This window comes from Jiella pacifica, from assembly GCF_010500815.1.
Taxonomy (GTDB): Bacteria; Pseudomonadota; Alphaproteobacteria; order Rhizobiales; family Rhizobiaceae; genus Jiella; species Jiella pacifica.
The window spans coordinates 57,117-114,787 of the sequence record NZ_JAAAMG010000018.1; the positions used below are offsets into that span (position 1 = coordinate 57,117).

General features: G+C 64.9%; 46 protein-coding genes and 2 pseudogenes (2 of these 48 cut by a window edge). 27 read left to right on the plus strand and 21 right to left on the minus strand.

Annotation, left to right across the window (positions count from 1 at the left end):
* From GTK09_RS19270 to GTK09_RS19320, 11 genes and pseudogenes are all read right to left on the minus strand, one after another.
* Nucleotides 1-716: the 5' portion of a tetratricopeptide repeat protein gene (locus tag GTK09_RS19270; protein ID WP_163465066.1), read on the minus strand. 124 nt of this gene lie to the left of the window's left edge; only the first 716 of its 840 coding nucleotides appear in the window; the start codon lies at nt 714-716; its stop codon lies off the left edge, out of view.
* Nucleotides 703-2,427, minus strand: a complete 1,725-nt coding sequence (gene ilvD, locus GTK09_RS19275) for a dihydroxy-acid dehydratase (protein ID WP_163465067.1) — start codon at nt 2,425-2,427, stop codon at nt 703-705. The genes GTK09_RS19270 and ilvD overlap by 14 nt, the downstream gene beginning before the upstream one ends.
* Before the next feature lie 284 nt (nt 2,428-2,711).
* A complete protein-coding gene (locus GTK09_RS19280; protein WP_246218005.1) occupies nt 2,712-4,025 on the minus strand; it encodes a long-chain fatty acid transporter in 1,314 nt (437 codons plus the stop codon).
* Between the two features lie 558 nt (nt 4,026-4,583).
* A complete protein-coding gene (murB, locus tag GTK09_RS19285) occupies nt 4,584-5,531 on the minus strand; it encodes a UDP-N-acetylmuramate dehydrogenase (protein WP_163465068.1) in 948 nt (315 codons plus the stop codon).
* A complete protein-coding gene (gene murC / locus GTK09_RS19290; RefSeq protein WP_163465069.1) occupies nt 5,528-6,955 on the minus strand; it encodes a UDP-N-acetylmuramate--L-alanine ligase in 1,428 nt (475 codons plus the stop codon). The genes murB and murC overlap by 4 nt, the downstream gene beginning before the upstream one ends.
* A 27-nt stretch (nt 6,956-6,982) precedes the next feature.
* Entirely contained in the window at nt 6,983-8,083 is a 1,101-nt protein-coding gene (gene murG, locus GTK09_RS19295) for an undecaprenyldiphospho-muramoylpentapeptide beta-N-acetylglucosaminyltransferase (protein ID WP_163465070.1), read from the minus strand.
* A gap of 329 nt (nt 8,084-8,412) precedes the next feature.
* Entirely contained in the window at nt 8,413-9,486 is a 1,074-nt protein-coding gene (locus GTK09_RS19300) for an NAD(P)-dependent alcohol dehydrogenase (RefSeq protein WP_163465071.1), read from the minus strand.
* 565 nt (nt 9,487-10,051) lie between these two features.
* Nucleotides 10,052-10,171: pseudogene (locus tag GTK09_RS19305) on the minus strand (VIT1/CCC1 transporter family protein); the annotation flags it as partial.
* Nucleotides 10,168-12,075 carry a heavy metal translocating P-type ATPase gene (locus tag GTK09_RS19310; protein ID WP_312869926.1) on the minus strand — a complete coding sequence of 636 codons (1,908 nt, stop codon included), beginning with the start codon at nt 12,073-12,075 and terminating at the stop codon, nt 10,168-10,170. The gene GTK09_RS19310 and the pseudogene GTK09_RS19305, both read right to left, overlap by 4 nt.
* Before the next feature lie 235 nt (nt 12,076-12,310).
* Entirely contained in the window at nt 12,311-13,714 is a 1,404-nt protein-coding gene (locus GTK09_RS19315; protein ID WP_163465073.1) for an ATP-binding protein, read from the minus strand.
* A 3-nt stretch (nt 13,715-13,717) separates the two neighbouring features.
* Nucleotides 13,718-14,377 (minus strand): winged helix-turn-helix domain-containing protein, encoded by a 660-nt coding sequence (locus tag GTK09_RS19320; protein ID WP_163465074.1) that lies wholly within the window; start codon nt 14,375-14,377, stop codon nt 13,718-13,720.
* Nucleotides 14,378-14,487: 110 nt separating this feature from the next.
* On the opposite strand from GTK09_RS19320, the gene dsbD reads away from it, so the two are divergent.
* The 5 genes from dsbD to GTK09_RS19345 are packed head-to-tail and all read left to right on the plus strand — an operon-like array spanning nt 14,488 to nt 19,343.
* A complete protein-coding gene (dsbD, locus tag GTK09_RS19325) occupies nt 14,488-16,482 on the plus strand; it encodes a protein-disulfide reductase DsbD (protein ID WP_163465075.1) in 1,995 nt (664 codons plus the stop codon).
* Nucleotides 16,479-17,276 (plus strand): TlpA disulfide reductase family protein, encoded by a 798-nt coding sequence (locus tag GTK09_RS19330; protein WP_163465076.1) that lies wholly within the window; start codon nt 16,479-16,481, stop codon nt 17,274-17,276. Before dsbD ends, GTK09_RS19330 begins: the two co-directional genes overlap by 4 nt.
* 11 nt (nt 17,277-17,287) lie before the next feature.
* Entirely contained in the window at nt 17,288-17,962 is a 675-nt protein-coding gene (locus GTK09_RS19335; RefSeq protein WP_163465077.1) for a L,D-transpeptidase, read from the plus strand.
* A gap of 32 nt (nt 17,963-17,994) precedes the next feature.
* Complete coding sequence (locus GTK09_RS19340) at nt 17,995-18,711, plus strand: L,D-transpeptidase (protein WP_163465078.1); 717 nt, start codon at nt 17,995-17,997, stop codon at nt 18,709-18,711.
* On the plus strand, nt 18,708-19,343 hold the full coding sequence (locus GTK09_RS19345; protein WP_163465079.1) for a DsbA family protein: 636 nt from the start codon (nt 18,708-18,710) through the stop codon (nt 19,341-19,343). The genes GTK09_RS19340 and GTK09_RS19345 overlap by 4 nt, the downstream gene beginning before the upstream one ends.
* A 244-nt stretch (nt 19,344-19,587) precedes the next feature.
* On the opposite strand, the gene GTK09_RS19350 is transcribed toward GTK09_RS19345, so the two are convergent.
* From GTK09_RS19350 to GTK09_RS19360, 3 genes are read right to left on the minus strand one after another with little or no spacing between them, the layout of a single operon-like run.
* Entirely contained in the window at nt 19,588-20,310 is a 723-nt protein-coding gene (locus GTK09_RS19350; RefSeq protein WP_163465080.1) for an amino acid ABC transporter ATP-binding protein, read from the minus strand.
* On the minus strand, nt 20,307-20,960 hold the full coding sequence (locus GTK09_RS19355; RefSeq protein ID WP_163465081.1) for an amino acid ABC transporter permease: 654 nt from the start codon (nt 20,958-20,960) through the stop codon (nt 20,307-20,309). Before GTK09_RS19355 ends, GTK09_RS19350 begins: the two co-directional genes overlap by 4 nt.
* 16 nt (nt 20,961-20,976) lie before the next feature.
* Nucleotides 20,977-21,891, minus strand: a complete 915-nt coding sequence (locus GTK09_RS19360; RefSeq protein WP_312869927.1) for an ABC transporter substrate-binding protein — start codon at nt 21,889-21,891, stop codon at nt 20,977-20,979.
* Nucleotides 21,892-22,313: 422 nt separating this feature from the next.
* Between GTK09_RS19360 and GTK09_RS19365 the strand changes: the two genes are divergently transcribed.
* Nucleotides 22,314-23,258 (plus strand): ornithine cyclodeaminase family protein, encoded by a 945-nt coding sequence (locus GTK09_RS19365; protein WP_163465117.1) that lies wholly within the window; start codon nt 22,314-22,316, stop codon nt 23,256-23,258.
* A 227-nt stretch (nt 23,259-23,485) separates the two neighbouring features.
* On the opposite strand, the gene GTK09_RS19370 is transcribed toward GTK09_RS19365, so the two are convergent.
* The 3 genes from GTK09_RS19370 to GTK09_RS19380 all read right to left on the minus strand — a co-directional run bounded on the left by GTK09_RS19370 (nt 23,486) and on the right by GTK09_RS19380 (nt 27,578).
* A complete protein-coding gene (locus tag GTK09_RS19370) occupies nt 23,486-24,808 on the minus strand; it encodes an NAD(P)/FAD-dependent oxidoreductase (protein ID WP_246218006.1) in 1,323 nt (440 codons plus the stop codon).
* A 119-nt stretch (nt 24,809-24,927) separates the two neighbouring features.
* A complete protein-coding gene (locus tag GTK09_RS19375; protein ID WP_163465082.1) occupies nt 24,928-26,385 on the minus strand; it encodes an aldehyde dehydrogenase family protein in 1,458 nt (485 codons plus the stop codon).
* Between the two features lie 47 nt (nt 26,386-26,432).
* The gene (locus GTK09_RS19380) at nt 26,433-27,578 is read right to left on the minus strand and encodes an alanine racemase (protein ID WP_163465083.1); all 1,146 of its coding nucleotides are present in this window, start codon (nt 27,576-27,578) and stop codon (nt 26,433-26,435) included.
* Between the two features lie 577 nt (nt 27,579-28,155).
* On the opposite strand from GTK09_RS19380, the gene GTK09_RS19385 reads away from it, so the two are divergent.
* From GTK09_RS19385 to GTK09_RS19405, 5 genes are all read left to right on the plus strand, one after another.
* Nucleotides 28,156-29,091: a 2-hydroxyacid dehydrogenase gene (locus tag GTK09_RS19385; protein WP_163465084.1), complete on the plus strand. Its 936-nt coding sequence runs from the start codon at nt 28,156-28,158 to the stop codon at nt 29,089-29,091.
* Between the two features lie 32 nt (nt 29,092-29,123).
* A complete protein-coding gene (locus GTK09_RS19390) occupies nt 29,124-29,477 on the plus strand; it encodes a cupin domain-containing protein (RefSeq protein ID WP_163465085.1) in 354 nt (117 codons plus the stop codon).
* A 323-nt stretch (nt 29,478-29,800) separates the two neighbouring features.
* Nucleotides 29,801-31,831, plus strand: coding sequence for an oxidoreductase (locus GTK09_RS19395; RefSeq protein ID WP_163465086.1), 2,031 nt, complete (start codon nt 29,801-29,803; stop codon nt 31,829-31,831).
* Between the two features lie 228 nt (nt 31,832-32,059).
* Nucleotides 32,060-33,109: a tartrate dehydrogenase gene (locus GTK09_RS19400; protein WP_163465087.1), complete on the plus strand. Its 1,050-nt coding sequence runs from the start codon at nt 32,060-32,062 to the stop codon at nt 33,107-33,109.
* A 4-nt stretch (nt 33,110-33,113) separates the two neighbouring features.
* Nucleotides 33,114-34,571 carry an NAD-dependent succinate-semialdehyde dehydrogenase gene (locus GTK09_RS19405; protein WP_163465088.1) on the plus strand — a complete coding sequence of 486 codons (1,458 nt, stop codon included), beginning with the start codon at nt 33,114-33,116 and terminating at the stop codon, nt 34,569-34,571.
* Between the two features lie 74 nt (nt 34,572-34,645).
* Here GTK09_RS19405 and GTK09_RS19410 read toward each other — a convergent pair whose 3' ends face one another.
* Together GTK09_RS19410 and GTK09_RS19415 are read right to left on the minus strand one after the other, a co-directional pair.
* The gene (locus GTK09_RS19410; RefSeq protein ID WP_163465089.1) at nt 34,646-35,923 is read right to left on the minus strand and encodes an NAD(P)/FAD-dependent oxidoreductase; all 1,278 of its coding nucleotides are present in this window, start codon (nt 35,921-35,923) and stop codon (nt 34,646-34,648) included.
* 4 nt (nt 35,924-35,927) lie between these two features.
* Entirely contained in the window at nt 35,928-36,590 is a 663-nt protein-coding gene (locus tag GTK09_RS19415; RefSeq protein ID WP_163465090.1) for a haloacid dehalogenase type II, read from the minus strand.
* Nucleotides 36,591-36,831: 241 nt separating this feature from the next.
* Here GTK09_RS19415 and argE point away from each other — a divergent pair, with 241 nt between their 5' ends.
* The 9 genes and pseudogenes from argE (at nt 36,832) to GTK09_RS19460 (ending at nt 47,512) form a co-directional block, all read left to right on the plus strand.
* Nucleotides 36,832-37,971 carry an acetylornithine deacetylase gene (gene argE, locus GTK09_RS19420; protein ID WP_163465091.1) on the plus strand — a complete coding sequence of 380 codons (1,140 nt, stop codon included), beginning with the start codon at nt 36,832-36,834 and terminating at the stop codon, nt 37,969-37,971.
* Between the two features lie 130 nt (nt 37,972-38,101).
* On the plus strand, nt 38,102-38,968 hold the full coding sequence (locus GTK09_RS19425; protein WP_376768017.1) for a GNAT family N-acetyltransferase: 867 nt from the start codon (nt 38,102-38,104) through the stop codon (nt 38,966-38,968).
* 21 nt (nt 38,969-38,989) lie between these two features.
* A complete protein-coding gene (locus tag GTK09_RS19430; protein ID WP_163465093.1) occupies nt 38,990-40,369 on the plus strand; it encodes an aspartate aminotransferase family protein in 1,380 nt (459 codons plus the stop codon).
* Between the two features lie 5 nt (nt 40,370-40,374).
* Entirely contained in the window at nt 40,375-41,304 is a 930-nt protein-coding gene (locus GTK09_RS19435; RefSeq protein ID WP_163465094.1) for a 2-hydroxyacid dehydrogenase, read from the plus strand.
* A 287-nt stretch (nt 41,305-41,591) separates the two neighbouring features.
* Nucleotides 41,592-42,296 (plus strand): HAD-IA family hydrolase, encoded by a 705-nt coding sequence (locus GTK09_RS19440; protein ID WP_246218011.1) that lies wholly within the window; start codon nt 41,592-41,594, stop codon nt 42,294-42,296.
* A gap of 63 nt (nt 42,297-42,359) precedes the next feature.
* On the plus strand, nt 42,360-43,973 hold the full coding sequence (locus tag GTK09_RS19445) for an ABC transporter substrate-binding protein (protein WP_163465096.1): 1,614 nt from the start codon (nt 42,360-42,362) through the stop codon (nt 43,971-43,973).
* A gap of 74 nt (nt 43,974-44,047) precedes the next feature.
* On the plus strand, nt 44,048-45,004 hold the full coding sequence (locus GTK09_RS19450; protein WP_163465097.1) for an ABC transporter permease: 957 nt from the start codon (nt 44,048-44,050) through the stop codon (nt 45,002-45,004).
* Nucleotides 45,005-45,012: 8 nt separating this feature from the next.
* Entirely contained in the window at nt 45,013-45,852 is an 840-nt protein-coding gene (locus GTK09_RS19455; RefSeq protein ID WP_376768020.1) for an ABC transporter permease, read from the plus strand.
* A pseudogene (locus GTK09_RS19460) lies at nt 45,852-47,512 on the plus strand (ABC transporter ATP-binding protein). Before GTK09_RS19455 ends, GTK09_RS19460 begins: the two are co-directional and overlap by 1 nt.
* A gap of 28 nt (nt 47,513-47,540) precedes the next feature.
* Here GTK09_RS19460 and GTK09_RS19465 read toward each other — a convergent pair.
* Complete coding sequence (locus GTK09_RS19465; RefSeq protein ID WP_163465099.1) at nt 47,541-48,047, minus strand: Lrp/AsnC family transcriptional regulator; 507 nt, start codon at nt 48,045-48,047, stop codon at nt 47,541-47,543.
* Between the two features lie 204 nt (nt 48,048-48,251).
* Here GTK09_RS19465 and GTK09_RS19470 point away from each other — a divergent pair, with 204 nt between their 5' ends.
* From GTK09_RS19470 to GTK09_RS19490, 5 genes are all read left to right on the plus strand, one after another.
* The gene (locus tag GTK09_RS19470) at nt 48,252-49,577 is read left to right on the plus strand and encodes an NAD(P)/FAD-dependent oxidoreductase (protein ID WP_163465100.1); all 1,326 of its coding nucleotides are present in this window, start codon (nt 48,252-48,254) and stop codon (nt 49,575-49,577) included.
* A 92-nt stretch (nt 49,578-49,669) separates the two neighbouring features.
* Nucleotides 49,670-50,566 carry a LysR family transcriptional regulator gene (locus GTK09_RS19475; protein ID WP_163465101.1) on the plus strand — a complete coding sequence of 299 codons (897 nt, stop codon included), beginning with the start codon at nt 49,670-49,672 and terminating at the stop codon, nt 50,564-50,566.
* Between the two features lie 526 nt (nt 50,567-51,092).
* A complete protein-coding gene (locus GTK09_RS19480) occupies nt 51,093-52,028 on the plus strand; it encodes a TRAP transporter substrate-binding protein (protein ID WP_163465102.1) in 936 nt (311 codons plus the stop codon).
* A gap of 81 nt (nt 52,029-52,109) precedes the next feature.
* Nucleotides 52,110-52,631, plus strand: coding sequence for a TRAP transporter small permease (locus GTK09_RS19485; protein ID WP_163465103.1), 522 nt, complete (start codon nt 52,110-52,112; stop codon nt 52,629-52,631).
* 98 nt (nt 52,632-52,729) lie between these two features.
* Entirely contained in the window at nt 52,730-54,022 is a 1,293-nt protein-coding gene (locus tag GTK09_RS19490) for a TRAP transporter large permease (protein WP_163465104.1), read from the plus strand.
* A gap of 253 nt (nt 54,023-54,275) precedes the next feature.
* Here GTK09_RS19490 and GTK09_RS19495 read toward each other — a convergent pair whose 3' ends face one another.
* The gene (locus tag GTK09_RS19495) at nt 54,276-55,412 is read right to left on the minus strand and encodes an NAD(P)/FAD-dependent oxidoreductase (RefSeq protein ID WP_163465105.1); all 1,137 of its coding nucleotides are present in this window, start codon (nt 55,410-55,412) and stop codon (nt 54,276-54,278) included.
* Nucleotides 55,413-55,576: 164 nt separating this feature from the next.
* On the opposite strand from GTK09_RS19495, the gene GTK09_RS19500 reads away from it, so the two are divergent.
* Together GTK09_RS19500 and GTK09_RS19505 are read left to right on the plus strand one after the other, a co-directional pair.
* The gene (locus GTK09_RS19500; RefSeq protein WP_163465106.1) at nt 55,577-57,637 is read left to right on the plus strand and encodes a hydantoinase/oxoprolinase family protein; all 2,061 of its coding nucleotides are present in this window, start codon (nt 55,577-55,579) and stop codon (nt 57,635-57,637) included.
* 4 nt (nt 57,638-57,641) lie between these two features.
* Nucleotides 57,642-57,671, plus strand: partial view of a hydantoinase B/oxoprolinase family protein gene (locus tag GTK09_RS19505; protein WP_163465107.1) — the 5' portion only. 1,956 nt of this gene lie beyond the right edge of the window; 30 of the gene's 1,986 nt are visible here — the first part of the coding sequence; the start codon lies at nt 57,642-57,644; its stop codon lies beyond the right edge, outside the window.

Here is a 57,671-nt window from a genome sequence, read left to right on the forward strand (position 1 = left end):
CATTGCTGATCGCTCGCGCCAGCATCCTTCAGCGCCATCGTCAGCATGGCGAGACCGCGCACCGGCTCGGGCCTCAGCGAAATCGTCTTGCCGTCGAAGAGCAGATAGCCGAGCAGCGCCTCGGCGCCGACATGGCCCTTTTCGGCAGCAAGGTTGAGCCACCTCGCCGCCTGGCGGGGATTGGCACGGCCACCCTCGCCGTTGAGCAGCATCCGCCCGAGTTCGAACTGCGCCTTGGCGTCGCCGAAGAACGATGCGGCGTGGAAATAGAACTGCCGCGCCCGCGGCAGGTCCACCGTCACCGGGCTGTTCGTGATCCCCAGCCGGAGATAGTCGGCCAAGGCGACGACGGCGCTCGCGACATAGGCGGCGTTCGAGTAGTTGCCGGTCTCGTCATCCTGGTCGCGAACGATCTGCTCGAAGATCTTGAACGCCTCGTAGTCGTTCTCGGGCACGCCGTCGCCCTCGGCATACATCTTGCCGAGCTTCCAGCGGGCCCCGGGATGACCCTTGTCGGCGGCGTAGCGCAATGCTTCGAAGGCCTCGAGCTTCTCGCCGCGCTTATAGGCCTTGAAGCCGAACGAAAACAGCTCGAGCGGCCCCGCATCCGGGTTGACCTGCGCGTCCGGATCGAGCGCCAGGGCGCCCTGGCCGAACGACAGCAACGCTGCCGAGGCCAGAGCGAGAGCCAGAAGACGTCCCTTAAATGTCTGCATAGCAGTGCTTTTCCGCAGTGCCGCCCGGATGGGTCACCGCGCCCTTGCGGGCCGTGCCGACCTGCTGCGCATATTTCCAGATGGCGCCGGTGGGATACTCGGTCTCACGCGGTGCCCAGTCGGCCCTGCGCCGGCCGAACTCCTCCTCGCTGACGTCCACCGAGATCTCGCCCGTGGTGGCGTCGAGGGTGATCATGTCACCGTCCTTGATCAGGGCGATCGGACCGCCGACGGCTGCCTCCGGGCCCACATGGCCGATGCAGAAGCCGCGCGTCGCGCCGGAGAAGCGCCCATCGGTGATCAGCGCGACCTTGTCGCCCATGCCCTGGCCGTAGAGGGAAGCCGTGGTGGACAGCATCTCACGCATGCCGGGGCCGCCCTTCGGCCCCTCATAGCGGATCACCAGCACCTCGCCTTCCTTGAACTCGCGCTTGTCGACGCACTTGAAGCATTCTTCCTCATTGTCGAAAACGCGGGCCGGACCGACGAAACGCAGGTTCTTGAGTCCTGCGATCTTCACGATCGCGCCGTCGGGTGCGAGATTACCCTTGAGCGAAACGACGCCGCCCGTGGTGGAAATCGGGTTCGACGTCGGACGGACGACATCCTGGTCCTCGTTCCACTTCACGTTGGCGAGATTTTCGGCAACGGTCTTGCCGGTGACCGTCATGCAGTCGCCGTGCAGGAACCCGCCGTCGAGCAGCGCCTTCATCACCAAGGGGATGCCGCCAGCCTCGAACAGGTCCTTGGCGACGTATTTGCCGCCGGGCTTCAGATCGCCGATATAGGGGGTCTTGCGGAAGATCTCGCCGACGTCGAAGAGGTCGAACTCGATGCCGGCCTCATGCGCCATCGCCGGCAGGTGCAGCGCCGCATTGGTCGAGCCGCCGGTCGCGGCCACCGTCATTGCGGCGTTTTCGAACGCCTTGCGGGTGACGATGTCGCGCGGCCGGAGGTTCTGCTCCAGAAGCACCATCACCTGCTCGCCAGCCATCGAGCAGAAGGCGTCGCGGATCTCGTAGGGCGCCGGCGCGCCGCAGCTATAGGGCAGCGCCAGGCCGATCGCCTCGGCGACCATGGCCATGGTGTTGGCGGTGTACTGGCCGCCGCAGGAACCGGCCGACGGACAGGCCACACGCTCCATCTCGTCGAGCGTCACGTCGTCCATCTTGCCGACCGAATGCAGGCCGACCGCCTCGAAGAGATCCTGAACGACGATGTCGCGGCCCTTGTAGCGGCCGGGCAGGATGGAGCCGCCATAGATGAAGATCGACGGCACGTTGAGCCGGATCATCGACATCATCATGCCCGGCAGGCTCTTGTCGCAGCCGGCCATGGCGACCATCGCGTCATAGGAATGGCCGCGCATCGTCAACTCGACCGAATCGGCGATCACGTCGCGGCTGGCGAGCGAGGACTTCATGCCGGCATGGCCCATGGCGATGCCGTCGGTGACGGTGATGGTGGCGAATTCGCGCGGCGTGCCGCGATTGGCGGCGACGCCCTTCTTGACCGCCTGGGCCTGGCGCTGCAGCGAGATATTGCAGGGCGCGGCCTCGTTCCAGGCCGTCGCGACACCGACCAGCGGCTGGTGAATTTGCTTGTCCGTCAAACCCATGGCGTAGAGATAGGAGCGATGCGGCGCGCGCTCCGGTCCCTCGGTCACATGGCGGCTCGGCAGCCGCGATTTGTCGATCGATTTGACGTCCATGTCTTCCCCCTCGTCTTTCAGCCGATTCCGGCGAAACATCGGCCAGGATCGGGTGACGGCGTTTTGTGGCGGCAACGGGGCGCCAGTGCCGTCTCTCCGACTATAGCCGGTGCAGGGTTGCAATAGTGTTGCGGTGAAAGCACACGGCATTTTTCGCAGAAAGTCGCTGGAACCTTTTATTGCTCAACGAAAAAGGCGCGCCGAGGCGGCGCGCCTTCAATGGATGGTAAATCTGCCACAGTGTCTGCGAGCAATCCCGGCTTATGCCGGATGCGTATCTCGCTTCAGAAGGTGAGTCTCAGCGATGCGTTGATGCCATAGACCATGTCGTCGCCGACCGTGGCATTGTAGTAGCTGTCCTGCGAGGTCGATTGGTCGCCGCTCGTCCAGTAGCCGACGAGGCCGCCGAAGCGCAGCTCGGCCATCTTGTTGGCCTTGAACGAAACGCCACCGGAGAGGGTGTAGAGGTCGGTGTAGGTCGTCTCCGCGCCCGTCGACACACCGCTGTCGTAGCCGACGGCCACGGCAGCGGAGATCTGGTCGTTGAAGGCATGGCCGACGCCGATCTGGGCTGTGTAGCCGTCGCGCCAGTGATAGGGGGCGTAGGAAGACGAGGAGATACCGAAGTTCGGATTGGAGATCGAGCTGACGCTCACCTCATTGGTCGACCAGTCGGTCCAGCGGAAAGAGCCGAGCAGCAGCCAGCCGGGGGCGATGCCGGTCTGGGCTTTGATGTCGACGAACTGCGGACTGGTCGCCTCGCTGAGAGCCGATTCGACGGTAATTGGCGTTATCGGCGCATTGAGGAACGTGACGGTGCCATCGCCCGTAATGTCGTCGTGTTTCACCTCAGACCGGTACATCGCTTGGATGCGCAGAGCATATTCCGGAATTTCGTAAGCCGCTCCGATGCGGAAACCAGCCTTATAGCCCCCGTCGCTTTCGACCTCCACGCGGGTGCGGAGGCCTGCCTGGGGGCCTCTCGTAATGGTCCCGAAACTGGTCCCCTCGAAGTGGAAGTCCTCGACGAAGACGCCACCGAGCAGACTGTAACGGCCCGAATCGGCCTGGTAACTGACACGGCAGGTCAGACCGAGTTCCTGAGATTCGAACGCCAACCGCTGAGTTTGCGAGATCGAGGTCGCCGTTGCGAAGTCAAGCCGATCGGCCGTCGACGTGCTCTGCGTCGAACTGACTTGGCTCGGCAGCGCGCCGCCCGGCGCACCGGAGTAGTCGGCGTTGGCGGCGAAGGATTCCGTTGCAGTCCCGGCGCAGCCGAACACTTCGTTGCCGAAGGAAACCGAATAGTTCGGGATCAGGTAGTCACCGGTGTAGTCGCCGAAGTCGCCGTCCTGCCCGTTGATCGACGTCAAGCCACGCTGCGGATCGACATAAGTCAGGCTGACGCGCGTGTTCATGGTGCCCGGCTCGAACAGGATGTCCGTGTCTGCGGTGCCGCGTTGAAACCCGCCGGCGAACGCCGTGGTGCTGCACGCTGCCGCGAGGACGAGCGCGACTGAAATGCTCTTGCGATGGATTGGCATGAATTCCCCCCACTCTTCCGACGCCCGGCCTGTTTCGGCGTTGCATGGCGTCATCCAATCCATACAGCCTAGTGCAAAACTGACGAGGTGGGTACATGGGATGAATGGTCGAATCGCCACAATTATTCTTGCAAGTCTTAATAAAAGCGGCCTCCGATGAATTAGTTACGTTATAATATACTTTCATGATGGGAATAGCGTGACCAAAACCGGCGGGATCGGTCGCGAGGGATCAGGGAAATCGGGGTGCTCCGGACACAATTCCGCACGCTGCGTGGCGGAAATGTGACAGAAATGACCGCTTACGAATACGTCAAAGACGGTGTGTTCAGTATTCTCTATGAACTTGCAATCCAACATCAAAAAAGTCTTGGCTGACGCTTACGTCAACGCCGCTGGCGGAGGCGAATAGGGATGTGTCAGACGGACCTCATCACCCTGACGGCCTCGGGATCAAACACGGCCCGCGCGCCATCGCGCCGAGTTCTTGCGAAGAGAGCAGAGTTGCGATCGATATACGCTCAGCACCGAATAAACGTGCCGGTGCCCCGGCAGCACGTGACGAGCAGCCGCCATCCGCCGATTCCCGACGGCGAAAAAGGAGCCGAATCCTCACCGACTCTCGGCCGGCTCCACCACCCTGCCCGGGGCAAAGCGGCCCAGCCGCTTGATCTCCCACTCGAGCAAGAGGCTCGAGCTTTCCCGCACCCGCTCGCGCACGGTCTCGCCGAGAGACTCCAGATCGAAGCCGGTGGCCGCGCCGGTGTTGATCATGAAGTTGCAATGCATCTCGGACATCTGCGCACCGCCGATGGTGAGCCCCCGGCAGCCGGCCTTGTCGATCTCCTTCCAGGCGGAGGAGCCCGCCGGATTCTTGAAGGTCGACCCCCCGGTTTTTTCACGAATCGGCTGGACGGTCTCGCGATGGGTCTGGACCTCGTCCATCTTCGCGCGGATCTCGTCCCGGTCGGCCGGATATCCTTCGAAGACGGCGCCGGTGAAGATGAGATCGCGCGCGGCTTCGGAGTGGCGATAGGAGTAGCCCATCTCCGCATTGGTCAGGACATGACGCCGCCCCCTGCGGTCGAGCGCATGAACCTCGACGACGCGCTCCATCGTCTCGACAACGTTGGCGCCGGCGTTCATGCGCAGCGCGCCGCCGAGCGCACCGGGAATGCCGTGGTAGAAATGAAAGCCGCCGATGCCGGCTTCGAGGGCCGCCGCGGCGAGCCGCTTGTCCGGCAGGGCCGCGCCGGCGAAGAGCATCGTGTCCGACCGCTGCTCGACGTTGCCGAACCCTTTGGCCGACAGCCGGATCACCACGCCTTCGATGCCGCCGTCGCGCACCAGAAGGTTCGAACCGACCCCGACGACGAGCACCGGGATTTCGTCCGGCAGCCGCTCGAGAAACAGTGCGAGGTCGTCTTCGTCCGCCGGCTGGAACAGAAGGTCGGCCGGGCCGCCCACCTGGAACCAGGTGAGCTTGGACATCTCGGCATCCGGCTTGAGCCTGCCCCGCAATCCCGCCAGCCGGTCGCCCAGACGATCGAGCAGCGTCATGCGGCGCCGTCCTCGCGGCCGAGGCCGAGCTTCTCCAATTCCTTGGGCAGCGCATAGGCCCAGGCCGTGATCGAACCCGCGCCGAGGAAGACGACCATGTCGCCGGCATCCGCGAGTTGCTTGACGAGCGGCGCGATCTCCTCCGGGCCGTCGATCAGACGGGCATCGCGATGGCCGCCGAGCTTCAGCCGCTCGACCAAGAGCTCGGAGCTGACGAAGGGGATCGGCTCCTCGCCGGCGGCATAGACCGGCGCGACGACCACCGTGTCGGCATCGTTGAAGCACGAGGCGAAGTCGGCGAACAACGACTGCAGGCGCGAGTAGCGATGCGGCTGCACGATGGCGACGACCCGCCCCGGCGCAGAGGCACGGGCAGCAGCGAGCACCGCGCGGATCTCGACCGGATGATGGCCGTAGTCGTCATAGACGGAAATGCCCCCGACGACCCCCGTCAGCGTGAAGCGACGCTTCACCCCGCCGAAGCCCGCAATGCCCCTGCGGATGGCGTCTGCCGAAATGCCGAGGCGGTGGGCAACGGCGATCGCCGCGGTCGCATTGGAGACGTTGTGGCGGCCCGGCATCGGGAGTGCGAGGTCTGCGATCTTCTCGATCTTCCCCGTCACCCGGTCGCGCAAGGTGACGTCGAAGAGCGACTTGCCGGGCTCGAAGCGCAGATTCTCGAAGCGCATGTCGGCCTGCAGGTTCTCGCCATAGGTGATGACTCGCCGGTCCTCGATCTCTCCGACGAGGGTCTGCACCTCCGGGTGGTCGAGGCACATCACGGCGAAGCCGTAGAAGGGTACATTCTCGACGAAGGCGCGGAACGCCGCGCGCACGGCATCGAACGTGCCGTAATGGTCGAGATGCTCGGGATCGATGTTGGTGACCACCGCGACGTCGGCCGGAAGTTTCAGGAAGGTGCCGTCGCTCTCGTCGGCCTCCACCACCATCCAGTCGCCGCCGCCCATCCGGGCATTGGTTCCGTAGGCGTTGATGATGCCGCCATTGACCACGGTCGGGTCCATGCCGCCGGCGTCGAGCAGCGTCGCGACCATCGAGGTGGTGGTGGTCTTGCCGTGGGTCCCGCCAATGGCGATCGCCTGGCGGAAGCGCATCAGCTCGGCCAGCATCTCGGCGCGCCGCACGATCGGCAGCAGCCGCTCGCGCGCCGCCGACAGCTCCGGATTGCTGCGGCGGATGGCTGTCGACACGACGACCACCTCGGCCGTCCCGAGATTGTCCGCTGAGTGGCCGATATGGACGGTCACGCCCTTTTCGCGCAGGCGCTGGACGTTGGCGTTCTCGCTCTGGTCGGAGCCCTGGACCGTATAGCCGAGATTGACCAGCACCTCGGCGATCCCGCTCATGCCGATGCCGCCGATCCCGATGAAATGCACCGGCCCGATATTCGGCGGCATCTTCATGGCAGTTTCCTCATTTGCGTTGGCGTTTCAACGATTTTCGCTCACGCCGGGCATAGAGGCAACGAGGTCGGCGAGCAAGGCGGCGGCGTTCGGCAGGCCCGTTGCCTTCGCGGCCTCCGCCATGGCCGCGGCGCGCCGCGTGTCTTCGGCAATGCCTTGGATGAGAGCGGCGAGACGCTCCGGCGTCAACTCCGCCTGTGCCGCGACGATCGCCCCGCCGGCGGCCTCGATCTTGGCGGCATTGGCCGCCTGGTCGTGATCGAGGGCATAGGGGAACGGCACCAGGATGGCCGGGCGGCCGATCACGGCGATCTCAGAGACGGTCGAGGCGCCAGACCGGCTGACGACGAGATGGGCGGAGCCGATTCGCGCCGCCATGTCGGCGAAGAACGGCGAGACTTCGGCTGGGATGCCCCGTTCGCCATAGAAGGCGCGCACCCGCGCCTCGTCTTCCGCCCTCGCCTGTTGGGTGACCTTCAGGCGTCGCCGGACGCCATCCGGCAGGCATGCGATGGCCTTGGGGACAGCCTCGGAGAAGAACGCCGCGCCCTGGCTGCCGCCGAAGACGACGAGATCGAAGGTCTCGTCCGGTCCCGCCGGCTCGTAGGCCGTCTTCGCCGCTTCGATCACCGCGGGGCGCACCGGATTTCCGGTGACGGTGATCTTGCCGGCGAATGCTTCGGACGCCTTCTCCTGGGGGATGCCGGCGGCGATCTTATCGACCCGCGGCGCGAGGAACTTGTTCGCCCGACCCATGACCGCATTCTGTTCGTGGATGATGGTCGGGCGACCGGCGCGGATCGCCGCCATCAGCGGCGGCACGGTCGGATAGCCGCCGAAGCCGACGACCACAGCGGGCCTCAGCTTGCGCACCAGCGCACCCGACTCGCGAAAGCCGCGCCAGAGGGTCCACATCGACTTCGCCACCGCGAAAGGGTTCTTCGAGGCGAAGGTGGCCGAGCGGACGCGGTGAACCTCCTGCACCGGAAACCGCTCGGCAAAACGCCCCGCCCGCTCGTCGGTGACGAGTTCGACGGTGTAGCCGCGGGCAATCAGCTCATGGGCGAGCGCCTCGGCGGGAAACAGATGGCCGCCGGTGCCGCCGGCGGCGAGAAGGATGGTGGTCATGGACGCTCGCGGAAAGGCGGATCAAAAAAAGCTCGGCTCCTCGTTACCGCAAAATGCGGCAAAAGCGACACGCCGCCTTTCCGCGAACGACGGATTTCCGCCCGCCATCCACCTGGCCCGTGGTCGGCAACGCTTCGAAGCACTCGCCTACGACGGCTTGCGGGGCGCGTCAGCAGCTTGGCGCTTCACACGGGCATGCGCTTCATGGGTTCCGGATTGTCCCCGGCGGATAGAAGCAGTTGCGCAGCGCCGATATGCCCGACGGAGTTTCGAGCTGTGAGATCGCTGAAGCCGCCACCAGGCCAAAGGACAGACGCGGGACGAGGCGATCAGGTCGTGATCGCGACCTTCAGGACACCGTCTCGCTGGTGGGCGAAGAGGTCGTAGGCCTCCTCGATCCGGTCGAGCTTGAAGCGGTGGGTGACCAGGGGCCGGGTGTCGAGCCGCGAGGAGGCGATCACCGACATCAGCCGCCGCATTCGCTCCTTCCCCCCGGGGCAGAGCGTGGTGACGATCTTATTGTCGCCCAGGCCGGCGGAAAATGCGCCGAGCGGGATCTTCAGGTCGGACGAATAGACCCCGAGGGATGACAGCGTACCGCCCGGCCGCAGGACCCTCAGCGCACCTTCGAACGTCTCCTGCCGCCCAAGTGCCTCGATGGCGACGTCGACGCCGCGCCCGTCCGTCAGCGCCATGATCTGTTCGACAACGTCGCCCTTGGTGAAGTCGACGACGTGGTCGGCGCCCATCCGGCGGGATATCTCCATCCGAGCGGGGACCGATTCCACCCCGATGATCGTCGTCGCGCCCATCAGCTTCGCGCCGGCGGTCGCGCAGAGGCCGATCGGCCCCTGCGCGAAGACCGCCACCGTATCGCCGATCCGGACGGCGCCGCTCTCGGCGCCGGAAAAGCCGGTCGACATGATGTCCGGGCACATCAGCACCTGCTCATCGGTGAGCCCGTCCGGGATCGGCGCGAGGTTCGCCATCGCATCGGGAACGAGCAGGTATTCCGCCTGGGCACCGTCGATGGTGTTGCCGAAGCGCCAGCCGCCCATCGGCTTGAAACCGTGCCTGGTGCCAGCCCCGTCCTGGGAATGGCAACCGCACAGGCAGGCGTTGGAGTGGCCGCTCGGCGTGATGGCGCCGGCGATGACGCGCTGGCCCTCACTGTACCCCTCGACGGCCGAGCCGAGCTTCTCGATGACGCCGACCGGCTCGTGGCCGATGGTCAACCCACGCTCCACCGGATACTCGCCCTTCAGGATATGCACGTCGGTGCCGCAGATCGTCGTCGTGGTGATCTTCACCAGCGCATCGAGCGGGCCGACCTCCGGGATCGGCTTCTCGCCGAGGACGATGCGGTTCGGCTCGATGAAGATGGCGGCTCGCATTGAGGCCATAGGTCGTCTCCTTGCGTTGTGGCTGCCGGATCGGGAACCCCGCCGGCGTCGCTCCGGCCCCTGGGGCCATCTTGTCGACGGGCGCCGACCCGGCTTCGATGCTCTTGCGCTTCGTTCTCCGCGACAGAAGCGTGCAGATCTGCGATCCGTCGCGAAGGTCGCGGGTCAAGCCGCCGAATGGGATTCTCGCGCCCGCGAATGTCCATGGGCACCGCCGACCAGAAGATCGGCAGCCCCGGCCACCGCTCATGGCGATCTCCCCTGCCCAGGCGACGACACCATCACTTTGCCGGCGGCGCCGGGCGGCGGCCTTGACCCAGATCAAGCTGTGGCACGAGGCGAGTGCCAGGAGGGCTCAGGCGGCGGGCGCCCGGGTGGGCGCAGAGACGGACGATCGACCGCGTACATTTGCGTCGCGGTCCGCGGACGGCTCCGTCGGCCGCAGATGGCTGCAGGCCCTACGGCCAAGGGATGCGCGGTTGCTCGGCGATTGTCAGCCCGCCCCCAGCGCGCGATAAATCTCTTACTCCTGCGCGAAGTGAAGCGGTCGTGACCTGCGCACTCAAGCCACATCCACAACCAGGCTGGCGGTGGAAACGATGCCATCGTTCGCGCCGAGCACCGCAGCACGCAACCAGACGGCGCAATGAACCATGCGGATCTCGTCATGCGAGAAGCGGCTCATGCAGTGGTTCCTTCAAGAGACTTCGCTTGCCCAGAGGGAGCGGCCGACGTTGCCGGTGGAGCGGGCTCGCGGGGCATGATGCGCAGCGCCCGTAGCGCGTTCAGGATCACTGCGACGTCGATCACCTCCTGAAGGAGTGCTCCCTGCACTGGCGTAAGGTAGCCGCAGGCGGCGGCGATCATGCCGAGCACCGAAAGCCCGATCCCCGCAACGACGCTTTCGACCGCGATCCGCCTCGATGCGCGGGCAATCTCCATGCCGGACCCCAGCCGGTCGATCCGGTCGACCAGAAGGACCACGTCGGCCGCCTCGGCGGAGGCCGCAGCCCCCCGTGCGCCCATCGCCACGCCGACATCGGCCGCGGCGAGGGCCGGCGCGTCGTTCACGCCATCGCCGACCATCATCACTGGTCCGTTCTTGCGCTCGGTCAGGACCAGCAGAACCTTCTGGTCGGGAGTCAGACCGGAACGCAGCCCGTCGAGGCCGAGTCCCTGCGTCACGCGCTCGGCCACCTCGGCCCGATCACCGGTCGCGAGCAGAATGCGCTGGATCCCCTGCTGTCGAAGCCCTTCGATGGTCAGGCCCGCACCATCGCGCAGCGGGTCGGCCATCACCAGATGCCCGGTCATCCGGCCATCCACCGCAATTGCGACAAGGACGGAGCCCGCCGGAAGAGCGGAGATGTCTCCAGCGTTGTGCCCGACATGCCCCGCGACGAACCCCTCGCCGCCCACGACGACGGCTCGTCCCTCGACCGTACCCACAACGCCCTCGCCGGGGAATTCGGAGACGTCGGAGGGAACCGGCAATGCGAGACCCCGCGCTTTGGCTGCCGCAACGATGGCTTGGGCGACGGGATGCTTCGAGGCCTGCTCCAGCGTGGCCGCGAGGCGCAGGATTTCGTCCTCGCCCCTCCCGTCACGGCTGTCGATCGACACGATCCGCGGGCGTCCGTCAGTCAGCGTGCCGGTCTTGTCGAGGATCAGGGTGCGGATGCGCGCCATCGCCTCGAGCGGCCCGGCGCCCTTGATCAGCACGCCGAAATGCGCTGCGCGCGATAGGCCTGCGACCAGTGCGACCGGAACTGCGAGGATCAGCGGACAGGGCGTGGCGACGACCAGCACGGCGACGGCCCGGATCGGATCGCCGGTGAACCACCAGGCTGCGAAAGCGATTGCGACCGTGACCGCCAGGAATCCCAGCGACCAGCGATCCGCCAGCCGGGACATCGGCGCCTTGGAGGCCTGGGCCTCCTCGACCAGCCGGACGATCCCGGCATAGGTGCTGTCCTTGGCAGGCCGCGTCGCGATCAGGTCGAAGGCCTCCCCCGCATTGGTCGAACCGCTCATGGCGTCGACCCCGCGCGCCAGCCGCACCGGAAGGGATTCGCCGGTCAGGGCCGAGGTGTCCACGAAGGCCGTCTCGGATACCACCGTGCCGTCCACCGGCACCACGTCGCCCTGCCGGATCAGCAGCCGGTCGCCCGGTGCGATCTCGTCGAGGCGGACCTCCTCCAGCCCGCCGCTCCCGTAACGGGCCGCAGTCCTCGGGACGCGGGACAGGAGGTCGCGCATTTCGCGCCGGGCGCGGCCTTCGGCGAAGCTTTCGAGAAAGGTGCCGCCCGCATACATCACGGCGACGACCGCTGCCGCCAGGGTCTCGCCAAAAGCGAGCGCCGCCGACATGGAGAGGGCCGCAACGATATCGAGCCCCACTTCGCCGGAGCGCAAGCTGCGCAGAATTTCGACCAGGAGCGCGGCGAGTGCTGGAACGACCCCGGCGATCCACACGAGGTTTGCGATGCCGGACTGGTTGGCGAAGTAGAATCCGAGCCCCGCGATCAGGCCCGTCGCCGCCAGCAGCAGGATGGCGGTCTTGAAGCGATCGGTACCAGTCTCTTCCACGCGGTTCATCTCCCCCAGCGGAGGCGATTGCCGCTGGCTCTTCGGAGAAAAGTCGTCCGACTCCCACGCCTCTCAGGGTCCGGCATCATCGCGCAGGAGGAACGGGGCGTCGAGCCCGCTTCTTCTTGCGAGCGCGGAGCCTCCGTCGGGACGAGGCCGACGGTGACGAGCCGAGACCGACGAGAAGCGGCGAGGCGCCTCCATGCCGAACAGATCGTCCTCGCCGGCATAGCGCTCATCCCACCGCATCGCCGAGCACTCTTCCGGTTGCCCCCTCGCCGGGGCTGGAAGAGCGGTTTCCTTCGCGAGGACCGGCCAGTTGCAACTCAGCTCGCAGGCCAGCCGGCTTCCTGCGGCCGAGGATGAGGCGGCCGCCGAGCTTCTCGGCGCAGATTTCGACGATGGCGAGGCCAAGCCCGCTGCCGATCGGCGTATGGTTGCTGCCGCGGAAGAACCGGCTCGTCGCCCGCGCGATCTCGTTTTCCGGCATGCCCGGGCCTTCGTCTTCGACGGCGACGCCTCTCCCCGTCCACGACAGGCGCACCGTCCCGCCCGGCGGAGAATGATTGACCGCGTTCTCGACGAGGTTGCGCAAGGCCAGCGCCAGCAGCGTCCCATTCGCCTCGATCTCGATTCCGTCGAGGGACGGGTCGAGGCGGAGCGTGCCACCCTTGGCCGTCAGCCGCGCTTCCTGGCCGGCGACCGCCTCCCGCGCCACCTCGGACAGGCGCAGCGGCTCGACGTGTGCTGCCGGCACCGCCTCCGCTTCCGCCATGGCGAGGAGCTGGCGCACCAGCCGCGCCGTGCGCTCCACCGCCGTGACGATCTGGTTCAGCGCCAAGGTCCGCGTCTCGGGGCGGTCGGCCTTCAGGGCGATCTCGGCCTGGGTCTTCAGGCCGCTCAAGGGCGTGCGCAATTCGTGGGCGGCATAGGCGAGGAACTGGCGCTCGCGCTCGCGGGCCTCCCCCACCCGGCCGAAGAGGCCGTTCAGCGCCGTGACGACGGGCCGGATCTCCGACGCCGTCTCGGTCTGCGGCAAGGCGTGGAGGTCTCCGGCGGCGCGATGCTCGAGGCCCGTCGCCAGCTGCGACAGCGGCCTGAGGCCGCGCCCGACGCCGAACCACAGGATCGCCGCCAGCGCCGGCATGACCAGCGCCATCGGCAAAGCGAGGCCCTTCACCATGTCGCGCACCAGCCGCGCGCGGATGTCGAGATTGTCGCCGACCAGCACCTGCACGCCACGCGCCTCGTCGCGGATGGCGTAGACGCGCCACATGTCGCCGTCGATGCTGCGTTCCGCAAAGCCGTCCGGATGGTCGGAGAGGCGCTCGGCGGGGGCTCCGTCCGACTGGCCGATCAGCGTGCCGGTCAGCGACCAGATCTGGCAGGAGAGCTGGCGTTCATAGGGGCTGTGCCGGCGGTCCGGCATGACGTCCGGGTCGAGCGAAGCGACGGCGGTATCGATCTCCTGGCTCTCGATCAGCGACGCGACCATCCGCGCCGCCTCCATCAGCCGCGCGTCGAGCACGTGCTCCACCTCGGCACGGGTGCTCAGATAGACCCAGGCGGTCGCCGACAGCCAGACGAGACCGGTGGCGGCGATCAGGATGAGAAACAGACGGGCGCGCATCGATCGCATGGGTCAGCCCTCCCGCAGCCGGTAGCCGACGCCGCGCACCGTCTCGATGAAGCGGCTGCCGAACTTCGCCCGCAGATGATGGACATGCACCTCCACCGCATTGCTCTCGACGCCCTCCTGAAAGCCATAGAGCCGCTCTTCGAGCTGGGCCCGCGACAGGATCGCGCCCGGATGCTCCATCAGGGCGTGGAGGATGGTGAACTCCCGGCGCGACAGGCCCACCGCCCGATCGTCCACCGCCGCCTCCATGCGTGCCGGGTCGAGTGTCACCCCGGCAAACTCCAGATGCGCCGTCAGCCGCCCGGCGCCGCGCCGAACCAGCGCCCTGAGCCGCGCCGCCAGTTCGTCGAGGTCGAAGGGCTTGCCGAGATGGTCGTCGGCGCCGCCGTCGAGGCCCTGGATCCGGTCGGCGACGCCGTCGAGCGCCGTCAGCATCAGGACGGGCGTCGCGTCGCCGCGCCGGCGCATCAGGCGCAGGAGGTCGTGGCCGTTGCCGTCGGGCAGCATGACGTCCAGGGCAACCGCCGAAAAGCCGCCGGCGAGCAGCGCCGCATCGGCCTCGGCGACCGAGACGGCGAGGTCCGGCGTGAAGCCGTGCATCGCAAGCCCCACCGTCAGCCCGTTGCCCAGAATCTCGTCGTCTTCGACGATCAGAATGCGCATTCGCTCGTCCGTCTCACATCTTCGTTTCCCCTCGCCTCGCCCGCCCGGCTTAAGCCTGCCTTAAGCTCATCGGGTGATCCGGCAACCCGACGACACGTCAGGGGGCTGGAATGTCGCTTTTCAGGCGAACTCTCATCGCATTGCTGCTGATTGCGCTGCCGCAGGCGGCCGTGGCCGAACCCGGCCGGCCGCTCGACGTCGCCGACGCCTTTGCATTGTCCGCACGTGCAACGCCGTCCGGCGCCCTGACGCTGAACTGGCGGATCGCCGACGGCACCTATCTCTACCGCGACCGGATCACCCTCGAAACCGCCGATGGCCGGCCAGTTCCGATCGAGACGCCGGAGGGCGAGCCGAAGGACGACCCGTATTTCGGCCGGCTCGAAGTCTATCACGACGCGGCGGCGGCGACCGTCTCCGCCCGGGCACTGGCGGCCGTGCCGAAGGGCGAGACGCTGTCGCTCACCTATCAGGGCTGCCAGGACGGCGGCATCTGCTATCGGCCGCAGACCCGCGACGTCGATCCGGCAAATCCTGCCGCGCTCGGTGCGCCAGAGGCAGCGGATGGCGCGGCAGCGACCCTCGGCCGTCTGGCGCAGGCCTCCCGAGTGTCCGAACCTTCCAGCCCGTGGGCGCAGGCCCCTTCGGCAAGCGCGAGCGGCGGCTCCGCATCGTCGTCGGCCCCCGAAGACGATGCCGCCGATGCCTCAGATGCCGCCTCCGCCGGCGATCTGCGGACCGTCAGCAATCTGCCGGCCGCAGCCGAAGCGGGCTCGGCAAGCTCGGCGAGATCGGTCGGCATCACCCTCGCACCCTCCACCAGCCTCGTCGACGGGCTGCTCGGCGAAGGCGGCAGCCTCTGGGCCGTCGCCGTCTTCTTCGCGCTCGGGCTCGGGCTCGCCTTCACGCCTTGCGTGCTGCCGATGTATCCGATCCTCGCCGGGCAGTTGACCCGCAGCGGCGAACGGCCCTCCCTCGCCCGCGGCTTCACCCTGTCGGCAACCTATGTCCTCGCCATGGCCTTCGCCTTCGCCATCATCGGTTTCGCCGCCGCCTGGTCGGGCCAGAACCTGCAGATGGCGCTGCAATCGCAGTCGGCCATCCTCCTCGTCTCCGTGCTGTTCGTCGTTCTCGCTTTGTCGATGCTCGGCCTGTTCGAGCTGCGCCTGCCCGCCGCCTGGACGAACGCGGTGGCCGGCCTGCCGTCGCCCCGCCGCGGCAGCCTTGCCGCCAGCGCCGGTCTCGGCTTCACCTCGACGCTGATCGTCGGCCCGTGCATGACCGCGCCGCTCGCCGGCGGCCTCCTCTACATCGCCCGGACCGGCGACGTCGGTCTCGGCACCGGCGCGCTGTTCGCGCTCGGCCTCGGCCAGGGCGTGCCGCTGATCGTCTTCGGCACCCTCGGGGTGAGAGCCCTGCCCAGGCCGGGGCCGTGGATGACCCGGGTCACGCAGGGCTTCGGCTTCGCCTTTCTCGCGCTCGCCCTGTGGATGGTCTCCCGCATCCTGCCCGATGCGGCGGTGCTGGTCCTCTGGTCGGCGCTGCTGATCGGTGCCGGCGTCTTTATCGGCGCGCTGGACGTGCTGTCGCCCGACAGCGGCCCGCGCCGTCGGCTGGCAAAGGCCACGGGTCTCATCGCCATCCTCTACGGCGCGATCCTGGCACTGGGAGCTGCCGCGGGGGGCAGTGACCCGCTGCGCCCGCTGGCGCAGATCGCCTCGGCCAAGGTCGCTCTCGAGGCTTCGCCGCAATTTCGCCCGGTGGCGAGCGCCGCCGAGGTCGCGAACAGCCTGAAGGATACCGATCGCCCCTCGCTGATCTACGTCACCGCCGAGTGGTGCGTCTCCTGCAATGTCATCAAGCGCGATGTCTTCCCCGACCCGGATGTGCGGGCGCGCATGGCCTTGATGCAGCTTCTGGAAGTCGACGTCACCGATGCCGGCCAGAGCCGCGACAGGCTGATGCGCGACCTCGCCGTCGCCGGCCCGCCGACCATGCTGTTCCTCGACCGGAACGGCCGGGAAGCGCCCGGCTCGCGGCTGATCGGCGATGTTTCGCCGCAACAGTTCATCGCAGCCGCTGACCGCGCCGGAGGTCGATCATGACCACCCTCACCCTCGGTCCGCTGGTCTTTGCCGGCGAACGCCTCGCCGCGGTGATCGCCATCGTCGTTTTCCTGGTGATTTCGGCGACCCTCTCGGCCCGGCTCGACGCGCGGATCGGCGGCTGGTCGATGGGGGCGCTCGTGGTCGGTGTCGTCGCGGCGCGGATCGGCCATGTCCTTCTCAATCTGCCCGGCTTTGCCGCCGATCCCTGGCGCATTGCGATGATCTGGCAGGGCGGCTTCTCGCTGCCCGCAGGTCTCCTTGCGGTGGTGGTCTACAGCCTGTTCCAGTTGCGCGAGACGCACACCCGCATCGGCTCCCTCGCGGCCCTCGCCGCGGCGCTGATCGTCTGGAACGTCACCTTCCAGCTGGTCGCGACGACGACCGCCATCGCCGCGGCGCCCGCCACACTGGCGACGCTCCAGGGGTCAGAGGTGAAGCTCGCCGACTTCAAAGGGCGCCCGGTCGTCGTCAATCTCTGGGCGACCTGGTGCCCGCCCTGCCGGCGCGAGATGCCGGCGCTGATGCGAGCGGCGGAGAAGCGGACCGACACCGCCTTCGTCCTCGCCAATCAGGGCGAAGACGCCAGCGCCACCGTCCGGTTCCTCGGCACCGCTGGCCTTGCGGCGGACCACGTGGTGCTCGACCAGGAAATGGCTCTGGCCCGGCACTATGGCGTCCAGGGCTTCCCGGTCACCCTGTTCCTCGATAGGCGGGGCATTCTCCGGACGATGCATTTCGGCGAGATCTCTCCCGAAGCGCTGAACGCGGCGATCGACGCCCTTCACGAATGAAAGCCAACGACATGTCTCCATCCCGCGCCCCGACGGCTGCTGTCCTTGCCGTCATTGCCCTGGCCCTTTCCGGCTGCTCGACGGTCGCCGGCGTTGGCCGCACCGCGCTCGCCTACGCGGCACCCGGCCCGCTCGACGCGCGCTACGCCGGCTTCGAGGAGGACGGACACAGGGTGCCGGCGATCCCGGACCGATATCTCGGTAACGACATGACCCGCAGGGAAGTCGCCTATTTCGGCCCCGAGGAGCCGGGCACCATCATCGTCGATCCCGCGGCGCATGCGCTCTACCTCGTCCTCGATGGCGGCAAGGCGATGCGCTACCGGGTCGGCGTCGGCAAGGCGGGCTTCGCCTTCTCCGGCCGGGCGACGGTCGCCCGCAAGGCCGACTGGCCCGGCTGGACGCCGACCTCCAACATGCTGCGGCGCGAGCCGGATCGCTTCGGCCCCTATGCCGGCGGCCTTGCGGGCGGTGTCGGCAACCCGCTCGGGGCCCGCGCCCTCTATCTCTACCGGGGCGGCCGCGACACCTATTACCGCATCCACGGCACCAACGACCCGTCTTCCATCGGCCACTCCGTCTCCTCGGGCTGCATCCGCATGTTCAACCAGGACGTCGTCGACCTCGAGCGCCGGGTCGCGCCGGGGGCGCAGGTCATCGTCAGGGCTGCGGGCGCATCGGTCTGACCGCCATTTTTCCAATCAGCAGAGAACAACCCATGACATCGAAGACCTTGCGGGCCGCCGGCCTGATCGCGGTGGGGCTCGCCGCTGCCGGCTGCTCGACGACGCAACCGGCGCCGCAGACCCTCGCCTATCAGCAGCCAAAGCCGCAGCCGGATCCGCGCATCGCCCGGATGTACGGCGCCGAAGAGGATCAGGGCTGGCGGATTCCCGCCGTCGACCCGCAGAAGATCGAGCCGCGCAACATCCGCCAGGTGGTCGACTACCGCACCGACGAGACCCCCGGCACCCTCGTGGTCGACCCCCATGCCCGCTTTCTCTACCTCGTGATGGAGAACGGCAAGGCGATGCGCTACGGCGTCGGCGTCGGCAAGGCCGGGCTGGAATTCACCGGCACTGGCACGATCGCCCGCAAGGCGGCCTGGCCGCACTGGACGCCGACGCCCGGCATGATCGAGCGCGAGCCCGACAAATACGGCGGCGAACTGCGGAACGGCATGGACGGCGGCATCGAAAACCCGCTCGGGGCGCGCGCCCTTTATCTCTACAAGGACGGCCGCGACACGCTGTTCCGCATCCATGGCACCAACCAGGAATGGTCGATCGGCAAGGCGGTCTCGTCCGGCTGCATCCGCATGCTGAACCAGGACGTCATCGACCTCAACCGCCGCGTCCCGACCGGCAGCAAGATCGTCGTCGTCGGCATGGATCGATCCACCGCAGGGAATCTCAACGGAGAACCGACGTCATGACGTTCACACTCGATCGCCGGACTTTTCTGACCGCGACGCTCGCAGGCGGCGCGGCCCTTGCCGGCGGCGCGGCGCTCGTTGCCGGCCCCGCCCTTGCCGCCCCCGATCCGATGTCGAAAGCGGCCGTACTCTTTGATGCCGACGCGCCGATCCTCGGCAATCCGCAAGGCAGCGTCACCCTTGTCGAGTACTTCGATTATCAATGTCCGTACTGCAAGAAATCCTATCCCGAGATCATGGATCTCGTCAGCCTCGACGGCGACATCCGCTATGTCATGAAGGACTGGCCGATCTTTGGCAGGGAGTCCGTCTATGCCGCGCATCTGACGCTGGCAGCCGGCAGACACCGACCGCAGGCGCTCGACGCGTTGATGAAGACGAACGGCCGGCTGACAAAGCAAATGATCGACGCGACGCTGATGAGAGCCGGCTTCAACGTCGCCGTCTTGAAGCAGAACTATCGGCAGGACGAGGCGAAGATCGACGGGCTGCTCCGCCGCAACGACGCACAGGCTGGTGGCTTCGGCTTCAACGGAACCCCCGCCTTCGTCGCCGGCACCGTGATCTTTCCTGGTGTTCCGCGGATGGAAGACCTGAAATCCGCCCTGGATCGAGGGAGAGCCGCCAAGTAGCAGGACTTGGCGCTCTGCGACGCCGCAGCGAAGGCCGCGTCGCTATGATGAGAGGTCGCGGCGAATCGCAAAGCCGGGACGCCTGCCGGCAATCGGAGCGCTCGGACACGGGGGCGATGAACAGCACGAATCGCCTCAGCGAAGCCGAGCGTGAGTATCCGGAGGGCGACCGAGAGACGCTCGGCCACGATTGGCGGCGGATTTGGACGGCGCTGAGCTGAGTGCATTTCCGAACGCAAGGCAATCAAAGGATCCTGCTCAGAAAGTCCCGTGTCCTTGCCTCCTTCGGATTGCTCAAGATATCGGAAGGCAGCCCTTCCTCGAGAATTCGTCCGTCATGCATGAAGAGGACGCGGTCGGCGACGTCGCGGGCGAAAGCCATCTCGTGAGTGACCACGAGCATCGTCATTCCCTCGTCAGCCAGGGAACGCATTGCGCCCAACACCTCGCCGACCAGTTCGGGGTCGAGCGCCGATGTGGGTTCGTCGAAGAGAATGGCTTTTGGACGCATGGCCAATGCGCGTGCGATCGCGACGCGCTGCTGCTGTCCCCCGGACAACTGCGGGGGATAGGCTTGCGCCTTCTCGGCCAACCCCATCCGTTCAAGCAACGCCAAACCACGCTCGCGGGCCTCGTTCCGAGGCTCGCCTTTGACGTAGATCGGTCCTTCCGTCACGTTCTCGAGCGCTGTTCGGTGCGGAAACAGATTGAAACGCTGGAAAACCATCGTCACGTGAGTGCGCAGCGCGCGAATGTCGGGGCTGCGCGCATCGACGGTGGTGCCGGCAAAGACGATTTTGCCGGCCTCATAGGTTTCAAGTCCGTTCACACAGCGCAGGAGAGTCGATTTACCCGACCCCGAAGCGCCGATCAGGCAAACGACTTCCCCCTCCTCGACAGTGGTGTCGATCCCTTTGAGCACCTCCAACGCCCCGAAGCGCTTGTGCAGGTCGCGGATCTCGATCATTTGGCGCCAAACTTTCTTTCGAGCCATCCAGCCAGAACAATCAACGGCACACTCATGCAGAGATACAGGGCTGCCACCAAAGTGTAGATCGACATGTTCTCGAAGGTTGACGCCGCCAGCATCTTGCCCTGGAAAGTCATTTCGGCAACCGTGATGACGGAGGCCTGCGAGGTGTCCTTCAACAGCATGATCATCGTATTGCCGTAGGGCGGCAGGACGGTGCGCACCGCCTGGGGCAGGATGACCCGCCGCATCATCAATCCCCAGCCCATGCCGATGGATTGGGCCGCTTCGAGCTGTCCGTGATCGACAGCCTCGAGGCCGGCGCGGAAGTTTTCCGCCATGTAGCAAGAATAGGCGATCCCCAGGCCGAGGGCGCCGGCCTGAAACGCCGTGAGGTCGATACCGAATTCCGGCAGAACGAAGTAGATGTAGAAGAGTTGTACGAGGACGGGGATTCCGCGTACCACGTTGATGAAGGATTTTGATATCGTCGAAAGGATTGGGTTTCCGGAATAGCGCATCAGCGCGAGTATCAACCCGACGAATGTCGATATCAGCAGCGCGCAAATCGCCAACGCGACAGTGATTTGAGCGCCATGAAGGAGGATGGGCAGGTAAACCTGCGCATCCATGATGAACTTTTCCATGTGCTGGACGCAATTCTCAGTTGAGCTTCCACTTTTTGGCTAGCGCGTCCAGCTCGCCATTTTCCTTGATGGTTGCCAGCCCGGCATTGATCCGCGCCAGAAGCTCCGGCTGGCCCTTCTTGATGGCCACGCCGATCGGCGCCGAGATCTGCGACTCGTATCCTTCGACCATCTTCAGGTCGGGAAACTTGCCGATGCCGATCTGGTAGCTCATGATCGGATAGTCGGCGAGGCCGACGGCGATGCGGCCCAACTGAACGTCGCGCATGATATCGGCGATGTTCTCATAGACCTTGATTTCGCCAATCCCTTTCCTGGCCTCCAGCACTTTATGAAAATTGGTTCCCTGCTGTACGCCGATCACCTTGCCGACCGTTTCATGCAGATCGGCGCTGTAGCGGGTGTCGTCATCGGCACGGACGACCAGGCCTTCACCATAGGGAAAGATCGGATCGGAGAAATCGACCACCTTCTTGCGGGCGTCGGTGATCGACATGGCGGCGGCGATCATGTCGATGCGTCCCGACTCCAGGGCGGGGATCAGGGACACCCAGTCGACGGACTGGACGTCTGGCTCGAACCCGGCATGGTTGCCGATCGCCTTGACCACGTCCACCATCATGCCGGTGATTTCGTTCTTGCCGACATCGAGAAAGGTGAACGGAATGCCGGTCGCGGTTGAGCCGACTTTCAACGTCTCGGCCTGGGCCGTGCCAGCTGTCAGGGCAAAGACGGCGGCGGCAACAAGGTATCTGATTTTCATAAATAATTCCCTTCGCGCAGTGAAGCCCGGCCGAGCTCGGAGCAGGATCTCGAACCCAGGCCTGGGGTCACAGGAATAGCCTGGCAATTCAGTGTTGGTTAAAATGGAAGAGCTGAAATGCCGAAGCTCCGTCGGCTTTCGACACTCAGTGCCGATAACGCGCTGCACCGTAGAAGATCGTGCCGCTCCGTTTTCGAGCTCTAGGAAAGAAGCTCGGCACCTCGAAGAACCGTGATTATCGTGTACTGGGAAAGTGCGATTCATCCGTTTGGGCAGAGGGCGATCGAGCACCTTTCAGGATCGCGCCGGCCCTGAAACGTCACGCAACGGGATCCGAGGAAATCGCGGCCCGCCCAAACTGCCGTTTTCTCCGGCCTACTCGGTCGGATCATCCGTTTCGGCATCTTATACGACATAGGATATGGCGCATGTCGGCTGAAGAACATGCGTCGACCGGCTCGCGCTTCGCGTCACAGCTGTCCGCTCGCGTGACGTTGGCGCGGCGACAGCAGCGTCGTTTCGGGCCTGACCGCCATCTTCAGGCCGAACGCCGAAGCGACGGGCGTTCTGCCGTTTCAAAGGTATCCGGGATGATCCACATCAACGAAGATGAGTCAGCCGCCCTCGTGACGCATGAACTCGCGTTCGAGGCCGCGCGGAGAGCACTGGTTGCCGCCGCCTCGGGCGGAGGCCGCGTCTTTCCGGCCGTTCTCGGACGTGCGCTGGAGGCCACCAATACATTCTCGATCAAATCCGGTTCGTCTGACGATCTGACCGGCGTCAAGATCGGATCGTTCTGGTCGGGCAATCCGGCGCGCGGGCTGCCGCGCCACAACTCCACGATCGTGCTGCTCGATCAGGACACCGGGCAACTGGCCGCGGTCATTGAAGCCGGCAAGGTCAACGCCTATCGAACGGCCGCCGCCGACGCGGTCGCGGCCGACTTGCTGTCTCGCCGAGACTCGAAGGTTCTGGCGATCTTCGGCGCAGGCAACCAGGCGGGTTTCGAAGTGGCCGCCCTCGCCCGCATCCGCCCGATCGAAACCGTCCTTGTGGTCGCCAATCCTTCGCCGCGTCGCAACGCCTTCATCGACCGAATAGCTGAGCTGGACCTCACGGTGCGCGCCGCATCGGCCGAACATGCCGTGCGCTCGGCCGACATCGTCGTCACGGCAACGCCCGCCCGCGAGCCGCTGTTCGATGCAGAATGGGTTCGACCGGGAACGCATGTGGTCAGCATGGGGTCGGACGCTCCCGGCAAACATGAATTGCCCAATGAATTGATGTCGAAGGCCAGTCTCTTCTGCGACTTGCCCTCCCAGTCCCTTCAGATCGGCGACTTCCAGCATGTGCGCGAGGAGATCGAGGCTGGCAGGCTGACTGTGTCGCCGATCGGCGACGTCGTTGAAGGGCAGGCCCCGGGACGACGCTCAAACGACGAGATCACAGTCTTCGACAGTTCCGGCATCGCCTTGCAGGATCTCTACATGGCCGACGCGCTGATCCGGGTGAAGGCGTCGCTCGCATCGGCCTGACGATCAGGCGCGATTGTCGGGAAGCACGATGCGTTGAAAAAACAGTGCGTCCTCCGTCATTCCTGGGGACGCACGGCGCGCTGTTAGGGAGCGCCAGACAAAGATCGCGACCTGAGACCTGGATCGGCCCGCCAGACCGGGGCCGGCCGGGGATCAGCAGCTTCACCTCGAAAGGAAGCGGACCGCGGCCACAGGCTGTCGATCGCAGCAATCTGCGGCCGACACACTCAGCGCTTTTCCCACTTATCCAGGAGACCATAATACCGGACCGCGATGGGCAGGAACCAGGATGTTCCGTTGAAATAAGGGCGCCCGCTGAACTTCAGATCGGAATAGACGGTTTTGCCTTCTGGCAATCCGAGCATCTGGTGGGCCACCTTCTTGCCGAGCCAACTTGCCCGCGCGACGCCCGTCCCATTATACGCCCCGGCGAAGAACACCCCGTCGATGTTCTTGACATGCGGGAAGTGATCGAACGTGAAGCCGAGCAGACCATGCCAATAATGACTGATCTTCGTGCTCTCGAGCTCGGGAAAGACCTGTAGCAGCAGGCTGCGAAGATAACGCGCATTGGCCACGTTGATCTTCTCTTTGCCGCTCATATCGAGCACCCGGCCCCCGAAAACGATCCGCGTACCGTCCGGCGAAGGGCGATAATAGGTTACGACCCGCTGGCTGCCCGCGAGCATCCGACGCTTCGGCATCAGTCGGTCCATCACCTCCGGCGGCAGAGGCTCGGTCGCGATGATACCGCTGCCGATCGGCATGATGCGGCGCTTGAGATAGGGCGATACCGTTCCACTGAAGCCGTTGGTGGCGAGAAGAACCTGAGACGCGGTCATGTCTCGTCCGTTGACCTTGAAACGAAACCCATTAATCGTCGAAGACAGATCGGACACGCGGGCGTTGCTGTGGATCTTGACGCCGAGCCGCGTTGCCGCGTCAGCCAGTCCTTTGACGTATTTGGCCGGGTGAAGCCCCGCATAGCCCGGCATCACGACACCGCCGTGGTAGAGGTCGGTTCCGATCTCGGCATGCTGCTCGACCCGCGGCACCATGTAAGCGTCGCACGCCGCGGCCTTGCTGATGCGATCGATCATGTGGCCGAGCTTGTCATAGGCCCGCGGCGAAATCGCGCCCTTGAAATAGCCCACGACCTTGAGATCGCATTCGATATTCTCGCGGGTGACCGTCTGCTTGACGTGCTCGAGCGCCTCGGCGCTTTCCTCCAGGACACGGCGCGCGACATCGAGGCCATATTGCTTGACCGCCCCGTCGAAGAACGCCCAGCCTGGGCCCAACAGGCCACCGTTGCGGGACGAAGCGCCGAAGCCCGGTGCCTCCGCCTCGAAGACATGCACCTGTTTGCCGGCGCGGGCCAGCACGATCGCGGCGTTCAGCCCCGTGAAGCCGGCGCCCACGATCGCGACCTCCGCCCGGGCCGGAAACTCGTCGAGCGACGCGGGCGAAGGCTTCGCGGCCTCCCACCAGTAGGGCGTATCGACGGCATCACCGGTCAGGAACTCGGCACTGAGGCGAGGCATGATCATCGCTTTCCGTTGGAGGCGTGGCACGAGGCCGATGCCTGGAGGGAGATTTCAAATAAGGTGACGAGACATTGCATGGCGTTCCCGGATCTCGTGGGCCAAAGCCTCCGGATGGTGCATTGCTAGGGATAAAAGCCCAACATGGCTTTGGTCTCGAGATATTCTTCCATCCCTTCGTGCCCGTATTCGCGGCCGTTGCCGGACTGCTTGTATCCCCCAAAGGGTGCCTGGGGGTCGAAGGCCGGCGCGTTGATATGAACCTGGCCAGCCCGAATTTGAGCCGCGACGGCACGCGTCCGGTCCATGTCGGCGCCATAGACATGCGCGCCGAGGCCGTAAACCGTGTCATTGGCGATCTCGACCGCCTCCTCCACCGTGTCATAGGGCAGGATCGCAAGCACAGGCCCGAAGATTTCCTGTTGCGCGATGGCCATGTCGTTGCTCACTTCGGAAAACACGGTCGGCCGTGCGAAGAAGCCGGCCTCCAGCCCATCCGGTCGGCCTGGACCGCCGATCACGAGCTTGGCCCCTTCGGAAATCCCGCTCTCGATCATCGTCTGGACGCGCTGGAACTGGCCACGGTTGGCGATCGCGCCATGGGTCGTCTCCTCCCGCGCCGGATCACCGACGACGAAGGCTTCGACCGCTTCTTTGGCCAGAGACTCGACCTCGCCCAACCGCTCGCGCGGCACCAGCATGCGCGTCGGCGCGCTGCAGGACTGGCCGACATTGCGCATGGCGGAAGCGACCCCGAGTGCCACGTAGCGGGCGAAGTCGGCGTCGGGCAACATGATGTTGGGTGACTTGCCGCCAAGTTCCTGCGCCACGCGCTTGACGGTCGGGGCAGCCGCCTGCGCCACCTGGATGCCGGCCCGGGTCGAGCCGGTGATCGAGACCATGTCGACTTGTGGGTGGGACGCCAGCGCTTCGCCCACCACCGGCCCGGAACCGTTGACGAGGTTGAAGACCCCGGGCGGGCATCCGGCCTCGTCCATGACTTCGGCGAAGAGCAGCGCACTCAGCGGCGAAAGCTCGCTCGGCTTCAGCACCACCGTGCACCCGGCCGCAAGCGCGGGACCGACCTTGGCGGTGATCTGGAAGAGCGGCCAGTTCCAGGGCGTGATCAGCGCGGCAACGCCGATCGGCTCCTTCGCGATCGCGGTGGTGCCGCGTTGCGAGAGGAAGGGAAAGTCGGCGAGGTTGTCGCGCGGGACGCGGATGTGCTCGGCGGCGAGCGGCACCTGGGCTTGTCGGGCATAGGTGATGGGTGCGCCCATCTCGATGCGGATCGCTTGCGCGAACTGTTCCGCCCGCTCCAGGATCAGGGCATGGATGCGGGACAGGAGTGCGGCACGCTCCTGCGGCACCTTCCGGGACCAGCTGCGAAAGGCGCGCCGGGCGGCGGAGACGGCCCGTTCGACATCGGCCTCGTTGCCGAGCGCAATCTCCGCGACTTCGGCCTCCGTTGCCGGGTTGACGACCCGGGCGCGCTCGGCTCCGTCCGGCTCGCTCCAACTGCCATCGATGAAGAAGCGGCTGAGATGGTTCGCCTCGGTGAGATGCAGAATTGGGTCAGTCATAGGTAACGGTCCCTCATGCGATGTCAGGCTTCCAGACAGGAATGGGCTTACCAGCCGCGAATGCGTGGCCATTCGGCCGTCACCGTGCCCTCGCAGCCCGAGACAACGTGGTAGCGTTCGTGCTGCGAGCCGGTGGCGCAGGCGTGGTTCGGCAGTATGCGGACCTTGGCGCCGACCGGCAGGTCGGGCAGCGGCTCGGAGGAGCCTGAGCGTATGGCAAGCGTGCCATGCTCCTGGCTCGCGAAAGCGACGACGAGGTCGCGATAGACCCGTCCGTCGAGATCGCAGACCAGGCCATAACCCTGGTCAACGCGCTGGGCGGCGGTGCCGCGGTCGCGCGACAGCGCCATCCAGCCGGCATCGATCATGATCCAGCCTTTTTCGGGTTTGCCGCCGATGACCGTCGACAGGACCGACAGCGCGAGGTCGTCGGTCGAGCAGACACCGACGCCGTGCATGACGAGATCGAAGAACATGTAGACGCCGGCACGCATCTCGGTGACGCCGTCCAGAGACTTTGCAAAATGGGCGGTCGGGGTCGAACCAACGCTGACGATCGGACATGCGAAGCCCGCCGCCCGCAGGCGTTCGGCAGCGTCTACGGCGACGGCCCGCTCGTTCTCGGCCGCGGCCTCCAGCGCCTCCGGCGTGTCGAGCGCGTAGGATTCGCCGGCATGGGTCAGCACGCCTGCGATCGCGACCCCGTCCGCCTGCAGCGCCGCCGCGACCTCAAGGAGCTTGGGATCAGGAGCCAGGAGCCCACCACGATGTCCGTCGCAGTCGATCTCGATGAAAGCGGATGGCGTCACACCTGCGGCCCGACCTGCCTCTCCAACGATCAGGGCTTGCTCGACCGTGTCGAGAAGGATCTTGATGTCGGCACCGTCCTTGCGCAGGCGCATGGCGCGCTCGGCCGTGTGCGGCGCGATGCCTACGGCATAGGTCAGGTCATGGAAGCCGTACCCCGCGAAGTACTCGGCTTCTGCCAGCGTCGAGACCGTAATGGCGCCTGGCCCATCGGGAAAGGCGCGCCGGGCGACGTCGATCGACTTTGCCGTCTTCATATGCGGGCGAAGCGTGACGCCGATCTCCGCCATGCGGGCTGAGAGACGGTGCAGGTTGCGGTCGAGCCTGTCGGTGTCGAGAACGAGCGCTGGCGTCGGCAGAGTCTCGAGGCGTGGAAAACGAGACATGCGGGATTTCCTTAGGTTCAACCGTTGGGCGGAAAGGGCGAGGAATCGGCTCGGCCCGCGCGGGGCAATCTGCCGCGAACCGTGACCAGCCCACCGACGGCCTGCAGAGGTCGACCACAGTGAACGTTGGCCAAGCTGCAAGACGAAGGCCCACTCCTCGATTCGCTCAGGCCAACCAATTTCCTGGTAGAGCTTGAGGGCGCCGGAGAGATGGTGGGATGCGACGAGACTGAAGCCCCGCGTCGCGGTAAATTATTGTTTGCTGGTGACGTTTTCTGAAATGACATTCGAACAGTCCGCAGCATGCTCGAACGGAGCCGGGAGCATTCCTTTCGGGTCGCAGGGTGATCGGAAAGCGGCCTGAGATTCTACGGCAGATCGGTCTGCTTTCGGTATCATCTTTCAAAGTTTGCCGATTTACAGCACGAACCGCCCAGGCGGGTCTTTACGCTGAGCGCGATCTCGATGGGGTGCGTAGCGGTGAAGGACATCCTGACGAGACCGATCGCCCTCGTCCCGGCGGCCTTGCCCGCACCCATCGTCCTTTGATTGTCACGCCTCGAGAAAGGCTTCGTCCATGACCGGGCGTCCGGTGTTCTTGTGCAACTCGACTGCCGAACGCGCGGCCACGTTCCGCCAAGCCTTTGCGCGGGATCTTCCTGAGATCCACTTCGCCGAGGATGCGGATGCGGTCGAGCCGGACGATGTGTGCTACCTCATCACTTGGACGGTTCCACCCGACCTTTCGCGCTACGGCAAACTGGAGATCGTCTTCTCGATCGGAGCCGGCGTCGATCAGTTCAATTCGGCCGGCCTTGCGCCGCAGGTCGCCTTGGTGCGGATGGTCGAGCCGGGCATCATCCGAATGATGCAGGAATATGTCGCGCTCGCCGTTCTGATGCTCCACCGCGATTTTCCGGCCTATGGCATACAGCAAGCAAAGGAGATCTGGCGCGCGCTCCCGCCGCGGCAGGCAGGCGAGCAACGGGTTGGATTTCTTGGTCAGGGCGTTCTGGCGCAGGCGGCGATGGATCGTTTGCGGCCCTTCGGCTTTGGGCTCGCCGGCTGGAGCCGTTCTCCGCGCACGATCGAGGGCGTCGTGAGTTTCCATGGCGCTGGCCAGCTCCCTGAATTTCTGGCGCAGACGGACATTCTCGTCTGTCTGCTGCCGCTGACGGACGAGACACGCGGCATGCTGAACGCGGAGCTGTTCGATCGGCTGCCGCAAGGCGCCGCCTTCGTCCATACCGGACGCGGCCCCCAACTCGACACCACGGCGCTTCTGGCATCACTCGACGCGGGGCACCTGTCAGCGGCGGTCCTGGACGTCACCGATCCAGAGCCGCTGCCTCGAGGCCATCCGCTCTGGAGCCATCCCAAGGTGGTGCTCACGCCGCATGTGGCGAGCGTGACGCAAGACGACACGGCCTCTCGCGCCGTCATCGACAATATCCGCCTCCATCAGGCCGGTCGGCCGATGGTCGGCCTGGTCGACCGGGCGCGCGGTTACTGACATCCGCAATCGCAATCACAGGAGATCCAATCATGTCGCTGATCGTTCCGATCGATACCGATCCTTCCTTCGAGCCCAAGCCCGGTGTGCCTCTTCCGGAGCGCCTGATAGCCGGCTCGCCGACCTTCAAGACCTGGGCGCAGGATCTCTCCAAGGACGAGACGATCAAGACGGGAGTATGGGAAGCAACGCCCGGCGAGACCCATTCGATCAAGGGCACGACGTTCGAGTACTGCCACATCCTCTCCGGGCTCATCGAAATCGAGGAGAAAGGTGGCCCGACCTACACTTTTCGCGCCGGGGACAATTTCGTAATGAAGCCCGGTTTCGTGGGGATCTGGCGCACGATCGAGACGGTTCGCAAGATCTACGTCATCGTCTCCTGATGACGGAACATTGTCAGCGGGCTCCAGCGTTCTTTTGGGACCCCTGACCTGCCCGTGACGATGCCCCGGACGGCGTCAGCTTGCGTCGAGTGCCGGCTCTCCAGCAAGACTGGGATGACCCGCTTCAGCCTTGGCAAGCCGATGGCGTACCGTCCGGTATGGGCGCAGTGACCATGTCTGAAAATGCGCCCCTTCATGTTCGAATGTGCGCTATCGCTCAATCAGGCTCGCCTTGCATGATTCCCGCACATGCCATGAGACGCTGGTCGGTCCTCGCTTCGAGGTGGACCGCAGCGCGCTTTCATAAGGGATGACCAACCGTCATGGACCCGCTGCTTCAGCCCCTCGTCGTCAACGGCCTTTCCTTGCGCAATCGGGTGCTGAGTACCAGCCATGCCATTGGCTATGTCGACGACGGTTACCCGAGGGAGCGTTATCAGCTTTACCATGAAGAAAAGGCCAAGGGTGGCATCGGGCTGACCATGTTCGGCGGCTCGTCCAACGTGTCGGCCGACTCCGGTTCTGTCTTCAGCCAGATCGACGTGACGAACGACGCAATCGTCCCGATCTTCAGGGAATTCGCCGAGCGCATCCACCGGCACGGCGCGGCGCTGATGTGCCAGCTGACCCATCTCGGCGCGCGCAGCCACTGGCGCGCCGACCGCTGGCTTCCAACAATAGCGCCGTCGCGCTACCGCGAGCCCGCCCATAGGGGCTTTGCCAAGGCCGCGGATCATCATGACATCGCCCGGATCGTGGCAGATTTCGGTGCCGCCGCGCGACGCTGCCGCGAGGGCGGACTTGATGGGCTCGAAGTGCATGTTCCAGGCCATCTCGTCGGTCAGTTCTGGTCTCCGGACATCAACCGGCGCGAGGACGAGTTCGGCGGCTCTCTGGAAAACCGCTGCCGCTTCGGCATCATGATCCTCGAGGAAATTCGCCGGCAAGTCGGCGCCGACTATCCGGTGGGCCTGCGCATGGCCGTCGGCGACGGCGGGTCGAGCGGGCTCACGGACGACGATTACGTCGACATCGCGAGGCTCCACGACAACAGCGGCCTCGTCGACTTCTTCAACCTGACCCATGGCCGGCTCGACACCGATCTCGGCCGGGCCGAATACATGCCGGGCATGTATGTGGGGCTGGCACCACAGCTGGGCCGGGTCGCCGCCTTCAACGCCAGGGCCAGACTGACCAAGCCGATTTTCCATGCGGCGCGGATCAACGATCTTGCAACCGCCCGCCACGCGCTGAGGGAAGGCATCGTCGACATGGTGGGCATGACCCGCGCCCATATCGCCGATCCCCATATCGTCGCCAAGATCGAGCGGGGCGAGGAGGAGCGTATCCGCCCCTGCGTCGGCGCGACCTATTGCTCCTGGAAACGGCGCTGCATCCACAATGTCTCCGTGGGACGAGAAAAACTTCTGCCGCACGAGGTGCCGAAGGCCCCGGCCGGCCGACGGGTGGTGGTAGTGGGCGCAGGGCCTGCCGGCCTCGAGGCTGCGCGGATCGCCGCCGAGCGCGGCCATCAGGTGAGTGTTCTCGAAGCCGCGCCCAAGGCCGGCGGCCAGGTCCGGCTCGCCGCGATGGTCCCTGCCCGACGCGACCTGATCGGCATCGTCGACTGGCGCCTTGCCGAGCTGGAACGGCTCGGTGTCGAGATCCGCTACAATGTCTTTGCCGAAGCCGAAGACATCCTCGCCCTGGAACCGGAGGTGGTGATCGTCGCCTGCGGCGGTCTGCCGGACCGCATGGAAGAGCGCGTGCCGGGCGCCGAAACACTTGCCGAGACGGTCTGGGAACTTCTGGAGGCCCCCCGCGCGATCGGCCAGAAGATTCTCTTCTATGATGCCCTTGGCACCTCGGCTGGCACCTCATGCGCCGAGATGCTGGCATCGGAGGGCATTTCCTTCGAACTCGTCACGCCCGACAGCGGCGTCGGCGAGGAGACGAGCTATCTCGATCGGCCGTTCGTCATGCGGGCGCTCTACAAAGCCGGTGTTCCGATCCATCGCGACCTGCATTTGAAAGCGCTGCGGCGGCGCGGCAACCTCATCGAGGCCGAGTTCGTCAACGAATTCACCGGCGAGGCGACCATCCTCGAATGCGACCGCTTCGTCATGGATCACGGCACCGTGCCGATGGATACGCTCTATGAAGAGCTGCGTGGCGGCTCGCGCAATCAGGGTGTCACCGATCTCGACGCGCTGACCGAGGGTCACAGCCAGAGCGAGGTCGCGCCGTTGGCTCTGGACGGTGGTTACGAGCTCCATCGCATCGGCGATGCGATCTCGTCCCGAGACATCCACGCCGCCATGCTCGACGCGGCGCGCCTTTGTACCGCCTTGTGAGCGTCTCGCAATGGGGAAGACGACGGCTAGGCCCTCGGCGAAATCTTCGCGATCCGCGGCCTTCCAGACAGGCAAGTCCCGACGGTTTGTTTGCTTGGTCACCGCCGAAGCCAAGAGGGTTTGGTCGCACGAGGAGGCCGTCGAGATCGACACAATCGCCGTCCTGCCTGGCCGATCGGAGCACGAAATCGGTGCTGATCGCTCTTTGAAACGAAAGGAACAAAAGCCATGAGGTCCCACCGCATCGCATTGATCCCCGGCGACGGGATCGGGCCCGACGTCGTCGAGGCGGCCTGGAAGATTGGTGAGGCTGTCGCGGCGAAAGAGAGCTTCGCCCTCGAACCGACACGCTTTCCCTGGTCCTGCGAGTTCTACACCGAGACCGGCGCGATGATGCCCGAAGACGGCATCGAGACGCTGCGGGGCTTCGACGCAATCCTGCTCGGCGCCGTCGGCTGGCCGGCCCGCGTGCCGGATTCGGTGTCGCTGCACGGCCTGTTGCTGCCGATCCGCAAGGCATTCGTGCAGTATGCCAATGTCCGCCCGCACCGGCTCCTGCCCGGCGTCGAAGGACCGCTGAAGTCGGAAGGCTTCGACATTCTGTGCATTCGCGAAAACACCGAGGGCGAATATTCCGGCGCCGGCGGCCGGGTCCATCAGGGCGGACGCGATGAGGTGGCGGTGGAGACCGCGATCTTCACCCGCACGGGCGTCGAGCGCATTCTGCGCTACGGCTTCGAACAGGCCCGGCTTCGCAGCGGGCGACTTGCCTCGGTGACGAAATCGAACGCCCAGAAGCACTCCATGGTCTTCTGGGACGAGGTCACCCGGGAACTGGCGAAGGAGTATTCCGACGTCGAGGTCACCTCCTACCACATCGACGCCATGGCAGCGCGCATGGTGATGGCGCCGCAGTCCCTCGACGTTGTCGTCGGCTCGAACCTCTTCGGCGACATTCTCACCGATCTCGGCGCCGCCATCCAGGGCGGCCTCGGCTTTGCCGCCTCCGCCAATATCGACCCGACCCGGGCCTGCCCCTCGATGTTCGAGCCGGTCCACGGTTCGGCCCCCGACATCGCGGGCAAGGACATCGCCAATCCACTTGCGACGATCTGGTCGCTCGCAATGATGCTCGACCATCTCGGCGAAAGCGCAGCCAGCGAGCGTGTCATGCGCGCCATGGAGGCCGCGACCGCGCGCGGGATCGGAATTCGACCGGGCTCGCACACCACTGGCGCGATCACCGACGCCGTCTTGAATGCCATCGAAAAGGACTGAACGAATGGACGCAATCGAAACCATGACCCTCCTTTGCCAGAAGGGCTTCGTCGCGGGCGAGTGGATCGGGTCCGACAGTGGCGAGACGCTCGACGTCACCAATCCGGCGACGGGCGAGACGCTCGGAACCGTACCCGCCATGGGCGCGCCGGAAACGCGGCGGGCCATAACGGCAGCCGAGGCCGCGTTCCCGGCTTGGCGCCGGCGCACCAACGCAGAGCGGGCCGGCCTGCTGATGGCCTGGTACGATCTGATGATCGAGAACGCCGAGGAGCTCGCCCTCATCCTCACCCTCGAGCAGGGAAAGCCGCTGTCCGAAGCGCGGGGCGAGATCGGCTATGGCGCCTCCTTCGTCAAATGGTTCGCCGAGGAAGCGCGCCGGATCGGCGGCGGCATCATCCCCTCGCCGACGCCGGACCGGCGCATTGCCGTCCTGAAGGAACCAGTCGGCGTGTGCGGCATCATCACGCCGTGGAATTTTCCGAACGCGATGATCGCCCGCAAGGTCGCGCCGGCGCTCGCCGCCGGTTGCACGGTGGTGGTCAAGCCCTCGGAGCTGACGCCCTTCTCGGCTCTCGCTATGGCGGCTTTGGCTGAAAGGGCCGGGATTCCCGCCGGAGTGATCAACGTCGTCACCGGAATGCCGACGGCGATCGGCGGTGAACTGACCGGGAATCCTGTGATCCGCAAGGTGAGCTTCACCGGCTCGACCAAAGTCGGAGCGCTGCTGATGGAACAGTGCGCGCCGACCATCAAGCGTCTCAGCCTGGAACTCGGCGGCAATGCCCCCTTCATCGTGTTCGACGACGCCGATCTCGACAGGGCTGTCGAAGGAGCGCTGATCTCGAAATTCCGCAATGGCGGCCAGACCTGCGTCTGCGCCAACCGCATCCTCGTCCAGTCCGGCATTCACGATGCCTTCGTCGAGAAGCTCTCGGCGCGCGTCGTGGCGCTGAAGGTCGGTCCGGGGACCGAGGAGGGCACCGCCATTGGTCCGATGATCAACACCGCGGCGATCGAGAAGATCAACCGCCATGTGGAGGACGCCCGCTCCAAGGGCGCGCAGCTTGCGACGGGAGAGACCGCCCTGCCCAGGGGACCGCAATATGTGGCACCGGTTGTGCTGACCGGGGCGACCACCGAAATGCAGCTCGCCTCCGAAGAGACCTTCGGGCCGGTCGCGCCGATCTTCCGCTTCGAGCGTGAGGACGAGGCGATCGAGATCGCCAACGGCACGCCCTTCGGCCTCGCCGCCTATTTCTTCACCCAGGATCTCGCCCGGAGCTGGCGGGTGGGCGAGGCGCTGGAATTCGGCATGGTGGGTCTCAACACCGGCCTGATCTCCACCGAGGTCGCGCCCTTCGGCGGCGTCAAGCAGTCCGGCCTTGGGCGCGAGGGCGCCGAGATCGGCATCGAGGAATATCTGGAAACCAAGGCCTTCCACATCGGCGGCCTTGGCTGAGGCATGTTTTAGGAAAGTGCGAAGGGCCGGCGTGTTGACGCGCTGGCCCTCGTCGCGAATGGCGCGGGCCGCTCTTACTGGATGCGGTCGAGCAGCTTGTAGTAAAGGCCCACCGCAGGCAGGAACCACGGCTTGCCCGAATAGCCCGGCACCGCATCCCAGGCGAGACCCTTGAGCGGATTACGATCGGGCTTGCCGGCAATGATCTCGCCCATGATCGCGCCCAGATGCGTCGAAAGCTGCGCGCCGTGGCCGGAATAGCCCATGGCGTAATAAAGCCCATCCACCTCGCCGGCACGCGGGAAGCGGTCCTTCGTCATGCCGACCAGCCCGCCCCAGCAATAGTCGATTTCGATACCGGCGAGTTGGGGGAAGATTTCCGTGAGACTTTGCTGGAGGATCCGGCCGGAAATCGCGTCCGAGGCCGCGTCCGAGGTCGCGGAAAAGCGGGCCCGACCGCCGAAAATCAGCCGGCTGTCATCCGACAGGCGGAAGTAATTGCCGATATTGAGCGAGGTGACGCAGGTTCGGTTGCCTGGCATGGTCGACGCCACCTCCTCCGCGCTCAAGGGCCGCGTCGCGAGAATGAAACTGCCGACCGGAACGATCCGGCGCTTGAAGTGGTCGAACGGGCCTTCGGTATAGGCGTCAGTCGCCACGAAGACGTTCCGGCAAGACAGCTGACCTCGAGGCGTTTCAATCAGCCATTGCCCCCCGCTCTTGGTGCGGGCGGTGACCGGAGCCTCCTCGAATATCGTCGCGCCGTGGCGCGTTGCCGCTTCGGCCATGCCGGTGACGAAGCGCCCCATGTGCATCATGGCGCTCTTCTTCGACAGCATCGCGCCGTGAAAGGAGTGAGAGCCGATTTCCGGGCGCAGCTCGTCGGCTGTCAGGAGCGCGGTCTCGGAGTCGACCTCGCGGTTGACGACCTCGAAATTCTTCGCGATCGCTTCGAAATGCTTGGGCTTGGAAGCGAGCTTCAGCTTGCCCGAGCGGCGAAAGTCGCAAGGGATGCTCTCGTCCGCGACGATCCGCTCGATCGTGTCGATCGAATCGTCGAGAGCGCGGTAAAGCGCCTTGGCACGATCCTCGCCCAGATGCTGTTTGGCGGAGGCATAGCCATGGGCAAGACCGTTATTGAGATGGCCGCCATTGCGCCCGGAGGCGCCGTATCCCACGTGGCGCGCCTCCAGAAGCGCCACCTTGGCGCCCTCCCTGGCAAGGGTGCGGGCCGCGGATAGGCCGGTGAAGCCGCCGCCGACCACCGCGACGTCGAACTTGCCTTCCACCGGTCCCTCTGCCCCGCCGGCAAAACGCGGCGCGGTCGCGTGCCAGTAGGACTTGAACTCCATCGCCTCAAAGACCCACGACGCCCGGAAGGCCGGAAATGTCCTTGATCTCGGTATAGCCGTAATAGGGGTTGGCCGGCTCGTGGCCGCGGTTGACCCAGACTTTGTTGGTTATGCCGAGGTCGTGGGCCGACATCAGATCGTAGCGGAAGGACGAGGAGACGTGGAGAACGTCTTCCGGTCCGCAGCCGAGCTGGTCGAACATATATTCGAAGGCCTGGAAACGCGGTTTGTAGGCATTGGCCTGCTGGGCCGTGAAGACATGGGCGAAGGGCGCGCCGAGCTTCTCGACATTCGACATGATCTGCTCGTCCATGGCGTTCGACAAAATGACGAGCGGGATTTCCTTGGCGACTTTCGAAAGGCCGGCGGGAACGTCGGAATGCGGACCCCAGGTTGGCACAGCATCGTAGAACTGGCGGGCCTCGCTTTCGTCGAAGGCGACGCCATTGCGTTTGCAGGTGCGTTCTAGAGCATTGTGGAAGACCTGATCATAAGGCTTCCAATCGCCCAAGATCTCGTCAAGCCGATAGCCGGCGAAATTCTTGATGAACCGATCCATGGCCTCCGGTGCGAGTCGCGCTCCGAAAATCTCGCGGGTTTTTTCTGCGGTCTGGAAATTGGTGAGGGTGCCGTAGCAATCGAAGGTAATGAATTTGGGGCGGAACACGGGCGCGGTACCTTTCCTGGCAGATGGGCAGCGGCCTTTGGGAGCTGGCCGACCGGGTGCGACGTCCAGGATCGTAGCGCTCCTTCGAAGGGCGGTTTGTCGCTTTCGCACCTGCACGGAAAGCAGAATCTCTCGAAAGCGCGGGACACCACGGCAAGGGCTGCCGCTCCTTTCGCGGCAATCTGGCCGCAACCGGTGATGAGCCGGGACGTCGAAAAGCCCATCCGATCGAGAACCGCCGATGAACCCGCAAGCCATGCTCTCGAGCCTCGTCGCCTTCCCGTCCGTGGTCGGCACACGCAACGGGGCGCTCGTCGACTACGTTCGGGATTATCTGGCTTCGCTGGACGTCGCCTCGGCCGTCATATCGGGGCCCGAAGGCGACCGCTTCAACCTCTTCGCCACGATAGGACCGGCGGATGTTCCCGGCTACATCCTATCTGGCCATGTCGACGTCGTGCCGGCCAACGAGCCGGGCTGGCGAGGCGATCCATTCCATCTCCGCGCGGAGGGAGACCGGCTTTACGGACGCGGGGCGGTGGACATGAAGGGCTTCGTCGCAGCCGTCCTGTCCGCGGTTCCGGAACTTGCGGCGATGGATCTCGCGCGACCGATCCACATTGCGCTGTCCTATGACGAGGAGGCCGGCTGCCGCGGCGTGCCCCATCTCATCGAGAAGCTTCCAACGCTCTGCGCCACACCGCTCGGCTGCATCGTCGGCGAGCCGTCCGGGCTGGTGCCGGTGCTCCGCCACAAGGGCAAGGCGGCGGTGCGAGTCACCGCCCGGGGACGTTCCGGACACAGTTCCCGCCCCGATCTCGGGCACAATGCAATCCATGCTCTGTTGCCGGCCCTCGAGGCGATCGCCACCGAGGCTGCGCGCCAGCGTCAGGACGGGCCGACCAACGCGCATTTTCTGCCGCCCTATTCGACGCTGCAAATCGGCAAGATCTCCGGTGGCGAGGCGATCAACATCATTCCTGAAACGGCGAGCGCCGATATCGAGGCGCGCGCGATCGCTGGCGTCGATCCGCTGGCACTTCTCGAGCCGGCGCTGCGGGTCGTTGCGGCCGACGAAGCGCTCTCGGCCGAAATCATCGCCAGCTATCCGGGCCTCGCCCTCGACGACGACCATGCCCTCGCCCGGCTCACGGCCAGACTTTCCGGCAGCTTGCCGCTAGCAGCGGTGAGCTACGGGACGGAGGCCGGACTGTATCAAAAGGCCGGGATTCCCGCCATCGTCTGCGGCCCCGGCGACATCGCGCGGGCTCACAAGCCGGATGAATACATTACCACCGGCGAGCTGCTTGGAGCGCGGGAAATGGTGCTGCGCCTTGGCCAAGAACTTCGTGTCAGGGAGGGGACCGTGGCGGCCCGGTAAGCGGTACACGGCGGGTCCGCCCGCCGCCACAAGCTGCGCCGGATGCATGGCGGCACGGCGGAAAATCCCGTCGAGCTGCCGATGGCCGGAAACATCTTCCCCGCTTGCCTTGCTACGACTGAGGAATGCGATGAATGAGGTTGCCCGTAGAATGACCAATCCGGAGATTCTTCCGTTTCAAGACAGACATCTGCCCGAAGCCGTCAGGTTGTCGGCCCATGAAGGCTGGCCGCACAAGGCGGACGACTGGGCTCTCGTCGCGGCGATCTCCCACGCCTTCGTCGCTTGCGAGGGCGAGAAGACCGTCGGCACGGCCTTCTGCACGCCCTTCGGCGATGATGTCGCGATGATCAACATGATCATCGTCGACGAGACGATGCGCGGACGAGGCCTCGGCCGCCGGCTGATGGAGACGGTCATGGCACAAGCGGGCGAGCGCGAGTTGCGGCTGACCGCGACAGCAGCCGGGCTGCCGCTCTACACCAAGCTCGGCTTCGTCCAAGGCGGGCGGATTCTTCAGCATCAGGGCGAGATCGGCGCGATCGCCGCGCCAGAGGACGTCAAGGACGCGGCGTCCGAGGATTGGGAGGCGATCGTGGCGCTCGATCGGGCGGCGACCGGCGCCGACCGCAGCTCGCTGTTCGCGCGCCTGCGGGCCGTCGGCGAGACAGTCGTCACCCGCGGCCCTGAGGGTCGAGTTTCAGGCTTTGCCATCTGCCGCCCCTTCGGCCGCGGATACGTCGTCGGCCCGGCGGCGGCGGCCGATGTTCAAACGGCCGAGCGGCTGATCGCGGCGCATCTTCATCGCCATCCCGGCAGCTTCATGCGGGTCGACACGACGGCAGAAAGCGGCCTTGCGCCCTGGCTCGCCGCGCAAGGGCTGCCGCATGTCGGCGGCGGTGTCGCGATGACCTGCAGAAGCCAGGCGTCCAAACCCCAATCGCCCCCGTCGAAAGACGTCCACACCTTCGCGCTGGCCGCCCAGGCCCTCGGCTAAGATCTACTGGAAGGAAACGACATGCTTGCCAATTCCCTCGTCGAGCTTGATCGACGGCATCTGATCCATCCCCTGAGCTCCTATCGCGGCCATGAACGCGACGGCGTGCGCGTCCTGCGCTCGGCCAAGGGCGCGACCCTGACCGACAGCGAGGGCCATCAGCTTCTCGATGGATTTGCCGGCCTTTGGTGCGTCAATGCCGGCTACGGCCAGGAGAGCATCGTCGAGGCGGCGGCCGAGCAGATGCGCCGGCTGCCCTATGCGACGGGGTATTTCGATCTCGGCTCGGAACCGGCGATCCGCCTCGCCGCCGAGATCGCCGATCGCGCCCCCGGGGATCTCGACCACGTCTTCTTCACCCTCGGCGGATCGGACGCGGTGGACAGCACGGTCCGCTTCATCCGCTATTACAACCACGCCCGTGGCACGCCACAGAAAGATCAGTTCATCTCGCTGACCCAGGGCTTCCACGGCTCCTCGACGGTCGGCGCGGGCCTGACGGCGCTGCCGGGCTTCCATGCCGGCTTCGGCGTTCCTTTGGACTGGCAGCACAAGATTTCGTCCCACTATGTCTATCGCAACCCGGTCGGCTCCGATCCGCAGACGATCATCGCCGCCTCGGTGGCCGAGCTGAAGGCCAAGGTCGAGGAAATCGGACCCGATCGCGTCGCGGCCTTTTATGCCGAGCCGATCCAGGGCTCGGGAGGGGTGCTGGTGCCGCCTCGGGGCTGGATGAAGGCGATGGCCGAGACCTGCCGGGAGCTCGGCATTCTCTTCGTCGCCGATGAAGTCATCACCGGCTTCGGCCGCACCGGCCCGCTCTTTGCCTCTGAGGAAGAAGGCATCGTTCCCGACTTCATCACCGTCGCCAAGGGGCTGACGTCGGGCTATGCGCCGCTCGGTGCGGTGCTGATGGCCGACCATGTCTATCAGGTGATTGCAGAAGGCGCCGGCGATACCCTGATCGGCCATGGCTACACCTATTCCGGTCACCCGGTCAGTGCGGCCGTGGGGCTCGCTGTCCTGAAGCTCTATGAGGAGGGGCTTTTGGACAATGGCCGCAAGGCCGGCGAGCGGCTGATGGCCGGCCTCCATGGCCTGTCGGACCATCCCCTCGTCGGCGATGTTCGGGGACGCGGCATGCTGGCGGCGATCGAGCTCGTGACCGACAAGGACGCCAAGACCCCCCTGCCCGCTGCAAGCGAGCCGTCGAAACGTGTCTTCGACCGGGCCTATCGCAACGGCCTGATCGTGCGCGCCTTTGGCAACGGCGCGATCGGCTTCGCCCCACCGCTTTGCTGCACCACTGAGGAGATCGACGAAATGGTGGCGCGCACCCGCCGCGTCCTCGACGAGACCCTCGAAGATGCCGACATTCGCGCGGCGATGAAAAGCACGTAAGCGCCGTGGCGCTGCTTTATCTATCAAGTGCCGAGCGGGCCGCCGTGTGGCGGCCCCTTTTCGAGCGTGAGCTGCCGCAAGTGCGCTTCGTCGAAGGAGAACCTGCGGTCGAGGACCCGGCTTCGATCCGCTACCTCGCCGCCTGGACGCTTCCCGACGGCGTCATTGATCGCTACCCCAATATCGAGATGGTCGTGTCGGTGGGTGCCGGGGTCGACCAGCTCGACCTCGCCAGACTGCCGGAGAATGTTCTCGTCGCGCGTTGCGTCACAGAGAGCATCGGCCAGATGATGCGCGACTATACGGTTCTCGGCGTCCTCGCCATGCACCGGGATCTGCCGCGCTACATCGCCCAGCAGCGGCGCGGCCTGTGGGAGAGCGGACCGGTGGCGCTCGCCAGACGCCGGAAGGTCGGCGTCATGGGCCTCGGACAACTGGGCTTAGCCACGCTCGAGGCGCTTCGGCCCTTCGGGTTTCGCCTGGCGGGTTGGTCCCGCACGGCGCGTGGAATTGCCGGAGTCGAGACGTTCTCGGGAAAGGACGGGCTTCTCCCGTTCCTGGCGGACACGGATATCCTGGTCTGTCTTTTGCCGCTCACCGAAGACACCCGCGGCATTCTCGATGCCGAGCTTTTCGCGGCCCTGCCGGAGGGAGCCTGCCTCGTCCATGCCGGCCGCGGCCGACAGCTCGACCACGCGGCACTTCTGAATGCGCTCGGCAGCGGTCATATACGCGGCGCCTTTCTGGACGTTACCGAGCCCGAACCGCTGCCTGCGGATCATCCCTTCTGGTCCCACCCGGCGGTCGTCCTGACCCCGCATGTGGCGACGATCACCGATTTCGAGGAAGGCGCATTGTCCGCCATCGCGAGTCTTCGAGCCCATCTGAACGGCGGACAGATCCAGGGGCTCGTCGATCGTGAACGCGGCTATTGAAGGCTCCGCCGAATCTTCCGCCTGACGCAGATTTTCGAAACAAGATGCCGCCGGGGCTATCGGTTTTGACGTTTCCGAGAGGCCGGCACCTGCGAAAGTCTTGTGCAGAAAAGCCACTGCACATCCTGTATGCACCGCAGCAACCACCTCGAAAGCCGAGGACAGAGGGCTCTCAGGAAGTGGTGCCCGCAAGTGGAGCTCACGGCCATGAGGGACTTCACGGCGCGAAAGAAAATGCCGATCCGCAACGTCGGCCATCGAGCCCTAATCTGACCGGAGGTTCGCCCTTGCAACTAACGCCCGCCAGTTTCAAGGTTCTCACATTCGACGTCGTTGGTACATTAATCGACTTCGAGACCGGGCTGACCAACGGCCTGCAGGCGATCGCCGAGGAGAGCGGGGTCGACCTGGACGGCGAGGCTGCGCTTGCGCTCTACGGTGAGTGCCGCCGCGATCACCGAGCCGGCAAGTTTCCCGACGATCTCGCTCGCTGCTATCAGATCATCGCCGCCCGCTTCGGCCTGCCCCCAGGAGACACGCAGGGCGCACGGATGGTCGAGGCGGTCGCCGCCTCCCCCGCCTTTCCCGACAGCGTGGCAGCGCTGAAACGGCTCGGCCAGCATTTCCGCCTCGTCGCCATGACCAATGCGCAGCGCTGGGCGTTCGAGCGATTTTCCACCGCGCTTGCCGATCCGTTCTGGAAGTCCTTCACCACGGACGATACCGGCACAGAAAAGCCTGATCCGGCGTTCTTCGAACACGTCTTCGCCGATCTGTCCGGGGACGGCATCGCGAAAGCCGATATCCTGCACGTCGCCCAGAGCCAGTATCACGACATCGGAATCTCCCGGCGGCTCGGCCTGACAAACTGCTGGATCGAGCGCCGCCATGGCCGAGCGGGCTATGGCGGAACCATTGCGCCCGAAAGTTTCACCGAACCGGATTTCCATTTCACGTCGCTCGCCGCACTGGCAGAAGCAGTCGAAGCTTAATGCAACCGCCACAAGCCTTATCAAAGGGGCTGGGGGCTTCCTGACACCAAGAGGAGTCGACAGATGAGCCATGACAAAGTGACGGACTGGACCGGCCGCGATGACCAGATGGTCGAGAATGCCATTCGCCGCGGCGCCACGCGTCGCGAGCTTCTCCAGCTTCTGATGGCGAGCGGCATCGGCCTTGCGGCCGGCGGCACGATCATCGGCCGGGCGACGAAGGCGTTCGCCGACACGCCGAAATCCGGTGGCTCGATCACGGCGGCGGGCTGGTCGGCCTCCACCGCCGACACGCTCGATCCGGCCAAGGCCTCGCTCTCGACCGACTATGTGCGCTGCTGCGCCTTCTACAACCGCCTGACCTTCTTGGATGATGGCGGCGAACTGAAGATGGAGTTGGCCGAGAGTATCGAAACCACGGACGCCAAGACCTGGAAAGTGACGTTGCGTCCAGACGTGATTTTCCACGACGGCAAGACGCTGACCACCGACGACGTGATCTACTCGATGAACCGTCACAAGGACGAAAGTGTGGGTTCGAAGGCCGCCGCGATGGCCAAGCAGATGGAGACCTTCCGCAAGATCGACGACCGGGTGATGGAGATCGAGCTTTCCGCCGCCAATGCGGACCTGCCGATCATCCTGTCGCTGCATCACTTCATGATCATCGCGGACGGTACCACTGATTTCTCCACGGCAAACGGCACGGGCGCCTTCAAATGCGAGGTCTTCGAACCGGGCGTGCGCTCCTTGGGCGTAAAGAACGAGAACTACTGGAAAGATCAGCTTCCCTATCTCGACAGTTTCGAGTTCATCGCGATTTCCGACGAACCGGCCCGCATCAACGCCCTGCTTTCAGGCGACATCGCCCTCGCAGCGGCCATCAATCCGCGCTCGATGCGGCGACTGGAGACGGTGGACGGCGTCGAGCTCTCCGTCTCGACCTCCGGCAACTATACCGACCTCAACGTCCGTCTCGACATGGATCCCGGCGACAAGGCTGGTTTCGTCGAGGGCATGAAGTATCTGATGAACCGCGAGGTCATCAAGCGCTCGGTCCTGCGCGACCTGGCGGTGATCGCCAACGACCAGCCGGTGTCGCCGAACGACAAATATTACAACAAGGATCTCGTTGCCCGGGAATACGATCCGGAGCGGGCGAAGTCGCTGTTCGAAAAGGCCGGCGTCTTCGGCCAATCCATTCCGATCGTGACGTCTGACGCGGCGAATTCGGCGATCGACATGGCCACCGTCGTGCAGCAGGCCGGCCAGGAGATCGGCATGCCCTTCGACGTGCAGCGCGTTCCCTCTGACGGCTACTGGTCGAACTACTGGTTGAAGGCGCCGATCCATTTCGGCAACATCAATCCGCGGCCGACGCCTGACATCCTGTTCTCCCTGCTCTACACGTCCGACGCGCCCTGGAACGAGAGCCACTACAAGTCCGAGAAGTTCGACAAGCTCATGGTCGAAGCGCGCGGTTCGCTCGACGAGGCCAAGCGCAAATCGATCTATGACGAGATGCAGGTGATGATCTCGAACGAGGCGGGAACGATCATCCCGGTCTGGATGTCCAATGTCGACGCCCTGTCATCCAAGCTGAAGGGGATGAAGGCGAACCCGCTCGGCGGCATGATGGGCTATGCCTTCGCCGAGCATGTCTGGCTCGACGATTGATCCCATGCCATTGTGGCTGGGCGCTTGGCGCCCGGCCACTTTGTCGGTCCAGTCGTCCGGGAGCCAGCATCATCATGAACGCACTTGTCGCGCGTCTCGTCGCCAAGCGCCTGGGAATCATGCTGATTTCCCTTCTGATCATCGCTTTCGCGGTGTTCTTCGCAACCGAGCTTCTGCCTGGCGACGTCGCCGAAATTCTGCTCGGTCAGTCCGCGACCCCCGAAGCGGTGGCCGGGCTTCGCAAGGCGATGAATCTCGACCAGCCCGCCTTTCTGCGATTTCTGTCGTGGCTCGGCGGCCTCCTGACCGGCGACCTGGGGCGTTCCTACGCCAATAATCGCGAAGTTGCGGACCTGATCGCCGGACGGCTGGCGAATTCGCTCGAACTTGCTTTCGTCACCACGCTCTTCTCGGTTCCGATCGCGCTCACCCTCGGCATCACGGCGGCGATGTTCCGGGGGTCCACCTATGACCGGTTCGTCTCGGTCTTCACCGTTTCGGTGATCTCGATCCCCGAATTCATGGTGGCGACGCTGGCGGTCCTGATCTTTGCGGTCTACCTGAAATGGTTGCCCGCCCTGTCGGTCGCCAACGACGTTCAGGGGATAGGCGAGCTTTTGCGCATCTACGCGATGCCGGTCATCACCCTGTCCTTCGTCGTCTCGGCCCAGATGATCCGGATGACGCGGGCGGCGGTGATCGACACGCTGGACACCGCCTATGTCGAGATGGCGCTGCTCAAGGGCGCCTCGCGCCCGAGGATCGTGCTGAGACACGCGTTGCCGAACGCGCTGGGCCCGATCGTCAACGCCATGGCCCTCTCGCTCTCCTATCTTCTCGGCGGCGTCATCATCGTCGAGACGATCTTCAACTATCCGGGCGTGGCCAAGCTGATGGTGGACGCGGTCTCCACACGCGACCTGCCGCTCATCCAGTCCTGTGCGATGATCTTCTGCGTCAGCTATCTCCTCCTCATCCTGATCGCCGACCTCGTCGCGATCCTGGCCAACCCACGGCTGCGGAACCAGTGACGATGACGATGACAGCTCCCGCCCGCAAAGGCCACTTCGGCTTCCACGTCAATGCCGTCGGCATCATCGGTGCCGCGATCATCCTGTTCTGGATGGTCGTGGCGATCGCCGCGCCCTGGATCAGCCCCTACCCTGTCGGCCAGATCGTCGATTTCGACTATTACGGACCCATCTCGTCGCAGTTCTGGTTCGGCACCGACTATCTTGGCCGAGACATGCTGTCCCGCGTCCTGATGGGCGCGCGATACACGGTCGGCATCTCGCTCGCCAGCGTTACCATCGCCTGTTTCATCGGGGTGACACTCGGCATGATCGCGGCGGTCATCAGCGGCTGGTTCGATGCAATCCTGTCGCGCTTCCTCGACGCGCTGAACTCGATCCCCTCCCTGATGTTCGGCCTCGTCGTCGTGGCCGCGGTCGGCAGCTCGATTTCCGTGCTCGTGCTCACGATCGCCGTCCTCTACGCTCCCGGCAGTTACCGTTTCGCCCGGGCGCTCGCCGTCAACGTCAATGCCATGGACTTCGTCACAGTGGCGCGGGCTCGCGGCGAAGGCACCCTCTATACGATCCGCGAGGAGATCTTCCCCAACATCATCGGCCCGGTGCTGGCCGATTTCGGCCTGCGCTTCGTCTTCATCGTGCTGCTCCTGTCCGGCCTGTCCTTTCTCGGACTCGGCGTTCAGCCGCCGAACGCGGACTGGGGCGCGCTGGTGCGCGAGAACATTGGCGGGCTGTCCTTCGGGGCGCCGGCGGTGATCGTGCCCTCGATCGCCATCGCCAGCCTGACGATCTCGGTGAACATGCTGATCGACAACCTTCCCCAGCGCATCCGCGACAGGAGCGAGTGATGGGCAACGTCATCGAAATCCGCGACCTTCACGTCAAGGCGAAGACCGATTCCGGCCGCGTCGTCGAGATCATCAAGGGCGTCGACCTTTCGGTCGCCGACGGCGAGATCGTCGCGCTGATCGGCGAGAGCGGCTCCGGCAAGACCACCATCGCCCTCACCCTTCTCGGCTACACACGCCCCGGATGCGCGATCGCCGGGGGTAAGGTCGTCGTTGCGGGGCGCGACACGGTGACGATGAGCGAGGCCGAGAAGCGTGCCTTGCGTGGCACGGAGGTCGCCTATGTCCCGCAATCGGCGGCGGCCGCCTTCAATCCGTCGAAGACGATCATGGATCAGGTGGTCGAGGTCGCCAAGATCCATCACCTGATGCCGATGCCCGAGGCCCGTCGCAAGGCGGTGGATTTGTTTGAGGCTCTCGCTTTGCCGGAGCCCGAAACGATCGGCCGGCGCTATCCGCACCAGGTCTCCGGCGGCCAGCTGCAGCGACTGTCGGCGGCCATGGCCCTCATCGGCGACCCGAAGGTGATGGTCTTCGACGAGCCGACGACGGCGCTCGACGTGACGACGCAGATCGAGGTCCTGAGAGCCTTCAAATCGGTGATGCGCGAGCGCGGCATGGCCGGCTCTACGTCTCCCACGATCTCGCCGTCGTCGCCCAGATCGCCGATCGGATCGTCGTTCTGAAGGGCGGCGAGGTCCAGGAGGAAGGCACCGCCGAGACGATCGTCCATCAGCCGACCCACAGCTATACCAAGGCGTTGATCGAAGCGTTTCACCCCAAGGGGCGGGATCCGAACGCGCGGGCCGAAAATGCCGAGCCGCAGCCGATCCTGAAAGTCTCGGGTCTCACGGCCGGATATGGCGCCGTCGGCAGCGACGGCCTGCCGAAATTCGTGATCCTGAAGGACATCGACCTCGAGCTGGAGCGCGGCCGAAGCCTCGGTGTCATCGGCGAATCCGGCAGCGGCAAATCCACTCTGGCGAGGGTCATCGCCGGCCTGCTGCCGGCGGCGAAAGGCAGCGTCGCGATGGACGGCATCACCCTCGGCCATGGAACCAGGGACCGATCGAAGCAAGAGCTGCGCAAGCTTCAGATCGTCTTCCAGCTGGCCGACACGGCGCTCAACCCCAACAAGCCGGTCGGCGCCATCCTGTCGCGGCCGCTGACCTTCTATCACGGGATGAGCGGGCAGGCGCGCGAGGCGGAAGTCGACCGCCTTCTCGACCTGGTGCGCCTGCCCAAGGCGCTCAAGCACCGGTTGCCCGGGGAGCTTTCGGGGGGACAGAAACAGCGGATCAATTTTGCGAGGGCACTGGCGGCTCGTCCCGAGCTCATCCTATGCGATGAAATCACATCGGCTCTCGACACGGTGGTCGCCGCCGCCATTCTGGATCTACTGGACGAATTGCAGCGCGAGCTTGGCCTCACCTACATGTTCATCAGTCACGACCTTTCGACGGTCGAGGCGGTCTGCGACCGGGTCGCGGTGATGTATCAGGGCGAGAAGGTCGAAGAGATGCCGACAAGCCGGATGCAGTCGGGCGCCGAGCATCCCTACTCGAAACTCCTGATCTCATCCGTCCCCAAGCTTGACACCGGATGGCTGGATTCGCTGGGCCAGGACCGGACCTTTGCAGACGCAGCGGACCGCCACTGACGGCACCAGCCGGTCGTAGAGAGATATTTCAGGCCGCAGGCTCCAGATCGCCGAAAAGCTTGTGCAACGGCAGGTTCGACTTGATGAAAGGCGTCTTGATCACGACGAAACTGAAGTATTTGTCGATCCCGACGTCCTGATCGAGCAGATTTTCGATAGTCGTCTGGTAGTGGATGATGCCGGAGGTGATGAACTTCAGGAGATAATCGTAGCCGCCCGAAACGAGGTGACACTCCATACAGGCGTCAATCTTGCGGACAGCGGCCTGAAACCGGTCGAAATCCACGTGACGATGATTCTTCAGCGTCACTTCGGTGAAGACGGTCAGCGTCTCCCCGAGCTTGGCAATGTCGATCTGGGCCGAATAGCCGGTGATGTAGCCTGCCGCCTGCAGGCGCTTCATGCGCGTCAGGCACGGGCTCGGCGACAGATTGATCAGCTCGGCCAATTCGACGTTGGTGATCCGTCCGTTCTTCTGGAGTTCGCACAAGATCTTCACGTCGATCATATCGAGTTTCGTGCGCGTACCCGTCATCGCCACCAATCCCCTCGCGCGGCAGAATAAACTGTGAGAGTGGCCCTAATGTTCCCAACTGACAAGCCGCGCTCCCTCTTCTTCACGGAAATCAACTGCCAAACCGCGGGGCACCTGCGGCATGAAATGCCGAAGGACGGGCGGATTAGTCGCATTTTCGCGCCCGGCCCGGACTATGTTTCGGCCAGGTAGAGGAATTCAGAAATGCCCGCACCCCTTCTCGTCGTTCCCTCATCCGAAAAGCTCCCCGACAGCGTCGACGCGGTGGTCATCGGCGGCGGGATCGTCGGCGCCTCATCGGCCTATTTCATGGCTCGTCAGGGCTTGAAGGTCGCGCTTGTCGAAAAGGGTCGCGTCGGCGCCGAGCAATCCAGCCGGAACTGGGGCTGGTGTCGCCAGCAGAATCGCGACGCGCGCGAACTGCCCATGGCGACCCAGAGCCTGGCGCTGTGGGAGGAGATGACGGCGGACATCGGCGAGGATCTCGGCTTTCGCCGGTGTGGCCTTCTCTATCTCTCCGACAACGAGGCCGAGATCGCCGGCTGGGCGAAATGGCGCGACTTCGCGGCAACGCAGGGCGTGACGACGCATATGCTGAGTGCGGCGGAAGCTGGCGAGCGCGGCGCTGCCACAGGCAAGCCCTGGAAGGGCGGCGTCTTCTCCCCGAGCGACGGCATCGCCGATCCCTCCCGCGCCGCGCCGCTGATCGCAGGCGGCGTGGTCAAGCATGGCGGGACGATCCATCAGTTCTGCGCCGCGCGCGGCATCGAGACCGCGGGCGGCCGGGTGAGCGGCGTCGTCACCGAGAACGGGACGATCCGCACGAGCCGCGTCGTCCTGGCCGGCGGTGCCTGGGCGTCCTCCTTCTGCCGGCAGCTCGGCATCTCCTTCCCGCAATCCTCGGTGCGCTCGCCGAGCCTGTCGCTGATGCCCGGCGCCAAGGGGCTCCCGGACGCGTTGCACACCGCGGAGGTGTCGGTGACGCGCCGGGGCGACGGCGGCTATACGCTGGCCGTCTCCGGCATGGCGAGCGTCGATCCGACAGCTCAGCAGCTTCGCTACGCCAGAAGTTTCCTGCCGATGTTCGCCAAACGCTGGCGGGTTCTGACGCCGGGCAATTTGTCGGGCTTCGCGGCGGGGCACGAAACGCTGAAGCGCTGGGCGCTCGACAAGCCGACGCCGATGGAGCGGATGCGGATTCTCGATCCCATCCCCTCGGCTCGCGCCATCGAGACGATCCTGATGCGCGCTCGCCGGCTCTTGCCCGAACTGACGGTCGTCCCCGTCCAGGCGGCCTGGGCCGGCTACATCGATTCGACGCCGGACGGTGTGCCGGTGATCGATGACGGGGTCGGGCCGAAGGGCTTGTTGCTGGCCGCCGGCTTCTCGGGCCACGGCTTCGGCATCGGCCCCGGCGCCGGTCGCCTGGTGGCCGATATGGTGACGGGCCGGACGCCGAGCGTCGAACATCGCCATTACCGTCTGTCGCGGTTCGGAAAAAGCGCCTGGGGCCGGGTCTCCGAGTTTTGACGATCGCACGGGACCGTACGCGCAAAGGGGGCCCGTCGCCGACCATGGCGCGGCCTTCTATTGTGGGCGCCCTGTCTTCGGAGGTCTGAGTCATGCGTGCTCGCCAATTGGAAGTGTTCTGTGCCCTGATGCGGGCGGGAACGGTCACCGGAGCCGCCGCCACCCTCAACATTTCTCAGCCGGCGCTCAGCCAGATCCTCCTCCACGCCGAAGACCAGCTCGGCTTCAAGCTCTTCCATCGGGTGAAGCGGCGACTGGTGCCGACCGAGGAAGCGCTGGAGCTCTATCCGGAAGCTGAACGGATCTTCGGCGAACTGGCGGCGTTGCGGCGCCGCACGGCGGACATGCGTCGAGGCCGAACCGGCCTGCTGCGAATAGCCGCGTCAGCACCGCCCGCCATGGCACTCATCCCGGGCGCCCTGGCGGATTTTCGCGCGTCATATCCCGACGTCGTCGTACGATCGCAGATCGCGCCGATGCGCCATATCGTCGACATGCTCCGTGACGGCGACATCGCGCTCGGCATCGTCATGAACGACAAGCCCCATCACGGCATCGACGTCGAGAAGATCGGGGAATCGCACCTCGCCTGTCTGGTGCCGGGGGAGCATCCCCTGGCCAGCCGGGCCAGCATCGGCTTTGCCGACCTCGCCGCCTATCCCTTGATCGCTTATCGCCCCGAAGTCCTTCCCGGCCTGCTTCTCTCGGCAATCGCCGATGCCGAGAACCTCGAATACGCGCCGGCGATCGAAATCGACGTTTCGATCAGCGCGCTGCCCTTCGTGCAGAGTGGACTTGGCATTGCGATCGTCGACAGCCTCCTTCCATGGGGCCTCTTCAGCGGCGTGAGGATCGTTCCATTCGTGCCGAAGACGGCCCTGCCGGTGGCGATCCTGACGAGGACGAACCATCCCATCAGCGGCGCCGCCAAACTCATGCGCGAAAAGGTGTCCCTGGCCTGGGCAGGTTACAGCGCCGGCTCAGGCTGAAAGCGCTCATGCCAGAACGGCCTCTCGAATGCCTCGCCGACCGCGTTCGCTGAAAGATCTCGGTCTCGCAGATGCCGGCAGACATGCGTTGCCGGTGCGGCTGCAAGCAACGCATGAGAATCGGCGCCTGATTGGGAATGAGAGATCGGCTCGCCCTTCAACCCCGATCGCGCCTCAGCCCGAGCCCAGAGTGCGGGCCGAAGAGGCTTGCCAACCCCGTTGATAGGCGCGGCTTATGTGTCGCGCATTGATTCGTATTGGACGGTCAGGCGCACAGCTTTACGATGACTTTCTCAATCGAAATGGCTCAATCTGGATAATCCGAAAGACAAGGTAAGAATCCTTATCGACAGTGTATTGGGTACATCTATTCGGAATTATTACGCCGTGCTGTGAATTCGAACGATCAGGATAGGAAAGATACATGTCGATTTCGAATAGAATTGGGCTTGGCTCAGGAATCGCGGTGCTGACGGGCGCGCTGGCCATTGCGTCTTCAATTTCCGGATTCGCGAACGCCGCCGACGTGACATTGCGATTCGCGACGATCCAGTCGCCTCGACATGAGCTTTCCCTGAGGCTGCAGGACGCCTTCGAGCGTATCGAGAAAGAAACCGACGGGCGCGTGGAGTTCGAGGTCCATTACGGATCGGAATCCGGCTTCCAAGCCAAACAATATGTCAGCGCGCTCGAATATGGCATGCTGGATTCGGCGCTGATACCGACCAGCGCATCGGCGCTGGAGTATCCGTGGCTTGGCGTCTACGGGCTGCCATTCCTGTCCCCGGACGCAGACGCTCGTGAGCCGATGCTGGCTGCGACGAAGCCGATGCTGGAGGAGTTCTCCGGTGAGCATCATATCGTTCCGCTCGCCTATCCGCTGCATCCCGACAAGTGGCTCGTCATCTATCTGAAGAACGGCGTGAAGTCGGTCGATGATTTCTCCGGAAAGCTCGTCCGCACCTACGATCCGAACACCAATGCCATCGTCACGGCCCTGGGCGCCGTGCCGACCTCGCTCCAGAAGTCCGAAATCTACATGGGTCTTCAGCGCGGGACGATCGACGGCGCCATTACCGGCATTACGGCCTTGAAAGAGATGAAATTCAACGAGGTCGTCGACAATGTCTACCAGCTCGACCTGATGTTCCTGCCGCACATTCTGGGGGTCAGCGAGCAGGCTTGGCAGCGTCTCGACGCCAAGGATCAAGAGATCGTTCGCGCCGTCTTCGCCGAGTGGGATAAAGCCTACATGGCCGATCTGTCGAACCCGGACGCGTCCGGTGACCCCTATGCCTATGCCAATGAGCATGGGGTCAAGATCATCGTTCCGGATGAGGCGGCCAAGCAGGTCTTCTCGAAGATCCATGAGGACGCCGTCGCCGAGTTCGTCGCCCAGGACGACATGTCGAAGAAGGCTTACGACGCAATCGATGCGGTGCGCGCATCCGCCTCGAACTGAGCCGCGGCGAGACTGTCTCTCGTGGGAGGGGACCTTCTCCCCTCCCTCATCCAGCCTCGGCAGACGACCGGAGTTCAAGACTTGAAAGACATCGTCCTCGCGTGCAGTCGGAAAGCCGATGTCTTTGCCAAAATGGCGGAATATCTGTCTTGGCTGGTGCTTCTGGTCTGGGTCGGGCTGATCGCAGTCGGCGTGGTGATGCGATATGTGTTCGCTGCGCCGCTCATCTTTCAGGGTGATCTCGTCTCGGCTTTGCTGGTGGTCTTCGCCTCGCTCAGCTTTGCCAGCCTGCTGGTTCGCGAACAACACATACGCGTCGATCTGCTGACCCGCCACTTCAGCTTGAAAGCGCAGTATTACTTAACGGCATTTTCGTATCTCGTGACGTTGCTGCTGTCGGCCTTGATGATCACTGCGTCCAAAAATCTTATTTTTCTCTCCTACATGATGAATTCGCGGTTCGATGTTTCCGGCATCATCGCCTGGCCCTTCCAGGCAGTGTTCAGCTTCGGATTCCTGCTGTTGGGAACCGTCTCCCTTCTGCGGTTCCTCGAAATGGTGGTCGACCCGAATGGTCGGCTGAGCCCCGGCCAATCCCGCTGACACGCATCTGGTCGATCCACGCGGCCACGCTCTCCGGGCGTTCGGATGTCGCGCGAGCGGACCTGCCTTCCCCAAGAGCTTTTCTGGAGACCTGAACCATGGACTTGCTGCACCTGGCGGGACTGGTTGCCTTGCTGTTCATCGTTCTCATGGCGAGCGGTGTCTGGATCGGGGTCGCCTTGGGGCTGAGCGGAATCGGCCTGTACCTGCTTCGCGATGGTTGGTCGGGTTTGCAGGCAGTCGGGTTCGTCGCCTTCAACAGCATGAACAGCTATGAGTTCGTCGCTCTTCCGCTGTTCGTTTTCATGGCCACCATCCTGGCGTCATGCGGCATCTCGAAAAAGCTCTACGACAGCAGTGCGGCTGTCGTCGGCTGGATGCCGGGCGGTCTGCTGCACGCAAACATCGCCGGCTCGGCCCTGTTCGCGTCGATCTGCGGCTCGACGGCGGCCACCTGCGCCGCCATGAGCACGATCGGCCTGCCGGAGTTGCGCAAGCGCGGCTATCCCGATGCCCCGGCGCTGGGGTCTCTGGCCGCCGGAGGCACACTGGGGCCGATGATCCCGCCGAGCCTCGGCTTCATCATCTACGGTGTGATGACCGACACGTCGATCGGTCAGCTTTTCATGGCGGGCGTAGTGCCCGGCCTGATCATCGCGCTCCTGTTCATGGCCTACATCGTCCTGCGCTCCGTGGTGCTGCGGGACCACCTGCGGGAACCCTGGCTTGGGCCGGCAAGAACCTTCGCTCTGGTTCTGAATGTCTGGCCGGTCATCCTGCTCTTCGCGATGGTTCTGGGAACGATGTATTTCGGCATCGCGACGGCCGTGGAGGCCGGTGCGCTGGGATGTCTCGGGTCGCTTCTCGTCGCCGCAGCCTATCGTACCCTCAATTTGGAAACGCTTGGACACGCCCTGCGCGACGGCGTGACGATCAGTACGCTGATCTTCTTCGTCCTCCTCGGCGGAATGATCCTCGGTCACGGCTTCTCGAATATGGGCGTGCCGCAATATCTGATCGGCCTGGTGGTGGAGTATGATCTCAGCCGCATTCAGTTCCTGATCATCTGCACCCTGCTGTTTTTGTTCCTGGGACTCTTCATGGACGGTGCGGCGATGATGGTCGTGACCCTGCCGCTGATGTTTCCCGTCATCCTGGCTCTCGACATCAATCCCGTCTGGTTCGGGGTCATCATGGTTCTCTACACCGAAATGGCGGCCATCACGCCGCCCGTCGGGGTCAATCTCTTCGTCCTGCAGGGTGTCACCAACAGTCCGTTGGAACAGATATCGAAAGGCGTCTTTCCGTTCCTCGTGGCCCTGCTGGTGGCGGAAGTCATCTTCATCATCTGGCCGGGCGTCGTCCTGGCATTGCCCGAGATGATGTACTGAGGAATCAGATTGGCGTGCGTGGACCGAACCGTCGGCCCGGTCTTCGACCGGCGCCAAGGGGTTTACGCTGGATCGCCGCGCGGGCTCCAAACCAGCGGTCCGGGACTCGTTCTCCCGGACCGTTCTTATAAGACGGGTTTGCCTCTAGGAGCGGGCGGATGCGGTCGGGCCTGATCGACCGGAGACCGATCACGCACGAGCAACCGCACGGCCCACGACCATCCCTTGCATCGGAGCCGAAGCTCGGCAGGGATCAGTCCGCCGTCACGGTGGTGCTGGCGCCGTTGAACCGGGCGATGTCGAAGTCGGCGATCGGCGTCTCGGTTCGGCCCGTCGCGATCAGCTCGGCCATCACGTCGCCGACGCCGGGGCCGAGCTGGAAGCCGTGACCGCAGAAGCCGAAGGCATGGTAGAGGCCGGGAGTCGTCGCTGATGGGCCCATGACGGGCAGGTCGTCCGCGACATAGCCCTCGACACCGGACCAGGTGCGGATGACCGAGACGTCGGCCAGCGCCGGCAGCAGCGGCAAGAGCGAGGCGAGTTGCCTGGGCAGGCGCGCAGGATCGGCCGTGGCATAGCGGGTGCGCTCGAGATCGACATGGGTGCGCACCGCGCCGCCGCCGAAGACGATATTGCCGCGCTCCACCTGCCGCAGATAGCCGTTGGGGCGACCCGCCGCCCACATGCCGACGACCGGGGCGATGCGATAGGGCAAGGGCTCGGTCACGCCCATCTGCGGGCCGCGCGCTTCGATCGGCACAGTCTCGCCGAAGCGCGCGGCGATCTTGGCGCCCCAGGCCCCGGCCGTGTTCAAAAGGACTTCGGCTTCGAAACGGCCAGTCGAAGTGGTCACGGAAAATCCGCTGCCCGTGCGGGCAACGTCCAGAACCTCCTGCTCTTCGAGGATGGTGGCGCCGAGTTTCTGCGCAGCGGCGGCAAAGGCCGGGCAGATCAGACGCGGATTGCCGTTACCGTCCGTCTCGGCGAATGACCCGCCGATCGCGTCCGGCCCGATGCCCGGAAATCTGGCGCGCAGCTCGTTCTGGCCGATCTCCTCGGGCTCGAAATTCCAAGGCCGGGCAGCTTCGATGAAGCGCCGCATGTCCTCCCGCCCCTTTTCGTCGAACACTAGCCGGAGATGCCCGGTGGCGCGGAACTCCACGTCCCGGCCCAGCATCCTCTCGGCTTCGCCCCACAAGGCGCGGGAGCGGTGCGCCAGGGGCAGTTGCGGCAGGTAGCGCCCCGTTCGGCGAACATTGCCGAAGGATGCAACGGTAGCCCCGGTGCCCACGCGTCCGCGCTCGATCAAGGTGACTTTCACGCCGCGCCGGGCCAGGAAAAAAGAGGCGGCCGTTCCCATCAGCCCGCCACCGATCACGATCACGTCCATCCGCTCTCTCCTTTGCCTCCTTTCTGTGGTCTGGCGGACCGCAAGGCAAAGACGCAAATGCGCAAGCTGCATAAGGCCTCCTTATGTCGGACGTCGCTTTGTGTCTTGGACCCGCTCGTCAAGCTCTGTCAGTTTCCTGCAACGTTGAAATGCGGAGAGGCATCATGGACGCTGCTGCCGGACAGGCGGACTGGAAGATCGGGGTGGATATCGGCGGCACCTTCATTGATTTCTGCGCTCTGGAAACGCGCTCGGGTCGGGTCGCCTCGTTGAAGGTGCTGACGACGCCCGACGATCCGGGGGCGGAGCTGATGACGGGGCTGACGCTTCTCGCCGAACGTGAAGGCCTGGACCCGGCCCAGGTCAGCCGCTTCGTTCACGGCACCACGGTCGGGATCAACACCATCATCCAGCGGCGCGGCGCCGACCTGGTGCTGATCACCAATGCCGGCTTCGAGGATGTGATCGAACTCGCCCGGCTGCGCATGCCGGAAGTCTATTCGCTGTTCTGCAGTCGCCCCGACCCGATGATTCCCCGCGATCGCGTTTTCGGCATACCAGTTCGTATGCGATCCGATGGCCGCCAGACGCGCGAGCCCGACATGGCCGCTGTCGCAAAGGCCGTCACGGCCGCTCGCGAGAGCGGCGCCGAGGGGATCGTAGTCGCCCTCCTCCACGCATGGCGCGACGGATCTCACGAGGAGGCCGTTAAGGCCGAGATCGGCCGGATCGCGCCGGAACTCTTCGTGTTCACTTCGTCCGAGGTCTGGCCGGTCATCCGCGAATATGAGCGTACGACCACGGCCATCATGAATGGCTACGTCCATCCCCGCGTCGCCGGATATCTGACCGCGCTCGAGGCCCGCCTTACCGAAAGAGGGGTGCCCGCGCGAGCGATGCTGACAAAGTCGAATGGCGGAGTGATGAACGCCGCCGAAGGCAAGCGCGCCTGCGTAAACATGCTTCTGTCCGGCACGGCGTCCGGCGTCATGGGGGCGGCCTGGCTCGCCCGACAGGCGGGAGAGAGTCAGATCCTGACCCTCGATATCGGCGGCACATCGGCCGATTTCGCGCTGATCATCGACGGCGCACCACAATTCGGCACGGGCGAGCTGATCGGCGAGTTCCCGCTCTATGTCCCGTCGATCTCGGTGAGCTCGATCGGTATCGGCGGTGGGTCGATCGCCTCGGTCGACGAGCGTGGCGTTCTGCGCGTGGGCCCGGAATCGGCGGGCTCGACACCCGGGCCGGCCTGCTACGGGCGGGGAGGAACGCGGGCGACCGTGACCGACGCCATGGCAGTCTGCGGCTGGCTCGGTCACAGCCAGATGGCTTACGGCCAGCTTCAGATGAACGTCGATCTGGCGCGCACTGCGGTGGGAGAACTCGCCGACAAGCTCGACCGCAGCCTGGAGGAAACCGCCCAGGCAATCCTCGACATCGCCGTGTCCGAGATGTTCGTCGAAGTCGAGAAGCTCGCCTCCCGCTCGGGCGTCGATCTCAGGGACTTCACCTTGATGCCCTTCGGCGGCGGCGGCCCGATGCTGGGCGCGATGCTCGCCCGCGAGATGGGCGTCCGCCGGGTCATGGCACCGCGCCGACCTGGCGTCGTCTCGGCGCTTGGCGGCCTCGTCGCCGATCTGCGCGGCGACTTCATCCGCACGACCTTCCAGGACCTCTCCGAGAATGCGCTCCGGGAACTGCGTCAGGTTCTGACGGACCTGGAATCCGAGGGGCGGAACTGGCTCGCCGCGCAGGGCCATGTCGGGGCGCTTGACCTGCAGTTTTCGGCGGACATGCGCTATGCCGGTCAGAGCTACGAGATCGAGGTGCCGATCGAGGCGCAATGGTTCGAAGGCGCGGACCTGTCCGCCATTGCAGCAGCGTTTCACAGGCTGCATGATGCCATCTACGACTTTCATGATCCCGAAGGCCGGATCGAAGTCGTCAACCTGCGGCTCTCCGCCGTCGGCGCCGGCCCGGCTCTCGATTTCCCCGAAGAAGCCGAGACGGCACAGGAAGCGATCGCACAGCGAATGACGCCGGTCTTCGTCGATGGGGCCCGACGCGACATCGCGCTTTTTGCTCGGTCCGACCTTCATGCCGGTTCGCTCTTCGAGGGCCCCGCGGTCGTCGCCCAGGAGGATACGACCTTCGCGATTCCCACGGGCGTCACGGCAAGAGTCGACCGCTTCCTGAATCTCCACCTCAGCTTCGCGGAGTAAACCGATGTTCGATCGCACGAACCTTCAGGTTCTG

Coding starts and splice junctions, on each gene's coding strand:
- ilvD (WP_163465067.1), bottom strand. CDS start 2,427: ATGGACGTCAAATCGATCGACAAATCGCGGCTGCCGAGCCGCCATGTG.
- GTK09_RS19280 (WP_246218005.1), bottom strand. CDS start 4,025: ATGACGCCATGCAACGCCGAAACAGGCCGGGCGTCGGAAGAGTGGGGG.
- murB (WP_163465068.1), bottom strand. CDS start 5,531: ATGACGCTGCTCGATCGTCTGGGCGACCGGCTGGCGGGATTGCGGGGC.
- murC (WP_163465069.1), bottom strand. CDS start 6,955: ATGAAGATGCCGCCGAATATCGGGCCGGTGCATTTCATCGGGATCGGC.
- murG (WP_163465070.1), bottom strand. CDS start 8,083: ATGACCACCATCCTTCTCGCCGCCGGCGGCACCGGCGGCCATCTGTTT.
- GTK09_RS19300 (WP_163465071.1), bottom strand. CDS start 9,486: ATGGCCTCAATGCGAGCCGCCATCTTCATCGAGCCGAACCGCATCGTC.
- GTK09_RS19315 (WP_163465073.1), bottom strand. CDS start 13,714: ATGCGATCGATGCGCGCCCGTCTGTTTCTCATCCTGATCGCCGCCACC.
- GTK09_RS19320 (WP_163465074.1), bottom strand. CDS start 14,377: ATGCGCATTCTGATCGTCGAAGACGACGAGATTCTGGGCAACGGGCTG.
- dsbD (WP_163465075.1), top strand. CDS start 14,488: ATGTCGCTTTTCAGGCGAACTCTCATCGCATTGCTGCTGATTGCGCTG.
- GTK09_RS19330 (WP_163465076.1), top strand. CDS start 16,479: ATGACCACCCTCACCCTCGGTCCGCTGGTCTTTGCCGGCGAACGCCTC.
- GTK09_RS19335 (WP_163465077.1), top strand. CDS start 17,288: ATGTCTCCATCCCGCGCCCCGACGGCTGCTGTCCTTGCCGTCATTGCC.
- GTK09_RS19340 (WP_163465078.1), top strand. CDS start 17,995: ATGACATCGAAGACCTTGCGGGCCGCCGGCCTGATCGCGGTGGGGCTC.
- GTK09_RS19345 (WP_163465079.1), top strand. CDS start 18,708: ATGACGTTCACACTCGATCGCCGGACTTTTCTGACCGCGACGCTCGCA.
- GTK09_RS19350 (WP_163465080.1), bottom strand. CDS start 20,310: ATGATCGAGATCCGCGACCTGCACAAGCGCTTCGGGGCGTTGGAGGTG.
- GTK09_RS19355 (WP_163465081.1), bottom strand. CDS start 20,960: ATGGAAAAGTTCATCATGGATGCGCAGGTTTACCTGCCCATCCTCCTT.
- GTK09_RS19365 (WP_163465117.1), top strand. CDS start 22,314: ATGATCCACATCAACGAAGATGAGTCAGCCGCCCTCGTGACGCATGAA.
- GTK09_RS19370 (WP_246218006.1), bottom strand. CDS start 24,808: ATGATCATGCCTCGCCTCAGTGCCGAGTTCCTGACCGGTGATGCCGTC.
- GTK09_RS19375 (WP_163465082.1), bottom strand. CDS start 26,385: ATGACTGACCCAATTCTGCATCTCACCGAGGCGAACCATCTCAGCCGC.
- GTK09_RS19380 (WP_163465083.1), bottom strand. CDS start 27,578: ATGTCTCGTTTTCCACGCCTCGAGACTCTGCCGACGCCAGCGCTCGTT.
- GTK09_RS19385 (WP_163465084.1), top strand. CDS start 28,156: ATGACCGGGCGTCCGGTGTTCTTGTGCAACTCGACTGCCGAACGCGCG.
- GTK09_RS19390 (WP_163465085.1), top strand. CDS start 29,124: ATGTCGCTGATCGTTCCGATCGATACCGATCCTTCCTTCGAGCCCAAG.
- GTK09_RS19395 (WP_163465086.1), top strand. CDS start 29,801: ATGGACCCGCTGCTTCAGCCCCTCGTCGTCAACGGCCTTTCCTTGCGC.
- GTK09_RS19400 (WP_163465087.1), top strand. CDS start 32,060: ATGAGGTCCCACCGCATCGCATTGATCCCCGGCGACGGGATCGGGCCC.
- GTK09_RS19405 (WP_163465088.1), top strand. CDS start 33,114: ATGGACGCAATCGAAACCATGACCCTCCTTTGCCAGAAGGGCTTCGTC.
- GTK09_RS19410 (WP_163465089.1), bottom strand. CDS start 35,923: ATGGAGTTCAAGTCCTACTGGCACGCGACCGCGCCGCGTTTTGCCGGC.
- argE (WP_163465091.1), top strand. CDS start 36,832: ATGAACCCGCAAGCCATGCTCTCGAGCCTCGTCGCCTTCCCGTCCGTG.
- GTK09_RS19425 (WP_376768017.1), top strand. CDS start 38,102: ATGAATGAGGTTGCCCGTAGAATGACCAATCCGGAGATTCTTCCGTTT.
- GTK09_RS19430 (WP_163465093.1), top strand. CDS start 38,990: ATGCTTGCCAATTCCCTCGTCGAGCTTGATCGACGGCATCTGATCCAT.
- GTK09_RS19445 (WP_163465096.1), top strand. CDS start 42,360: ATGAGCCATGACAAAGTGACGGACTGGACCGGCCGCGATGACCAGATG.
- GTK09_RS19450 (WP_163465097.1), top strand. CDS start 44,048: ATGAACGCACTTGTCGCGCGTCTCGTCGCCAAGCGCCTGGGAATCATG.
- GTK09_RS19455 (WP_376768020.1), top strand. CDS start 45,013: ATGACAGCTCCCGCCCGCAAAGGCCACTTCGGCTTCCACGTCAATGCC.
- GTK09_RS19465 (WP_163465099.1), bottom strand. CDS start 48,047: ATGACGGGTACGCGCACGAAACTCGATATGATCGACGTGAAGATCTTG.
- GTK09_RS19470 (WP_163465100.1), top strand. CDS start 48,252: ATGCCCGCACCCCTTCTCGTCGTTCCCTCATCCGAAAAGCTCCCCGAC.
- GTK09_RS19475 (WP_163465101.1), top strand. CDS start 49,670: ATGCGTGCTCGCCAATTGGAAGTGTTCTGTGCCCTGATGCGGGCGGGA.
- GTK09_RS19490 (WP_163465104.1), top strand. CDS start 52,730: ATGGACTTGCTGCACCTGGCGGGACTGGTTGCCTTGCTGTTCATCGTT.
- GTK09_RS19495 (WP_163465105.1), bottom strand. CDS start 55,412: ATGGACGTGATCGTGATCGGTGGCGGGCTGATGGGAACGGCCGCCTCT.
- GTK09_RS19500 (WP_163465106.1), top strand. CDS start 55,577: ATGGACGCTGCTGCCGGACAGGCGGACTGGAAGATCGGGGTGGATATC.